The sequence below is a fragment of the Pseudomonas sp. URIL14HWK12:I6 genome, from assembly GCF_000514195.1.
Classification (GTDB): Bacteria; Pseudomonadota; Gammaproteobacteria; order Pseudomonadales; family Pseudomonadaceae; genus Aquipseudomonas; species Aquipseudomonas putida_A.
This window is the reverse complement of sequence record NZ_AZVL01000017.1, coordinates 57,672-115,012: the sequence shown is the minus strand read 5'-3', so window position 1 is coordinate 115,012 and position 57,341 is coordinate 57,672. Positions and strand designations below refer to the sequence as shown.

51 protein-coding genes and 1 tRNA gene (2 of these 52 cut by a window edge) are annotated in these 57,341 nt (G+C 60.4%); 27 read left to right on the top strand and 25 right to left on the bottom strand.

The genetic code is table 11. The features are described 5' to 3' along the window. Positions 1-704 carry the 3' portion of a transglutaminase family protein gene (locus H043_RS0119895; protein ID WP_027613320.1) on the top strand. 100 nt of this gene lie to the left of the window's left edge, so the window shows 704 of its 804 coding nt (coding positions 101-804); the start codon falls outside the window, past its left edge; it ends in the stop codon at positions 702-704. Between the two features lie 120 nt (positions 705-824). Here the strand turns inward: H043_RS0119895 and H043_RS0119890 are convergent, their stop codons facing one another. Beyond that, positions 825-1,592 (bottom strand): cytochrome c, encoded by a 768-nt coding sequence (locus H043_RS0119890; RefSeq protein WP_049827917.1) that lies wholly within the window; start codon positions 1,590-1,592, stop codon positions 825-827. Positions 1,593-1,975: 383 nt separating this feature from the next. Next, entirely contained in the window at positions 1,976-2,170 is a 195-nt protein-coding gene (locus H043_RS0119880; RefSeq protein WP_027613318.1) for a hypothetical protein, read from the bottom strand. Between the two features lie 60 nt (positions 2,171-2,230). Here H043_RS0119880 and H043_RS0119875 point away from each other — a divergent pair, with 60 nt between their 5' ends. From H043_RS0119875 to H043_RS0119865, 3 genes are all read left to right on the top strand, one after another. After that, complete coding sequence (locus H043_RS0119875) at positions 2,231-3,436, top strand: acetyl-CoA C-acetyltransferase (RefSeq protein WP_027613317.1); 1,206 nt, start codon at positions 2,231-2,233, stop codon at positions 3,434-3,436. A 25-nt stretch (positions 3,437-3,461) separates the two neighbouring features. Next, complete coding sequence (locus tag H043_RS0119870) at positions 3,462-5,606, top strand: 3-hydroxyacyl-CoA dehydrogenase NAD-binding domain-containing protein (RefSeq protein WP_027613316.1); 2,145 nt, start codon at positions 3,462-3,464, stop codon at positions 5,604-5,606. A gap of 95 nt (positions 5,607-5,701) precedes the next feature. Then, complete coding sequence (locus H043_RS0119865) at positions 5,702-6,424, top strand: amidotransferase (protein ID WP_027613315.1); 723 nt, start codon at positions 5,702-5,704, stop codon at positions 6,422-6,424. A 99-nt stretch (positions 6,425-6,523) separates the two neighbouring features. Here H043_RS0119865 and H043_RS0119860 read toward each other — a convergent pair whose 3' ends face one another. The 3 genes from H043_RS0119860 to H043_RS0119850 all read right to left on the bottom strand — a co-directional run bounded on the left by H043_RS0119860 (position 6,524) and on the right by H043_RS0119850 (position 9,257). Beyond that, positions 6,524-7,495: a magnesium and cobalt transport protein CorA gene (locus H043_RS0119860; protein WP_027613314.1), complete on the bottom strand. Its 972-nt coding sequence runs from the start codon at positions 7,493-7,495 to the stop codon at positions 6,524-6,526. Between the two features lie 132 nt (positions 7,496-7,627). After that, entirely contained in the window at positions 7,628-8,350 is a 723-nt protein-coding gene (locus tag H043_RS0119855; RefSeq protein WP_027613313.1) for a 1-acylglycerol-3-phosphate O-acyltransferase, read from the bottom strand. A gap of 217 nt (positions 8,351-8,567) precedes the next feature. Then, positions 8,568-9,257, bottom strand: coding sequence for a crotonase/enoyl-CoA hydratase family protein (locus H043_RS0119850; RefSeq protein WP_027613312.1), 690 nt, complete (start codon positions 9,255-9,257; stop codon positions 8,568-8,570). Positions 9,258-9,552: 295 nt separating this feature from the next. Between H043_RS0119850 and H043_RS0119845 the strand changes: the two genes are divergently transcribed. Continuing rightward, a tRNA-Ser gene (locus H043_RS0119845) sits at positions 9,553-9,642 on the top strand. A gap of 151 nt (positions 9,643-9,793) precedes the next feature. Beyond that, the gene (locus tag H043_RS0119840; protein WP_027613311.1) at positions 9,794-10,114 is read left to right on the top strand and encodes a YbjQ family protein; all 321 of its coding nucleotides are present in this window, start codon (positions 9,794-9,796) and stop codon (positions 10,112-10,114) included. A 67-nt stretch (positions 10,115-10,181) separates the two neighbouring features. Here H043_RS0119840 and H043_RS0119835 read toward each other — a convergent pair whose 3' ends face one another. Further along, a complete protein-coding gene (locus H043_RS0119835; protein ID WP_027613310.1) occupies positions 10,182-10,460 on the bottom strand; it encodes a hypothetical protein in 279 nt (92 codons plus the stop codon). A gap of 24 nt (positions 10,461-10,484) precedes the next feature. On the opposite strand from H043_RS0119835, the gene H043_RS0119830 reads away from it, so the two are divergent. From H043_RS0119830 to H043_RS30470, 5 genes are all read left to right on the top strand, one after another. Next, on the top strand, positions 10,485-10,703 hold the full coding sequence (locus tag H043_RS0119830; RefSeq protein ID WP_027613309.1) for a hypothetical protein: 219 nt from the start codon (positions 10,485-10,487) through the stop codon (positions 10,701-10,703). Continuing rightward, the gene (locus H043_RS0119825) at positions 10,700-10,888 is read left to right on the top strand and encodes a hypothetical protein (RefSeq protein WP_007960727.1); all 189 of its coding nucleotides are present in this window, start codon (positions 10,700-10,702) and stop codon (positions 10,886-10,888) included. Before H043_RS0119830 ends, H043_RS0119825 begins: the two co-directional genes overlap by 4 nt. A gap of 325 nt (positions 10,889-11,213) precedes the next feature. After that, a complete protein-coding gene (locus H043_RS0119820) occupies positions 11,214-11,582 on the top strand; it encodes a glycine zipper domain-containing protein (protein ID WP_007960728.1) in 369 nt (122 codons plus the stop codon). 135 nt (positions 11,583-11,717) lie between these two features. Beyond that, positions 11,718-12,143, top strand: coding sequence for a YMGG-like glycine zipper-containing protein (locus H043_RS0119815; RefSeq protein WP_027613308.1), 426 nt, complete (start codon positions 11,718-11,720; stop codon positions 12,141-12,143). A 123-nt stretch (positions 12,144-12,266) separates the two neighbouring features. Then, a complete protein-coding gene (locus tag H043_RS30470; protein ID WP_177325646.1) occupies positions 12,267-12,437 on the top strand; it encodes a hypothetical protein in 171 nt (56 codons plus the stop codon). A gap of 150 nt (positions 12,438-12,587) precedes the next feature. Here the strand turns inward: H043_RS30470 and H043_RS0119805 are convergent, their stop codons facing one another. Further along, positions 12,588-13,019, bottom strand: a complete 432-nt coding sequence (locus tag H043_RS0119805; RefSeq protein ID WP_027613307.1) for a hypothetical protein — start codon at positions 13,017-13,019, stop codon at positions 12,588-12,590. After that, a complete protein-coding gene (locus H043_RS29225) occupies positions 13,016-17,794 on the bottom strand; it encodes an RHS repeat-associated core domain-containing protein (RefSeq protein ID WP_081730255.1) in 4,779 nt (1,592 codons plus the stop codon). The genes H043_RS0119805 and H043_RS29225 overlap by 4 nt, the downstream gene beginning before the upstream one ends. Positions 17,795-18,040: 246 nt before the next feature. On the opposite strand from H043_RS29225, the gene H043_RS0119795 reads away from it, so the two are divergent. After that, complete coding sequence (locus H043_RS0119795) at positions 18,041-18,736, top strand: HAD-IA family hydrolase (RefSeq protein WP_027613306.1); 696 nt, start codon at positions 18,041-18,043, stop codon at positions 18,734-18,736. A 78-nt stretch (positions 18,737-18,814) separates the two neighbouring features. On the opposite strand, the gene H043_RS0119790 is transcribed toward H043_RS0119795, so the two are convergent. Further along, entirely contained in the window at positions 18,815-19,561 is a 747-nt protein-coding gene (locus H043_RS0119790) for a 3-oxoacyl-ACP reductase family protein (protein ID WP_027613305.1), read from the bottom strand. A gap of 126 nt (positions 19,562-19,687) precedes the next feature. On the opposite strand from H043_RS0119790, the gene H043_RS0119785 reads away from it, so the two are divergent. Further along, a complete protein-coding gene (locus tag H043_RS0119785; protein ID WP_027613304.1) occupies positions 19,688-20,614 on the top strand; it encodes a LysR family transcriptional regulator in 927 nt (308 codons plus the stop codon). Between the two features lie 131 nt (positions 20,615-20,745). Here the strand turns inward: H043_RS0119785 and H043_RS0119780 are convergent, their stop codons facing one another. The 3 genes from H043_RS0119780 to H043_RS0119770 form a co-directional block, all read right to left on the bottom strand. Further along, entirely contained in the window at positions 20,746-21,474 is a 729-nt protein-coding gene (locus H043_RS0119780; RefSeq protein WP_027613303.1) for an aspartate/glutamate racemase family protein, read from the bottom strand. A 53-nt stretch (positions 21,475-21,527) separates the two neighbouring features. Next, a complete protein-coding gene (locus tag H043_RS0119775) occupies positions 21,528-23,066 on the bottom strand; it encodes an NCS1 family nucleobase:cation symporter-1 (protein ID WP_027613302.1) in 1,539 nt (512 codons plus the stop codon). A 579-nt stretch (positions 23,067-23,645) separates the two neighbouring features. Beyond that, on the bottom strand, positions 23,646-24,380 hold the full coding sequence (locus H043_RS0119770; protein ID WP_003223260.1) for a phosphoadenylyl-sulfate reductase: 735 nt from the start codon (positions 24,378-24,380) through the stop codon (positions 23,646-23,648). 163 nt (positions 24,381-24,543) lie between these two features. Between H043_RS0119770 and thrH the strand changes: the two genes are divergently transcribed. Continuing rightward, positions 24,544-25,161: a bifunctional phosphoserine phosphatase/homoserine phosphotransferase ThrH gene (gene thrH / locus H043_RS0119765; protein ID WP_027613301.1), complete on the top strand. Its 618-nt coding sequence runs from the start codon at positions 24,544-24,546 to the stop codon at positions 25,159-25,161. A 110-nt stretch (positions 25,162-25,271) separates the two neighbouring features. On the opposite strand, the gene pabB is transcribed toward thrH, so the two are convergent. The 4 genes from pabB to H043_RS0119745 form a co-directional block, all read right to left on the bottom strand. After that, a complete protein-coding gene (pabB, locus tag H043_RS0119760; RefSeq protein WP_027613300.1) occupies positions 25,272-26,615 on the bottom strand; it encodes an aminodeoxychorismate synthase component I in 1,344 nt (447 codons plus the stop codon). 213 nt (positions 26,616-26,828) lie between these two features. Further along, positions 26,829-27,815 (bottom strand): alpha-L-glutamate ligase-like protein, encoded by a 987-nt coding sequence (locus H043_RS0119755; protein ID WP_027613299.1) that lies wholly within the window; start codon positions 27,813-27,815, stop codon positions 26,829-26,831. Next, entirely contained in the window at positions 27,815-29,350 is a 1,536-nt protein-coding gene (locus H043_RS0119750) for an inactive transglutaminase family protein (RefSeq protein ID WP_007960894.1), read from the bottom strand. Before H043_RS0119750 ends, H043_RS0119755 begins: the two co-directional genes overlap by 1 nt. Before the next feature lie 5 nt (positions 29,351-29,355). Beyond that, positions 29,356-29,892, bottom strand: coding sequence for an ATP-dependent zinc protease (locus tag H043_RS0119745; protein WP_025110318.1), 537 nt, complete (start codon positions 29,890-29,892; stop codon positions 29,356-29,358). Positions 29,893-30,193: 301 nt separating this feature from the next. Here H043_RS0119745 and H043_RS0119740 point away from each other — a divergent pair, with 301 nt between their 5' ends. The 5 genes from H043_RS0119740 to prpF all read left to right on the top strand — a co-directional run bounded on the left by H043_RS0119740 (position 30,194) and on the right by prpF (position 37,122). Next, the gene (locus H043_RS0119740) at positions 30,194-30,916 is read left to right on the top strand and encodes a GntR family transcriptional regulator (RefSeq protein WP_169432611.1); all 723 of its coding nucleotides are present in this window, start codon (positions 30,194-30,196) and stop codon (positions 30,914-30,916) included. Further along, on the top strand, positions 30,913-31,806 hold the full coding sequence (prpB, locus tag H043_RS0119735; protein ID WP_027613298.1) for a methylisocitrate lyase: 894 nt from the start codon (positions 30,913-30,915) through the stop codon (positions 31,804-31,806). The genes H043_RS0119740 and prpB overlap by 4 nt, the downstream gene beginning before the upstream one ends. 137 nt (positions 31,807-31,943) lie before the next feature. Then, positions 31,944-33,071 (top strand): 2-methylcitrate synthase, encoded by a 1,128-nt coding sequence (prpC, locus tag H043_RS0119730; RefSeq protein ID WP_027613297.1) that lies wholly within the window; start codon positions 31,944-31,946, stop codon positions 33,069-33,071. Between the two features lie 199 nt (positions 33,072-33,270). Continuing rightward, positions 33,271-35,865 carry a Fe/S-dependent 2-methylisocitrate dehydratase AcnD gene (gene acnD / locus H043_RS0119725; RefSeq protein WP_027613296.1) on the top strand — a complete coding sequence of 865 codons (2,595 nt, stop codon included), beginning with the start codon at positions 33,271-33,273 and terminating at the stop codon, positions 35,863-35,865. Positions 35,866-35,919: 54 nt separating this feature from the next. Beyond that, the gene (prpF, locus tag H043_RS0119720) at positions 35,920-37,122 is read left to right on the top strand and encodes a 2-methylaconitate cis-trans isomerase PrpF (protein ID WP_027613295.1); all 1,203 of its coding nucleotides are present in this window, start codon (positions 35,920-35,922) and stop codon (positions 37,120-37,122) included. A 200-nt stretch (positions 37,123-37,322) separates the two neighbouring features. Here the strand turns inward: prpF and H043_RS0119715 are convergent, their stop codons facing one another. Beyond that, positions 37,323-38,141, bottom strand: a complete 819-nt coding sequence (locus H043_RS0119715; RefSeq protein ID WP_007960912.1) for a pyruvate, water dikinase regulatory protein — start codon at positions 38,139-38,141, stop codon at positions 37,323-37,325. A gap of 174 nt (positions 38,142-38,315) precedes the next feature. Here H043_RS0119715 and ppsA point away from each other — a divergent pair, with 174 nt between their 5' ends. From ppsA to H043_RS0119670, 8 genes are all read left to right on the top strand, one after another. Further along, complete coding sequence (gene ppsA / locus H043_RS0119705) at positions 38,316-40,691, top strand: phosphoenolpyruvate synthase (protein WP_027613294.1); 2,376 nt, start codon at positions 38,316-38,318, stop codon at positions 40,689-40,691. A 187-nt stretch (positions 40,692-40,878) separates the two neighbouring features. Continuing rightward, a complete protein-coding gene (locus H043_RS0119700) occupies positions 40,879-41,868 on the top strand; it encodes an alpha/beta fold hydrolase (protein WP_027613293.1) in 990 nt (329 codons plus the stop codon). Between the two features lie 226 nt (positions 41,869-42,094). Beyond that, positions 42,095-42,586: a ribonuclease E activity regulator RraA gene (rraA, locus tag H043_RS0119695; protein WP_027613292.1), complete on the top strand. Its 492-nt coding sequence runs from the start codon at positions 42,095-42,097 to the stop codon at positions 42,584-42,586. A 22-nt stretch (positions 42,587-42,608) separates the two neighbouring features. Further along, positions 42,609-43,604 (top strand): zinc transporter ZntB, encoded by a 996-nt coding sequence (locus H043_RS0119690; RefSeq protein ID WP_027613291.1) that lies wholly within the window; start codon positions 42,609-42,611, stop codon positions 43,602-43,604. 63 nt (positions 43,605-43,667) lie between these two features. After that, entirely contained in the window at positions 43,668-43,916 is a 249-nt protein-coding gene (locus H043_RS0119685; RefSeq protein WP_003223293.1) for a hypothetical protein, read from the top strand. Positions 43,917-43,918: 2 nt separating this feature from the next. Then, positions 43,919-44,743 (top strand): mechanosensitive ion channel domain-containing protein, encoded by an 825-nt coding sequence (locus tag H043_RS0119680; RefSeq protein WP_007916401.1) that lies wholly within the window; start codon positions 43,919-43,921, stop codon positions 44,741-44,743. 87 nt (positions 44,744-44,830) lie between these two features. Beyond that, the gene (gene sigX / locus H043_RS0119675) at positions 44,831-45,421 is read left to right on the top strand and encodes an RNA polymerase sigma factor SigX (protein ID WP_011333251.1); all 591 of its coding nucleotides are present in this window, start codon (positions 44,831-44,833) and stop codon (positions 45,419-45,421) included. 107 nt (positions 45,422-45,528) lie between these two features. Next, the gene (locus tag H043_RS0119670; protein WP_027613290.1) at positions 45,529-46,578 is read left to right on the top strand and encodes an OmpA family protein; all 1,050 of its coding nucleotides are present in this window, start codon (positions 45,529-45,531) and stop codon (positions 46,576-46,578) included. Positions 46,579-46,640: 62 nt separating this feature from the next. On the opposite strand, the gene cobA is transcribed toward H043_RS0119670, so the two are convergent. The 8 genes from cobA to H043_RS0119630 all read right to left on the bottom strand — a co-directional run. Further along, positions 46,641-47,405, bottom strand: a complete 765-nt coding sequence (cobA, locus tag H043_RS0119665; protein WP_027613289.1) for a uroporphyrinogen-III C-methyltransferase — start codon at positions 47,403-47,405, stop codon at positions 46,641-46,643. 13 nt (positions 47,406-47,418) lie between these two features. Then, positions 47,419-50,130, bottom strand: a complete 2,712-nt coding sequence (locus H043_RS0119660) for a nitrate reductase (protein WP_027613288.1) — start codon at positions 50,128-50,130, stop codon at positions 47,419-47,421. Continuing rightward, positions 50,130-50,447: a nitrite reductase small subunit NirD gene (gene nirD, locus H043_RS0119655; protein ID WP_027613287.1), complete on the bottom strand. Its 318-nt coding sequence runs from the start codon at positions 50,445-50,447 to the stop codon at positions 50,130-50,132. The genes H043_RS0119660 and nirD overlap by 1 nt, the downstream gene beginning before the upstream one ends. Further along, positions 50,444-52,897: a nitrite reductase large subunit NirB gene (gene nirB / locus H043_RS0119650; protein ID WP_027613286.1), complete on the bottom strand. Its 2,454-nt coding sequence runs from the start codon at positions 52,895-52,897 to the stop codon at positions 50,444-50,446. The genes nirD and nirB overlap by 4 nt, the downstream gene beginning before the upstream one ends. 420 nt (positions 52,898-53,317) lie before the next feature. Further along, positions 53,318-54,988, bottom strand: a complete 1,671-nt coding sequence (locus H043_RS0119645; RefSeq protein WP_027613285.1) for a bifunctional protein-serine/threonine kinase/phosphatase — start codon at positions 54,986-54,988, stop codon at positions 53,318-53,320. Positions 54,989-54,995: 7 nt separating this feature from the next. Beyond that, complete coding sequence (locus tag H043_RS0119640) at positions 54,996-56,207, bottom strand: NarK/NasA family nitrate transporter (protein ID WP_027613284.1); 1,212 nt, start codon at positions 56,205-56,207, stop codon at positions 54,996-54,998. A gap of 331 nt (positions 56,208-56,538) precedes the next feature. Beyond that, entirely contained in the window at positions 56,539-57,114 is a 576-nt protein-coding gene (locus H043_RS0119635; protein WP_027613283.1) for an ANTAR domain-containing response regulator, read from the bottom strand. 15 nt (positions 57,115-57,129) lie between these two features. Further along, positions 57,130-57,341, bottom strand: the 3' end of a protein-coding gene (locus H043_RS0119630; RefSeq protein WP_027613282.1) for a CmpA/NrtA family ABC transporter substrate-binding protein. 1,000 nt of this gene lie beyond the right edge of the window; only the last 212 of its 1,212 coding nucleotides appear in the window; its start codon lies beyond the right edge, outside the window; the stop codon is at positions 57,130-57,132.

Below are 57,341 nucleotides of genomic sequence, written 5' to 3'. Positions count from 1 at the left end.
AGCACGTGTTGAGCTGGCAGCTCGACCTGCCGCGTCCGGTGCGCGCCCAGCTCGATCCGTTCGGCAATATCCTGCACGTGCTGACCATGGACGAACCGCACGAAGCGATCATTATCGGCGCCCGTGGCCAGGTCGATATCGACGAATTGCGCGAGGCTGAGCATGAGAGCCAGTCGGCGCTGCCGTTCCTGCGTTTCACCCGCCTGACCGAGGCTGACGAAGCGCTACGGGCGTTTGCCGACAAATCCTGCAAACAGCGGCGCGATCGCACTGCGCTGATCGACCTGATGCATGGTTTGAACCAGCACATCAGCTACACGCCGGGTTCGACTGAAGTCGACACCAGCGCTGCTGAAGCTTTCGCCGGGCGCGCCGGGGTTTGTCAGGATCACACCCATGCGTTTCTCGCCTGTGCACGCAGCCTGGGGATTCCGTCGCGTTATGTGTCGGGTTATCTGTACAGCGAGGACGCCGAGCATCTGGCCAGTCATGCCTGGGCCGAAGCGTGGCTGGATGACGCCTGGTACAGCTTTGACGTGACTAACCAATTGGCCCGCCCGGAGCGGCACCTGAAACTGGCGGTAGGCCTGGATTATCTGGATGCCTGCCCGGTGCGCGGCATGCGTCGGGGCGGTGGTTGTGAGCAGATGCATGCGAAGGTGTTCGTGTCGCCGACCCCAGTCATCTCCGTGCAACAACAGTAATTTGCTTCACACAAAACCCTGTAGGAGCGAGCCTGCTCGCGAAAGCGGTTTATCAGTCAGCAATGCGGTGTCTGAAACTCCGCTTTCGCGAGCAGGCTCGCTCCCACATGGGGAGTTGCATCAGGGCTTAACCTTGCGCCCAGCCATGTGCTGCAGATAACCGATCAGCAACTGCAAATCCCCCTCTGGCAACACATCCGCCGAAAACCCCGGCATCTTCGCCTGCGGCCACTGGCGCAAACTCTGCGGATCGCGAATGTAGCGCTTGAGGAAGTCCGCGCCGAAATACTCGGTCGGGTTGTACGGAATATTCAAGTCCGGCCCGAACTGCGCATCTCCCGCACCGTTCAACCGGTGGCAGGCCAGGCAGTTCTTCTGAAACAGCGCAAAACCCTGATTCACCGGGTCATCCGCTTTCAGCTTGGGATCTGGTAACAGCGCAGGGAAGCGCTCGGCCACCGGCGCCATGCGCTTGATGCTCGCCACCTGGAACGGCCATTGCTCCGGGCTGATGTTGCCGGCCTGCGGGTCAGTCCACACCAGATAGAACGGCCCGGCGCTGTGTTTGCCCTCGGACAGCGGCGGCCACGGCTGCGCCGGGTCTTCGATCGCCAGCCAGGCCTGCGCGCCTTTTGTGTTGAGCAACGGTGCAGCGTTCAGTTCGGCGGCAAACCCGTCCAGTGCCACCGCTTGCAGGTGATCGGCCGGTTTGATCCCGGTGAGCAGCGCCGCCACGGGCACGGCGCGATAAGTCATGTCCTTCTTGTAGGAGACATCGTTCTTGATGGTCAGAGTTTGTGCTTGCGGATGCTTGAGCAACTCTTCGGTCTGCCAGGTGCGACTGTTCGCGTCCAGCTCCAGCGTGAGCTGCGCGGCAGACAAGGGCATGCTCAGCAGCAAGGCCCAGAACACAATGAGCGTTTTCAAATGATCGCCGTCCCTGTCGTGGAAGTGCGCAAAGGTTCGCACAGCCACGCTGGCCCGGGTAGCGGGCCAGTCACATTTTGTCTGGCGATAGCGGACGCCTGCCGCTTGAGTCAGCCAATCACCTTGGTCAGATTGGGCAAAATCAACAGCAGCGTGGTGGCGAAAAGAATGAGTCCTGCTTGACGAACTTTCGGTTGTTTGAACATGGCTTGACCGCCTTTATTGTTATTTCCTGATGTCTGCCTGCATATCCATGACGGCAAACGCTGCACTTCCTGTTGAAGAACGTCGGCCCCGGCAAAACCCGACGACCCTGACGTACATTTACTACCTTAGAGCCCGCGTCACGCTTGGCTTAGATCCATTTCATATGTATTTGCTGCCGTTTGCGATAAAAACGGCATGAGGCTTATTGCCAGCTTCTTCGCCGCCCGCTTGCTAGACAACTCGCTGACCTGAACCGGTTCACCTGAGGCTGGATGACCGTCCGTCTGAGCGTGCACGTCAACGTCATTGAGCGCTGTGGTCATTGAATCCATGGGCGCTCGGGACAACAGTGACACTACGAAATTCACTCACCGCACAGGTTCGAGGACGTCATGACCCAAGCTTTGATTTTCGATGCGTTACGCACGCCCCGTGGCAAAGGCAAGGCCGATGGCGCGCTGCACAGCGTCAAACCGGTGAATCTGGTGGCCGGGTTGTTGACCGCGCTGCAAAGCCGCACGGCGCTGGACACCAGTCAGGTCGATGACGTGGTGCTCGGCTGCGTCACGCCGATTGGTGATCAGGGCTCGGACATTGCCAAGACTGCGGTGCAGGTGGCGGATTGGGACGTTAGCGTGGCCGGTGTGCAGATCAACCGCTTCTGCGCCTCGGGTCTGGAAGCGGTCAACCTCGGTGCGATGAAGGTGCGCTCGGGCTTCGAGGATCTGGTGGTGGTCGGTGGCGTCGAGTCGATGTCGCGGGTGCCGATGGGCAGCGACGGCGGCGCCTGGGCACTGGATCCGCAAACCAATCTGCACAGCCACTTCACTCCGCAGGGCGTTGGTGCGGACCTGATCGCCACCCTTGAAGGCTTCAGTCGTGAGGATGTCGATGCCTACGCGCTGCACTCGCAACAGAAAGCCGCACGGGCGCGGGCTGACGGTTCGTTCAACAAGTCGCTGGTGCCGGTGCAGGATCAGAACGGCATCATCCTGCTCGATCACGACGAATTCATTCGCGCCGAGTCGACGATGGAAGGCCTCGGCAAACTCAAGCCAAGTTTCGAAATGATCGGCCAGATGGGGTTTGATGCCACCGCGCTGCGGGTCTACAGCCACGTCGAGCGGATCAACCACGTGCACACGCCGGGCAACAGCTCCGGGATCGTTGACGGTGCGGCGCTGATGTTGATCGGCTCCGAAGCCAAGGGTCGTGCGCTCGGCCTGCAACCACGGGCCCGGATCGTCGCCACGGCGGTCACCAGCACTGACCCGACCATCATGCTCACCGGCCCCGCACCGGCCACCCGCAAGGCCTTGGCCAAGGCGGGTTTGCGCGTGGAAGACATCGACCTGTTCGAGGTCAATGAGGCATTTGCCTCGGTGGTGCTCAAGTTCATCAAGGACATGGCGGTGGACCCGGACAAGGTCAACGTCAACGGCGGCTCGATCGCCATGGGCCATCCGCTGGGCGCCACCGGTTGCGCGATCCTCGGCACTTTGCTCGATGAACTGGAAACCCGGCGCCTGCGCTACGGCCTGGCGACGCTGTGCGTCGGCGGCGGCATGGGCATTGCCACCATCATCGAACGCCTCTGAGCCCCGAATTCAAGGAAACCTTGTTATGAGCGAAGCCATTCGTTACGAAAAAGGCCAGGACGGCATCGTCGTGTTGACCATCGACATGCCGGGCCAGAGCGCCAACACCATGAACGCCGTGTACCGCGATGCCATGGGCGCCTGCGTTGCGCGGCTGGTGGCGGAAAAAGACAGCATCGCCGGGGTGATCATCACCTCGGCGAAGAAAACCTTCTTTGCCGGCGGCGACCTCAATGAGCTGATCAAGGTCGGCAAACCCGAGGCCAAAGCGTTCTATGACATGGTGCTGAGCCTCAAGGGGCAGTTGCGCACCCTGGAAACCCTCGGCAAACCGGTGGTCGCGGCGATCAACGGCGCCGCGCTCGGCGGTGGCTGGGAAATCTGTCTGGCCTGTCATCACCGGGTGGCGCTGGACGATGCGGCGGTGCAACTCGGTCTGCCGGAGGTGACACTGGGCCTGCTACCGGGCGGCGGCGGGGTGGTGCGCATGGTGCGCATGCTTGGCATCGAAAAGGCCTTGCCGTATCTGCTCGAAGGCAAGAAGGTGCGCCCACAGCAGGCTTTGCAGGCCGGTCTGATCGATGAGCTGGCGACGGATCGCGACGAGTTGATGGCCAAGGCGCGCGCCTGGATTGTCGCCAACCCGAGCGCGGTGCAGCGTTGGGACGTGAAGGGTCATCAGATCCCCGGCGGCACACCGTCGAATCCGAAAGTCGCGCAGATGCTGGCGATAGCGCCGTCGATCCTGCGCAGCAAGACTCAGGGCACGCTGCCGGCGCCAGAGAAGATTCTTTGTGCGGCGGTGGAAGGCGCGCAGGTCGATTTTGACACCGCGCACCTGATCGAAACCCGTTACTTCACCGAACTGACCACCGGGCAGATCTCGAAAAACCTGATCGGCACCTTCTGGTTTCAGCTCAACGAGATCAACGCCGGCAGTTCGCGGCCGCAGGGTTTTGCGCCATATGTCACGCGCAAGGTCGGTGTGCTCGGTGCGGGCATGATGGGCGCCGGGATCGCCTTTGTCAGTGCCTCAGCCGGCATCGACGTAGTGCTCAAGGACATCAACCTGGCGGCGGCCGAGAAGGGCAGGGCCCATTCGGCGGCGCTGCTGGACAAGAAAGTCTCCCGTGGCCAGATGACGGTCGAAAAGCGCGAAGCGGTGCTGGCGCGGATTCACATCACTGAAAATGATGCGGATCTGGCGGGTTGTGATCTGATCATCGAGGCGGTGTTCGAGGATCGCGAACTCAAGGCCAAGGTCTCGTCGGCAGCGCAAAAAATTGTCGGCGCTGACGCGGTGATTGCCTCCAACACTTCAACGTTGCCGATCACCGGGCTGGCGACCGCGGTACCCGATCAGAGCAAGTTCATCGGTCTGCACTTCTTCAGCCCGGTGGACAAAATGCCGCTGGTGGAAATCATCAAAGGTGCGCAGACCAGTGCTGAAACCCTGGCGCGCGGTTTCGACTTCGTCCTGCAAATCAAGAAAAACCCGATCGTGGTCAACGACAGTCGCGGCTTCTTTACCTCGCGGGTGTTCGGCACCTTCACCAATGAAGGCATCGCCATGCTCGGCGAGGGCGTGAGCGCGCCGATGATCGAGACTGAAGCGCGCAAGGCCGGGATGCCGGTCGGGCCGCTGGCGATCTCCGACGAAGTTTCCCTCAGCCTGATGAGCCATATCCGTCAGCAAACGGCCAAAGACCTGCAAGCGGAAGGGAAACCGCTGATAGAACACCCGGCCTTCGCCGTGATTGACTTGCTGCTCAACGAATACAAGCGCCCGGGCAAAGCCGCTGGCGGTGGTTTCTACGATTACCCGGCGGGTGGTCAGAAACATCTGTGGCCGGAGTTGAAGACGCGCTTCGAGAAGGCCGACGGGCAGATTTCGCCGAAGGATGTGCGTGATCGTCTGCTGTTCGTGCAGGCCCTGGAAACCGTGCGCTGCGTGGAGGAGGGCGTGCTGACTTCGACGGCGGATGCCAACGTCGGCTCGATCTTCGGCATCGGCTTTGCGCCGTGGACCGGCGGCGCCTTGCAATTCATCAATCAGTACGGCATGCAGGACTTCGTCGCACGCGCGCAGTATCTGGCCGAGCAGTACGGCGAGCGCTTTGCGCCACCGGCGCTGCTGCTGGAGAAAGCCGCGAAAGGCGAGCTGTTTTAAGTGATCGGCTGAACGCTGCGGGGCTTGCCTTGCGAGGGTGTTTCAAGGCAGGCTCTGGGGTGTTCATTATTCCCATCACGTGTCAGGTATTTTTTATGTCGCTACGCATCTGCATTCTGGAAACCGACATCCTGCGTCCGGAACTGGTCGATCAATATCAGGGTTACGGGCAGATGTTTCAGCGCCTGTTCTCGCAGCAACCGATTGCCGCCGAGTTCACCGTGTACAACGTGATGCAGGGCGAATACCCCAGCGACGACCTGACCTTCGATGCGTACCTGATCACCGGCAGCAAGGCCGATTCGTTCGGCACCGACCCGTGGATCCAGACCCTCAAGCAATACCTGCTGACCCGCTACGAGCGTGGCGACAAGCTGCTCGGCGTGTGCTTCGGCCATCAATTGCTGGCGCTGTTGCTCGGTGGCAAGAGCGAGCGCGCCAGCCAGGGCTGGGGCGTCGGCACCCACAACTACAAACTCGCGGCCAAGGCGCCGTGGATGAGTCCGGTGCGTGAAGAGCTGACGCTGCTGATCAGTCACCAGGATCAGGTCACGGCGCTGCCGGAAAACGCCACGGTCATTGCCTCCAGCGATTTCTGCCCGTTTGCCGCGTACCACATTAACGATCAGGTGCTGTGCTTCCAGGGTCACCCGGAATTCATTCACGACTATTCAAGGGCGCTGCTGGATCTGCGCCAGGACGCGCTGGGTTCGCAGATCTACTCGAAAGGCGTGGCCAGCCTGGAGCAGGAGCACCATGGCACCACCGTGGCAGAGTGGATGATGCGCTTTGTGGCGCACAAGCCAGAAGCTGCTTAATAGCAGATCAAAAGATCGCAGCCTGCGGCAGCTCCTACATTGGGATGGCGTACACCCTGTAGGAGCTGCCGCAGGCTGCGATCTTTTGCTTTTGCTTCCCTATAACCACCCCGACCTCTTGAAACTCGCCCACAAACTTACACACCCCACCGTAATAAACCCCAACACAGCGAAATAGCCGTAGTGCCAGCTCAGCTCCGGCATGTTCTGGAAGTTCATCCCGTAAATCCCAGCTACCGCCGTCGGGAATGCCAGAATCGCCGCCCACGCGGCAAACTTGCGTTGCACCACGCTCTGCCGTGACGCCTCGAGCAGCACGCCGATCTCGATGGTCTGGCTGGCGATATCCGCCAGCGTGGTCAGGTCTTCCATCTGCCGCGTGACGTGAATCTGCACATCGCGGAAGTACGGGCGCATATTCTTGTCGATGAACGGGAAGCTCAGCTTCTGCAGCTCCTCGCCAATCTCCACCATCGGCGCTGCATAGCGGCGCAGGCGCAAAACGTCGCGGCGCAGACCGTGGAGTTTCTGAATGTCATGCTCGTTCAACGCACTGCACAGCACGTTGCGCTCCAGTTCATCGATCTCGGCATGAATCGCTTCGCCCACCGGCTGGTAGTTTTCGATGACGAAATCCAGCAGCGCATACAGGACGAAATCTTCGCCGTGCTCCAGCAGCAGCGGCCGCGCCTCACAACGTTGGCGGACATGCGCGTAGGACGCCGAGTGGCCGTTGCGGGCGGTGATGATGTAGCCCTTGCCGGCGAAGATGTGTGTTTCGATGAACTGCAAGATCCCATGTTCGCGGATCGGCGAGTAGGTGACGATAAACAAGGCGTCACCAAAGGTTTCCAGCTTCGGCCGGCTGTGTTTTTCCAGGGCGTCTTCAATGGCCAGTTCGTGCAGGTTGAACTGGCGCTGCAGATTGGCCAGCTCCTGAGCGTCCGGCTCTTCCAGGCCGATCCAGACAAAATGTCCGGTTTTTGCGGCCCAGGCGGCACCTTCGTCAAGCGTGATATTGGTGACTTTCTTACCGGCGCTGTAAACCGCAGCAGCAACAACTCGACCCATGGTAGTGGTTCACTTCTTCTTGGCAGATGGCAGGGAATACAAGGCTTCAGCTTAGCTGTGTCGCTGCTTGAGAGTCAGTGAAATCTGTACAGTTCACCCGGCAAAAGAAAACCCGCACAAGGCGGGTTTTTTTCACGCAGCCTGCAGCTGCTGATCCATCGCGGCGATGCATTCGCGCATCTGCTCGCGGCACTGGGACATGAGCATGGGCATGTCATCCATGGTCAGCCCGGCTGTAGGAATCGCCGGCAGCGAGCGTATGAGAATTTTCCCGCTGCGCCAGCGGTTCAGGCGCATGTGCTTGATGTAGCTGCTGACGCACACCGGCACGATCGGCACACCGGCGGCGATCGCCATCTGGAACGCGCCTTTCTTGAACGGCAGCAGTTCTTCACCGAGGTTGCGCGTGCCTTCCGGGAATACCCAGATCGACGTGTCTTCGTGCTGCAAGGTGTGGGTGGTGGTGAGCATCGACTTGCGCGCCTTGTGCGCGTTGCCGCGATCGATCAACACGTTGCCCGCGAGCCAGAACAGTTGCCCGAACAGAGGCACCCATTTCAGGCTCTTCTTGCCGATGCATACGGTCCTGCGTGGCACCACGTTGCCGAACACGAACAGGTCGTAGTTGGACTGATGGTTGGCAACGATCACGCAACTGTCTGGCTTGTTCATTAACAGGCCGACGTCGGCTTTTACCCGCAAGCGCAGAATGCACATGGCCGGAAGCGCGTAGAGGCGGGCGCACAGTCGGCTGTTGTCCGGATTGAACGGCCGGCACATCCCGAGGATCACCCCCAACACGCCGGCCAGAATAAAGTGCAGGCCCATCAATAACATACGAAACACAAACAGCATTTTCAGGCCCCACCGGGACAAAAGGTGGCGCAGTGTACGGATGTGCACTGTTTTCGGCAATTGCTGCTATAGAGTCCGGAGATAGGCGATGTTTAAGCGCATGTTTCCAAGTTGATCGTCAGACGTGTCCTAGAGCTGTCGGCGGATGATCAACCGAACGCGCAAGAAAAAGCCCGACACGACGGTCGGGCTTTTCTTCGGCTCGGGAAGCGTGGGCTTAGCCCAGATGTTCCTGATCCTGGATGATCGCGTTGTCGAGGGCTTCGAGCAGCGCCTTGCGCACTTTGAGCTTGGTGTTCTTGTGCGCGTTCATGTTGATCTTCTTCAACTGACGCGCCGCGGCCAGGGCTGCGCCTTGCAGCTCTTCGGCAGCCACCACCTTGTCGAGGAAACCGGCATCCACCGCGCCTTTCGGATCAAACATCTCGCCGTTGATCACCGAACGGTGGAACGCCGAACGACGCAGACGATCACGCGCCAGCTCGATACCGGCATGGTGCATGGTCATGCCGATCTGCACTTCGTTCAGACCGATGCTGAACGGGCCGTCGACACCGATGCGGTAGTCGGCGGACAGCAGCAGGAACGCACCTTTGGCCACGGCGTGGCCTGGGCAGGCAACGATCACCGGAAACGGGTGGGACAGCAGGCGACGGGCGAGTGTCGAACCCGCAGTCACCAGCGCCACGGCTTCTTTAGGCCCGGCGGTCATCACCTTCAAGTCATAGCCGCCCGACAGAATCCCCGGCTGACCGGTAATGATCACGATGGCACGATCAGTCTTCGCCTGATCCAGCGCCGCGTTGAACGCCGCAATCACGTCCGGGGAAATGGCATTGACCTTGCCGTTGTTCAAGGTCAGGGTCGCGATACCGTCTTCGAGGTGGTAGGCAATCAACTCACTCATGACGCTATTCCTTGTAAGAAAGATGGGCAGACGTTACCCACCACCGTAGGCCAGGTAAAGCACTGTGACTGACTCGCCGGTCACAGTTTCCGGCCGCGCGCGGCGTAGCACACCGTTCTGCTTCTATATAGAAGGGCAGCCGTCACCAGAGATTGGCCGGTTTGCCATCGCCCAGGGTGGGGCGAAACGCCTTTTTGTCTTAACCGCATGAAAATTCTGAAAAAAAGTTTGCCATCAGAAAAGCTTTCGACTACATTAGCGCGCCTCGACAGACAGAACATGTTTGAAGAGATACGGTGAAGTGTCCGAGTGGCTTAAGGAGCACGCCTGGAAAGTGTGTATACAGGAAACTGTATCGAGAGTTCGAATCTCTCCTTCACCGCCAAATTCAATACGCAAAACCCCTGATTTCGAAAGAGATCAGGGGTTTTGTGGTTTCTGACGTCTGGATTTTAAACCGCTGCGCAAGTGCTCGGTCTGATTTCCCATAGCACATTACAATCGCCGCTTTATCCGTAGAAAAAAGGACTGTTCCCATGATCATCTCCACCACCCACGCCATCGAAGGCCGACAGATCACCGCGTACCTGGACATTGTCAGCGCGGAGTCGGTGCAGGGCGTCAACGTGATCCGTGACATGTTTGCCGGCATGCGCGATTTTTTCGGTGGGCGCTCGCAGACGCTGGAGCGTGCGTTGAAAGAAGCTCGGGTTCAGGCGACGGACGAGATCAAGGAGCGGGCGCGGGCGTTGCAGGCGGATGCGGTGGTCGGGCTGGATTTCGAGATCAGCATGCCGGCGGGCAAGGGTGGCATGGTTGTGGTGTTCGCGACGGGTACGGCGGTCAAGTTGCGTTGATGCAGTCGCGGTGTTCAAGCGAGCCCATTCAGATGATGAATGGGCTTTTTGCTTTTTCTGCTTTCGATCAGCCCTGTGGCTTGAGGATGACAAGCCCGTGGGCGTCATAGGTCAGGGGCGTATCGATTGCGACCATCGGCGGGGTGCCGGTGGAGGGCGTCGGATCGGCCGGCTGACTCGGGTGGTAGATAACGCCGGGAGTCAGAACCGGTTTGTCCGGGTAGGTGATGGTGATGTCGCCTGAAGCGAGCTTTTCCTTGAATTTCTCACCGGCGGCTTTGCCGGCAGCGATTTGTTCGTCCGTGAGTTTTACGACCGGCATTTCCGGGAATCCGTTGATTTTCATGTTCTCTCCTTGAGATTCATTTGTATGAAAAAGGGCAACGGCCTGTGGCCGGGAATCTTTAGCGTTGTGAGATCAACGGTTGGTTCGGATGTTGAGCAGATGTACGCCATTCGTCGGGCATCGGTCGAACTGAACCACAAGTCCGGTAATGACCGGCTAGTCTCAAAAGCCTTGGAGGTCGATATTTTTTCAGGCAAAAGGGCTTTGCCGGTGTCGATCTATCGCAAAGGGGAGAGGCTATGACTGATCCGTATATCGAAGACGATGGAGCCGAATTTTCATTCAACAACTGTGTCCGTTGCGGCCAGACGGAGTACCAATCGGGCTTTGGCGAGGATCCGGTGCAGACCGGCAAGATCAAGTCCACGGCACCCAAGGGGCCGAAAGCCAAATTCCTTCCAAAGGTCTCGGCCCGCTCAAGAAAATAAAGTGAGACCGAACGACCCCGTCTATGAACGGGGTTTTTTATGCCTGCTGTTTATGAAAAGGAAATCTCCTACAAACTCTTGGCCCGGTTTGGTGTTTTTCACAAACTTTTCACGTCCACGGTCGTAGGGTGAAGCCATCCGTTAGAAAGCAAGTCTCCAGCCCGTCTCCCCAGCGGGCTTTTTTTTGCCTGCGATAAAACCTTTGGCGAAATCGCTGTCCAATCGGCGCCAAGTGCGCGGCGGCAGCTGATTTGTCTGGACTTCAGCGCGTCGGCAGCTTTCAATCTCGGCCCCTTTTGATCTCCCTATTTTTGAGGTTTTCGTCATGCGTCTAACATTGCCTGCTCTGGTTCTGGGGCTTCTCGTTGCTCAAGGTGCGGTCGCCGGTGAAGGCACTGCTGCACTCGGCGGCGGTCTGGGTGGCGCGCTGGGTAACGTGGTCGGCCAGAAGATGGGCGGCAGCACGGGCGCAGCGATTGGTGCCGGTGTTGCAGGCGCGGCCGGCAGTGCGATGGCAGCCGGCAAGGGCAGCCGCACCAAAGCGGCTATCGGCGGTGGTGTTGGCGCGGCCGGTGGTTCGGTGATCGGCAACAGCCTGGGTGGCCGAAATGGCGCGACCATTGGCGCCGGTCTGGGTGGCGCTGCCGGTGGTGCCGTCGGCGCCAACCTGTCCAAGGGGCACAAGCGTCACTGATAGCGAACGTTTGTCAGAAATAGCCCGGCTCGATGTCGGGCTTTTTCATGGCTGAACGTTTTCCCGAAAAATGTCTCCAATGTGACATAGGCCCCTGTGGGCATACCCTCCCGATTCGGGAACTGTGAGGTTCAAATGCGCTTGTCATTGTCTGCACTGTTTTTCGGATTATTCATCGCTCAAGGTGCGATGGCCGCCGGAGATGGCAGCGCCGCCGTAGGTGGCGGTTTGGGCGGTGTGCTCGGTAACGTGGTCGGTGGCCAGCTCGGCGGTAGCACTGGTGCCGCGGTTGGCGCAGGCGTCGGTGGCGCGGCGGGCAGCGCGGTTGGGGCGAATAAACACAATCGCACCGAAGCTGCCATTGGTGGTGGCCTCGGCGCTGCCGGCGGCTCGGTGGTCGGCAACAGCCTGGGCGGCTCCACCGGTTCGGCCATCGGTGCTGGTTTGGGCGGCGCAGCGGGTGGTGCGGTGGGCAACAACCTGGGTGACGACGGTGGCAGAGCTCATTCCGGTGGTGGTCACAAGCACAACAAGTACAAACATAAAAACCGCCATCACTGATTGAATATTCGAAAACAAACCCGGCCTGGCGCCGGGTTTTTCGTTTCTGGCGGTCGGATACTGGAACGATTGGCTGTAAGGCTTTTCGAACGTTATACAACCCACCAGACGTAGAGGTTTGCCATGACGCCCGAAACCGAAGGCAAGGAAGAAAAAGGCCCGAGTGGTCTGCCGTTTATCAATGATCCGGGGAACGAGGATCCGGGGTCGCTGATGGATGATGCGACGGTGCCGTTGAATGATGCGGATGAGGCTTTGGATGAGGAGTATGAAGAGAATGAGGATGAGCAATAAGTTGTCTTGAAAGTCGAGCGTGGCGGCGCACTGAATTTAAATATCCGGGGCCTGTACTTCAGGCCCTTTGATTCGGATCGGTTTGTTCTCGAGGTCAAGCTTGTTAAACAGTCGTCAAGCCGGACGAAAGCAAACCGACAAAATATTTTGTTATTTGGCAGTTAAATCAGGGTTGATGAGTATGTAAAGATTATCTGATGCCGACATTTTTTTTATTCGGCCTGATGCGATGTACTCTTTAAACTCCTTTTCAACTGTTTTTTTGTCGCAGTATTTTTTATATTTGGATGGCCTGTCACTGGCATAAATGTAAAGGCGCCAAACATCAAAACCGTCGATTCTACTGTTTGAACCGTAATCGAAATTCACTGATTCTGTAGTGAAGTGAACGATGCATCCAACTCCATGAAGCTCGTATTGGGTGTTGTCAGTTATGTTACCGCACCGTTGTATTTGATTGCTGCGCCAAAGCCTCAGGATATTTCTGGTACCAAATCTTTTCTCGAGCAGCAACGTCGCACTATCAACCTTAGAAAGAAAGTCGTTAATGAGGTCTTCAAGGTTTTTGTCTTTTTTATTCATCTTCTTCTGCGATGCTCCAATCTGTCATTACCGACGTTAGCCGCTGACTCTAGCACTTCTTCAATAGTGTTTAGGTTGCCGTGGTGATCTTCGATGTTGGTTATTAGCTGGATCGTTACTTCGGTAGAGGTTTGTCGTGCAGCCGAAGCTCTATGATGGCCATCTAAAATGTAAAGGTTTCCGTGGTGCTCAGCGACATCTATAGGAAACTCGCGGTTAAACCCAATATCTCCCATTTCTATCCTCATTTTCTCGACTAGTCTAGTTGAGGTTTTCCCCATGAGCGCATGTGTTCGTTTCAATGTTTTTGGGTCTACGCCATGAGTTAGATTTGGTACCTGCGGTTCACCCTCATCAACCTTAGCCCCAACAATCCCACCCGGTACTTCACACCCAGGCTTATTCGGCGGCGGACAATTGGAATTCAACCCCAACGGATCCACCCAACCCGTCGGATTCGGCACGTACTGGTATTGGTTTAGTCCTCCAGCCAACTTCACCGGATCCGGCGTCAGATACCTGCCCAACCTCGGGTCGTAATACCGATGCCGGTTGTAATGCAGGCCGCTTTCCGCATCGAAATACTGCCCCTGAAAGCGCAGCGGCTGGTCCAGGTAGTCCTCGCCCGCGAGGGTGATCGCCGACACCTTGCCGTAGGCGTCGTATTGCGCTGACCAGACGATTTCGCCGCTGTAGTCGGTGAGTTCCTGCGGCGTGCCGAGGTGGTCGAGTTGGTAGTAGAACGGGCAGGCCTTTTTCGGGCCTTTGCCGTCGAGCAGCGCCAGCGGGCGGAAGGTGCCGGGTTCGTAGACGTAGCTGCGGTGGTGGGTTTTGCTGCTTTCGGCGACGAGGTGGTCGCCTTGCCAGAAGAACTCGGTGGTCTGGCCGTCGACGGTTTTGCGGATGCGCCGGCCGAAGGCGTCGTATTGGTAGGTCGCGGTTTGGCCGTCGGGGCGGGTCAGGCCGATCAGGCGGTGCTGGCAGTCGTAGCGGTATTCGGTGACGAGTTGCTGGTCGCGGCCACGGCGTTCGCGGATCAGGTTGCCAAAGGCGTCGTAGTCGTAATGGCGGTCGCCTTGCATCAGCAGGCGATTACCCTTGATCCGCGTGGGGCCGGGACGATCCTGCATCAGCAGGTTGCCGGCCGGGTCGTGGGCGAAGGATTCCGGCAGTTCGTCGCGCGAGTGACGGACGCGGATCAAGCGGTCGAGGGCGTCATAGCCATAGGTGCGCTGGCCGTGGCGGCTGTCGGCAATGTGTTCCAGATTGCCGTTGGCGCTGTAGGCATAATCCCGGCGATACAGCGAGTCGTGCTGATGACCTACAGCGTGGGCGAGTAAACGGCCCTGATCGTCGTAGGCATAATCGCTGAGCAGCAGGCCTTGCTGGCGTTGTTGCTCACGACCGCATTCAAACTGATGGCTGGTCAGCCGCGTGCCATTGAGGTCGATCGCCGTCAGCGCACCGCCCTTGGCGTAGTGGTAATCGAGCTTGCTGTTGTCCGGCAGACGCTGGCGCTTGAGCTGGCCGCAGGCGTCGTAGGCATACCGCAAGGTGCCCCAGCCCTGATGCTCGGTGATCAGCCGGTCCTGCCGGTCGTATTCAAAGGCCAGCGGATGTTGCTGACCATCATCGACCCCGATCAGCCTGCCCAGTCGGTCGTAGGTGTAAGCCACCTCAACCCCGTCAGGCAGGGTCTTGAGCAGCAAGCGCCCGGCCGCATCACGCGCGTAAGTGGTGACCAGCGTCGAGCCGTCATCGCCGAACTCGGTCTTTTCCAGCAGGTGCCCGTTGCGGTCGTAGGCGTAAGCGGTGCGTCGGCCGTCGAAGCCGGTTTCCTGTCGGATCAATCCGGTTGGCGTGTAGTCCAGCCGGTACTTTTCCCCGGACTCGTTCTCGATTTCCGTGAGCAGCAGTTGCGCATGGTCGTAGCGGTACTGCACCCGCGTGCCGTCGGGATTGATCTTGCGCGAGACCAGGTGCAGGTCGTCGTCATACTCGTAGCGGGTGATGTGCCCGAGTTCGTCGCGCTCGGCAGTGACCTGGCCGTAGGCGCCGTAGCTGTAGGCACGGGTAGCGCCCGTAGGAAAGGTCGTCTGAATTAGTCGGCCAACCGCATCCCACTGCTGGCGGGTGATCGCGGCGTGCTCGTCGCAAGTGGTCGTCCGTCGCCCCAGCGCGTCGTAGGAAAAGCGCCGCACACCACCGTCGGGCAGGGTTTCCTCGATCAGTTGCCCGAGGTCGTTCCACGACAACTTGTGCCGGCTGCTGTCCGGGTAGCGGATCGACAGCAACTGCCCGCGCGTGTCGTAGTAGTAATGGGTGACCTGTCCGTCGGGATCGACCGCCTCGGTGACATCGCCCTCGGCGTTGCGCCGAAACGTCCACACCGCCTCGCCGCGAGAACGGCTGTGCAGGAAACCGTTGCGGTACTCGTAGGACGTTGGCTCATCGTCCGGCGGCAGCAGCGCGATCAGCCGTCCAACGTCGTCGTAGCGGTATTCGGTGACCGCGCCCAGCGGATCCTGCTCGGCGATCAGCCGGCCCGCGTCGTCATAAGCCTTGAGGTGCTCACCGCCATCGGCCTCGACCTTGCGCACCAGCCGTGCGCTGTCGTCGTGGACGTAGGTTTCTTCGCTGCCATCGACGTAGTGCACCGCGACGCTGCCGTCATCGGCCCAGACGTAACGGGTGTCCATCTGCGCGAACGACGCCCAGTGCCGCACGCAGCGCGCCGCCTTGCCCGAGCGTTCCCACTCCCAGAAAAAGCTCGCGCCGCCGGTCAGTTGCCGCTGCAGGATGACGTGCTGATCGTCGTAGTCGTAACGCTCGCTGTCACCGACCGCGTTGGTCGCAGCCAACAAACGCTGACGGGCGTCGTAGCAATAACTGACCAGCGTTTGCTCGGTGCGCCAGCCATCAGCCCCAAGCACCTGGTAATCAACCGCCACCAGATGCGCCCGGTCGTAGCGCAACAACAACGACCGCCCGGCCCCGTTATCCAGGCGCTGCACACGCTCGGAAAAATCGCGATGCACCGTCAGACGATTGCCATACGCATCACTGATCGCCACCAACCGCCCGGCACGAAAGTGATAAAACCGCGCTGTATCCCCGGCCAGCGCGAGGATCAGTTCCTCCGGTTCATCCCCGAGAAAAATCGCCGCCCGCGACAGGCTGTTGTGAATCTGCGGCCGCTCCACACTGGGCAACGGAAACCGCGTACGGCGATTTTCGTGATCGACCCAGATCACCGCCTCGCCATCGAACTCCAGCCGATGCGCCAGCGAATGGCTCCAGCCAAACCCCAGCCCGACATCGATCTCTACCGCGCTGGTGCGATACAGCCGGGTGAACTCGAACGGCAGCAAACCATCGAGCGTGCCGTCGGTCAGGGTCAGCAGTTCTTCGCCGGTGACCATCGACACCGGACAGCCGTTGGTGCAGGTCAACGGGGCGCAGTCGGCGCTGTCGCCGTTGGGGTTTTTCGCTTGATCGGGATTGTCGTCGTGGGGTTCGTGTCGCTCCATCCGCGTCGTGCCACGGGACTTGTCCCGGGCCATCGGTGCCGGATTTGGCACGCTTAAAACCACGGCGTCCGCTTGTCGAATGTTCAGCGGGATCGCCGGCGTCGGCTTCAACGGGATGTCGCGCGCATGCACCATCAATGGCTTCAACGCGCCCGCATGCTTGTTCAGATCCGCAGGGGAAGTCAGTTCGCTCAGGCGCAAGGCCGATGCGGCCAGCCATTGCCGAGCCCGGGGCGACTTGATCTTGCTCAGCACCTTGCTGCTCAGTCGCACGGGCACGCCAACGCCGCCGGAAACGCGCATCAGCAAAAAGCTGATCAACAACTCGACCCGGACTTCGGCCACTACTTCTGCCAGATACTGCGGCGGCAGCATCTTCAGCCAACTGGTGAACGCTGCCAGATGGATAAACAGCAACGGCTCGTCACTGAGGATCAGCAAGCCATTGGCGATGGCCTCGCCAGAGGCGTCGAGCAGCGCTTGCAGCTCGACATCGCTCAGGTACTGCAGGAGTTTTTCGCTGTTGGCCTGCAGATCGGCGAGCAGGGCAAACAGCTGTTTAACGTCATCCCAGATGTCGTGCAGGGCTTTCTCGAAACCGCGCCAGTCGGCCTGTTGCAACTGCTGGTAACGATCAGCCAAACCGGCGCCGGAAAACTCCGCCCACAGCGGCTGAAACCCGTCCCACTCCTGGCGAAGCCAGACCTCCAGCCCGTCCAGAATCTCTTCATAGGAGGCGTACAGCGCTTGGATATGGTCGGTGGAAACATCAGGAAAGAAGGTGATGCGATAACGCTGGCCCCGGTCGCAGTCGCTGACTTCCAGAATGCCGCTCGGGCCGATGGTATGGCGCAGCGGTTCACCGAAACTCAATACCCCGTCGACTTCGCCGATCACCGGTTCCAGCATCACCGGGGTATTGCCGATCGGTACGAAGCGCACTGCCTCGAACAGGTGCACCAGAGTCAACGGGCCGCTGGCGGGGCACATGACCACCGAGGTCTGGATCGGCTGGCGGGATTTGACCGGAGCGCTGAGGTGCACGTCGTCGCCGACCTTGAACACCTGCTCGATATCCAGCGCGGTTCCCGTCCAGAACTGCTCGGCCCAGGCCTCGTAGTCGTTCAGGCACAGGCGGAACTCGCGGATCAGCGTTTCGAAGTCCGGGTGTTGCGGGTTCAGGGCGGCAACCACCAGCAGGCCGATGCTGTTGTTCAGGGCCAGGAGCCGATCGGTTTGGAACATTCGCAAGCACTCGCGCACATGAAAGAGGTGCGCGGACTTTGCGGGGGATCAACATGGAAAGAAGTCGGGAAAGTAGGCGTTATCTGTAGGGCATTTCGCTAAATGTCAGCGAGTCATTCCACCGCCCGTAAACATTGCCCGTTGCTCAATGTCCGCTGGCCTCGCTATGCTGCTGAACCCATTAATCAGATCCGCGTAGCGGCGCCGTTTGGGCCGCCCGGGATGTTTTTGATAACGGATCCGATGATGAATGCACCGATGAAGACGTTTGGCCCGATCAAGGCCGTGATTTTCGACATGGACGGTTTGCTGCTGGACACCGAAGGCATCTACACCGAGGTCACCTCGCTCATTGCCGAGCGTTACGGGCGGACCTTCGACTGGAGCGTTAAACAGAACATCATCGGTCGTGGCGCCAATGATCTGGCGAACTACGTGGTGCAGGCGCTGGATCTGCCGATCAGCGCCGAAGAGTTTCTGCTGATCCGCGAGCCGCTGATGCGTGAACGCTTCCCCAAGGCCCAGGCGATGCCCGGCGCGGAGGAGCTGATTCGTCACCTCAAGGCGCACAACATTCCGATCGCCGTGGGCACCAGTTCGTCGCGGCAGTCGTTCGGCCAGAAAACCACCTTGCACCGCGACTGGTTTGCGCTGTTCGATTTCATCGTCACCGCCGACGACCCGGAAGTTGGCGCAGCAAAACCGGCGCCGGATATTTTCCTCACCGCCGCCCGGCGTCTGGGTGTAGCGCCTGAAGACTGTCTGGTCTTCGAGGATTCGCCGTTTGGCGTCACCGCCGCGAAAGCGGCGGGAATGACTGCCATTGCGATTCCCGACGCGGCCATGGCCGATGAAAAATACGCGCATGCCGACGGGATTTTGCGCACGCTCAAGGCTTTCACCCCGAGTGCCTGCGGTTTGCCGGCGCTGGAATGGGCTTGATCAGCCAATAAGCGCCGATAAAAAACGCCGCCCTCTGCAAAGAGGTGCGGCGTTTTTTGTATCCGGGATTCAGCGCAATCAGGCGCCAAAACCACCGTCGATGGTCAGGCTGGCACCGGTGATGTAACCGGCTTCCGGGCCGACCAGATAAGCGACGAAACCGGCGATTTCATCAGCAGTGCCGTAACGGCCCACCGCCATCAGCGGGATCAGGCTCTCGGCGAAATCGCCATGGGCCGGGTTCATGTCAGTGTCGACCGGGCCGGGTTGCACGTTGTTGATGGTGATGCCGCGCGGGCCGAGATCACGGGCCAGGCCTTTGGTCAGGCCGACCAGCGCCGATTTGCTCATCGCGTACACCCCGCCACCGCCAAAGGGCATGCGGTCGGCGTTGGTGCTGCCGATGTTGACGATGCGCGAGCCTTCGCCCATGTGTTTAGCGGCTTCCTGAGACGCGATGAACACGCTGCGTACGTTGATCGCCAGGGTCTGGTCGAAGTCTTCCAGTTTGAAGTCTTCCAGCGGCGCGATGGCCAGGACGCCGGCGTTGTTCACCAGAATATCCAGGCGGCCAAAGGCTTCGACGGTGGCGCTGACAGCATTGCGGATTGCGGCTTCATCGGCGCTGTCGGCCTTGATCGCCAAGGCTTTGCCGCCGCTGGCGGTGATGCTGTTCTGCAACTCTTCGGCCTTGGCGGTGGAGCTGACGTAGGTGAATGCGACAGCGGCGCCTTCGGCGGCCAGGCGTTTGACGATGGCGGCGCCGATACCACGAGAACCGCCTTGAATCAGAGCGACTTTGCCGCTGAGGTGTTGAGTGGTCATGTTCGATCTCCAGAGAATTCAAGGCGGGGTGCCTTGTAGTTGGAGCCGAGTATCGGCCTCGCATCGACAACCGTGTAGACCATGATTGCTATAGTCTGTGTAAACCAGAAGTTTATAGTGGCGATCATGGAAACTTTCAGCAGTATCGAATGCTTCGTGCGCAGCGCCGAAGTCGGCAGCTTTGCCGAGGCCGCCCGGCGCTTGAGCCTGACCCCGGCCGCTGTCGGCAAGAGTGTGGCGAAGCTCGAGGTGCGGCTCGGTGTACGGCTGTTCCAGCGTAGTACACGCAGCCTGACCCTGACCGAGGCAGGTCAGCTGTTTTTGAGTCAGGTCAGTGGCAGTCTGACGACGATTCAGAATGCGGTGGCCAATCTGGCGAGTGTGGAAGGGCTGCCGGCGGGGACGTTGAAAGTCAGCATGGGCACGGTATTCGGGCGCTTGTACATCGTGCCATTGCTGCAAGAATTTTTACGTCGGTTTCCGGCGATCAACCCTGACTGGCATTTTGATAACCGTCAGGTCGATTTGATTGGGCAGGGTTTCGATGCGGCGATTGGCGGCGGCTTTGAATTGCCCCAAGGCGTGGTCGCACGCAGATTGGCACCCGCGCATCGTGTGTTGGTCGCATCTGCTGAGTATCTGCAAAGGCACGAAGCCATCGCCGAACCGGATGACCTGCAACGTCACGATGGCATCCTGATTCGTTCGCCGCAGACCGGTCGAGTGCGCTCCTGGCAGTTGATCAGTGGCGGCAGTCAGCTCTGTCAGCCCTTGACCCTCAAGACGCGAATGACCATGAGCGACTCCGAAGCCGCCTGCGCTACTGCAGCACAAGGGCTGGGCATCGCGCTGGTCAGCATGCCGTTTGCCGTGGGTTACCTCGACGCGGGCACATTGCAACGCGTGCTGCCGGACTGGTACATCGATGACGGCAACATTTCGATCTACTACGCCGAGCATAAATTGTTGCCGGGCAAGACTCGGGCGTTTGTCGATTTTGTGATTGAGCAGTTTGCCGAGCGGGGGTTGGCTCGGCGGTTCAGTGCTGTCTGAGTTTGGCTTTTGACCGAGTTGCGGCCATCGCGAGCAGGCTCACTCCTACAGGAACAGTGTTGTGCCCGAAATCTGTGGGCAACACCGATCACTGTAGGAGCGAGCCTGCTCGCGAAGAGCGATAACCCGGTCTACCGGGCAAACCGCTCCGCCCAGCCAATGATCTGCTTTGGCCGTGGCGTCGCGTAAGTCCGCACTTTGGACGTCGACAACCCCAGTCGCACCAGCGATTCGGCGATGGTTACCGCCGCCGTCACGCCATCCACCACCGGCACGCCGGTGCGGCGGCGGATCTGCTCATCCAGCCCGGCCATGCCGCCGCAGCCCAGGCAAATCACCTCGGCCTTGTCCTGAGTCACCGCCAGTTCCGCTTGTTGCACGATGGCTTCCAGTGCGCGCTGTGGTTCGTGCTCCAACTCCAGCACCGCAAGACCACTGGCCCGCACCGAGGCACAGCGATCCCACAGGCCCGAGAGTTTCAGCCGGTCCTCGATCAGCGGCACGGTGCGGTCCAGCGTGGTCACCACCGAATAGGCGTGACCGAGGAACATCGCGGTACTGGCAGCCGCGTCGGTGATGTCCACCACCGGCACGTTGAGCAGTTCCTGCAATCCTTCGCGGCCGTGTTCGCCGTAACCGGCCTGAATCACCGCGTCGAACGGTTGATCGTAGGACATCACCCGGTCCATCACGGCGATGGCCGCCAGGTAACTTTCGAAATTGCCTTCCACCGAGTCGGCGCCGAAGAACGGCGTGAGGCCGACGATTTCCGTGCCGGGAGACGCGACGGCCTGCGCCGAGCGGGCGATGGCCTGGGTGATGGATTCGGTGGTGTTGACGTTGACCACAAGAATACGCATGGGAAGTCCTTATTGCGGGCAGTTCAGCGGCCCAAATCCGGGCCGCAAGGAAGTTAATGGCTGACGTTGTCGACGGCGATCGATTCGCCGCTGATGTCGGCGTAGTGCGGCTGACGTTTGGCGATGATCAGGTAGAGCATCGCGGCAATGCCGGCGCCCACCAGCCAGGAGAACGGCGAGATGCTGTGGAAGCCCGGCACCAGCGCCAGGACGATGGCGATCAACGCTGCCGGAATGAACGCCGCCACCGCGCGGAAATTCACTCCACGGCTGTAGTAATAGGCGCCGTTGGGGTCTTCGCTGTACAACTGCGGGACGTTGATCCGGCCTCTGCGGATCAGCCAGTAGTCGACCATGATCACCCCGTACAGCGGGCCGAGCAGGGCGCCGAGGCCGGAGAGGAAGTACACGATCACCAGCGGGCTGTTGTAGAGGTTCCACGGCAGGATCAGCACGGCGATGGTCGCGCTGATCAGCCCGGCGCGGCGGAAGGTCAGGTACTTCGGCGCCAGGTTGCTGAGGACGAAGGCCGGGGCGACGAAGTTGGCCATGATGTTCACCGCCACGGTGACGATCAGGAACGCCAGGCAACCGAGCACCAGAAAGAACGTATTGGGAATCGAGGCGATGATTTCGGTCGGGCTTTCGATGATCCGTCCGTTGATCTGAAATTGCGCACCGCAGAGCAGGACGGTGATAGCGGCGAACACCAGAATGTTCACCGGCAGGCCCCAGAAATTGCCGACCTTGATGGTCTTGCGGCACGGCGAAGAACGGGCGAAGTCGCAGAAATTCAGGATCAGCGTGCCGTAGATCGCCAGCCACAAGGCGCCGCCGGCAAAGATGTTGCGCCACATTTCGCCACCGCTCAGCGGTTCGCGGATCGACCAGGCAATCGTGGCGTTGGCCTGGGTGTACATCCACACGGCGAGGGCGGCGACGGTCAGCAGAATCACCGGCCCGGCAAACGCTTCGTAACGGCGGACCATTTCCATGCCGTAGGCGAGAATCGCCAGTTGCACGAACCAGATCGCCACGAAACACACCCAGCCCAGCGTCGATAGGCCGAGGATCGAGTTGTGGTCGTAATCGGCGAAGCCAGGATGAATCGCCGTCAGCAGCACACGAAATACCACCGACGCCAGATACGTCTGAATGCCGAACCAGGCGATGGCGATCACCGCGCGAATCAACGCCGGAATCTGTGCGCCGTGGATGCCGAAACTGATCCGGCTGATCACCGGAAACGGCACCCCGGTTTTCTGCCCCATGTAGCCGGACAGGTTCATGAAGAAGTACACCAGCGCCGCGCCGATCCCCAGCGACAGCAGAATCTGCCAGCCCCCCAGGCCCAACGCATACAGCCCGATGGCGAACGAGTAATTGGCGATGTTGTGCACATCGTTGGTCCACAGGGCGAAGATGCTGTATTTGCCCCAGCGCCGACCTTCGGCGCGGGTCGGTGCCAGGTCGCGGTTGTGCAGGCGCGGGCTCAGTTGTAACGGTTGAGCCAGACCCGTGTCGGGCAATGGCTGGTCGAGTGCAGAGGCGGGCAGATTCAGCGCGATGTTGTTGGAGAGACTTGTACGCATTCCGGCAGGCTCCTGATGGGCGGGGCCGCGATGACTGTGCATGAGCTCAGGGCTCGACAAATCTTCGTCGCGGCCAGCAGACATCACTGGTTACGGGGCATCTGCAGCCTGTACGGGATAGGGCGCTTCAGGCTTGCGGATCGAAAGTGTGGATTGATGTTTTGCAGTTTTGTATACAAAACATGTATGCACCAAAGCCAAATCTGTGCCAGTTAGCGATCTATGCAGCGCTGTGCTCATTTCTAAAAGTTATCGATGAGCGCTAAGTGTTTGAAAATAATTGGTTATAAATTGACCGATTGAACAGGTATTTATTTTTTGCGAGGGATTTTGCGGAGGTGGCAGAGCGCAGGAGAATTCAGCAGGGATGTAACTTTTCAGGGCGTGAAAGCAAAAAGTGCACACATAAATGGCACCGATGGTGACATTCGTGTGTACACATTTTTAAGGTGGCGCAATTGAAAAATGTGGGAGCGAGCCTGCTCGCGAATGCGTTGGATCAGTCAACGAAGATGTCGACTGAGACTACGCATTCGCGAGCAGGCTCGCTCCCACAGAGGATGTCACTGGAATTGGAAATCAGGCCTTGCTGATGATATTCCCCGCATGCAGCCCGCACTCTTTCTGCGTCGCTTCTTCCCACCACCAGCGGCCTTCGCGCTCGTGCTGGTTCGGCAGCACCGGGCGGGTGCACGGTTCGCAGCCGATGCTGATAAAGCCGCGTTCATGCAGGCTGTTGTACGGCAGTTCGAGCATGCGGATGTAACCCCAGATCTCTTCGCTGGTCATCTGCGCCAGCGGGTTGAACTTGTACAGGGTGCGCTCGGGCGTGGAGAAGGCGGTGTCGATTTCCAGCACCGCCACCGCGCTGCGGGTGCCCGGGCTCTGGTCGCGGCGCTGGCCGGTGGCCCAGGCTTTGACGCCGGACAGTTTGCGCCGCAGCGGTTCGATCTTGCGGATGCCGCAGCATTCGCCATGGCCGTCCTTGTAGAAACTGAACAGGCCTTTTTCCTTCACGAACGGTTCCAGCTTCGTGTAGTCCGGCGACACCAGTTCGATATCGATCTTGTAGTGCTCGCGCACCTGATCGATGAAGCGATAGGTTTCCGGGTGCAGGCGGCCGGTGTCGAGGCTGAACACCTTGACGTTCTTGTTCAGCTTCCAGGCCATGTCCACCAGCACCACATCCTCGGCACCACTGAAAGATATCCACAGCTCGTCACCGAACTCGGCGAACGCGAGTTTCAGGATGTCCTGGGCGGATTTGTTGGCATAGGTCGTGGCGAGTTCCACGACATCGAACGTTGGGCTCATCAGGGCGGCTTCCTACAGGTCGGTGGCGCTGGGCGCTCTATATGGCGGCGATGGTAACAAAAAGCGGCGGAGTAGGGTGTGCCCGCTGCGTTGCGCGGTGGCGGGGGAGTCGCTAGAGTTCGGGCTCGCTCGACTCAATAATCACTACAAACGGGAGTGTCTTGTGGAAATTGCTTGCCTGGATCTTGAAGGGGTACTGGTGCCGGAAATCTGGATCGCCTTCGCCGAAAAAACCGGAATCGAATCCCTCAAGGCCACCACCCGGGACATTTCCGATTACGACATGCTGATGAAGCAGCGTCTGCGCATCCTCGACGAGCACGGCCTGAAGCTCTCGGACATCCAGGAAGTAATCGCCACCCTCAAGCCGCTGGACGGCGCGGTGGAGTTCGTCGACTGGCTGCGCGAGCGCTTTCAGGTGGTGATTCTCTCGGACACCTTCTACGAATTTTCCCAGCCGCTGATGCGGCAACTGGGCTTTCCGACCTTGCTCTGCCACCGCCTGATCACGGACGACAGCGGGCGGGTGACCGGCTATCAATTGCGTCAGAAAGATCCCAAGCGTCAGTCGGTGCTGGCGTTCAAGAGCCTGTACTACCGGGTGATTGCGGCGGGGGATTCGTATAACGACACGAGCATGCTGGGTGAGGCGGATGCGGGGATTCTGTTCCATGCGCCGGACAACGTGATTCGCGAGTTCCCGCAGTTTCCGGCGGTGCATACGTTTGTCGAGTTGAAGCAGGAATTCCTCAAAGCCTCTAACAGAGCGTTGAGTTTGTAGTCGTCTGGAAGGACGCTTTCGCGAGCAGGCTCGCTCCCACAGGGAAATGCATTCCTAATGTGGGAGCGAACCTGCTCGCGAAGCTTTCAAGCTTTCAAGCTTTTAAGCTTTTAAAGGTTTTGCAGGGTTTCGAGGAGGATTCTGACCTTGGTAATCGACTCCTGATACTCCGCCTGCCAGTCCGAATCGGCCACGATCCCGCCGCCACCCCAGCAACACACTTGCCCATCCTTGACCAACAGACTGCGAATCGCGATGGAGCTGTCCATCTCGCCGCGTACGTCCAGGTACAGCAACGAACCGCAATACAAACCGCGCCGGGTCGGTTCCAGTTCATCGATGATCTGCATCGCACGGATCTTCGGTGCGCCGGTGATCGAGCCGCCGGGGAAACTGCCGGCAATCAGATCCAGCGCATCGCGATCCTCGGCCAGTTCACCGGTCACGCTGCTGACCAGGTGATGCACATTCGGATAGCTTTCCAGGCTGAACAGCTCCGGCACCCGCACCGAACCAATCCGGCAGGTGCGGCCGAGGTCGTTGCGCAGCAGGTCGACGATCATCAGGTTTTCCGCGCGATCCTTGGGGCTGGCCAGCAGTTCGGCGGCGTTGGCGGCGTCTTCGGCAGGTGTCAGGCCGCGCGGGCGGGTGCCCTTGATCGGACGGGTTTCCACCTGACGCTGGCTAACTTTGACGAAGCGCTCCGGCGACAGGCTCAACACCGCGTCGCCGTCGGGCAGGCTCTGGAAACCGGAAAACGGCGTCGGGCAGGCCTCGCGCAACGCGCAATAGGCCAGCCACGGATCGCCCTGACACGGTGCGCGGAAACGCTGGGCGAAGTTGACCTGATAGCAGTCGCCGGCCTGGATATATTGATGAATGCGTTCCAGCGCCTGGCGATAGTCATCGGCCGACAGGTCGGCGGTCATCGGCGTGTCCAGCTTGAACGGCGTCAGCGGCGCTGAAGTCGGTTGGCTGAACAGCGCGATCAGCCGTTGCCGTTCGCTGTCGGCCAGTGACGGGTGAAATATCAGTTGGCTGGTGGCGGTCTGGTGGTCGCTGATCAGCGCCCAGTCGTACAGGCCGAACCGCGCGTCGGGCAGTTGCAGATCATCCCGGGCCTGGCTCGGCAGGTGTTCCAGATGCCGGCCAAAGTCGTAGCTCAGGTAGCCGATCAGGCCGCCGGCGAACGGCAGATCATATTCGCCAGGCAGCTGCGCCTCGCCCAGACGGCTCAGGTTATCGCGCAGGCGTTGCAGGAAAACGCTGCCGCTTTCGTCGGGCAACACCGCCAGTTGTTCCAGCGGCCAGGCGCTGAGCAGGTCATAACGGCCACGGTCAGCACTCGGCCGACCGCTGTCGAGCAGCACGGCGCCGGGCGCATGGCGGATGGCCGCGAAGTAATCGGCGGGGTTGGCGCGGTAGGGCAGCGGGTGTACGGAACAGGTCAACATGGGCGGGGCAGATCGGCCATTGAGGCGGGGTGGGGATTGTAGTCTTCTGCGGGAATTGCTCCTAGAGGGGATGTCGGGGATTGGCAGGTTGGGGGCCGCGTTGAAACCTGCGGTGACCGGCAGTCCGCCTTCGCGAGCAGGCTCGCTCCCACATTGGAACGCATTTTCCTGTGGGAGCGAGCCTGCTCGCGAAGGCCGCGATGCGGTCCCGGATCAGCCCTCGACCGCCGGAATATGCCCAAACATCTCCTGAGTAAACGCCACCCGTTCCTCGACCGACTCCGTCACCTCGCGTGCCTTCAGCTCTTCCAGATGCGCCTCGACCGCATGCGTACGCAGGGTCAGCCCGCAATCGTTGGCAATCTGGATATTCAGCCCCGGCCGCGCGTTCAGCTCGAGAATCAGCGGGCCTTTCTCCTGGTCGAGCACCATGTCCACACCGATGTAACCCAGGCCGCACAGCTCGTAGCAGCCGGCGGCGAGCTTCATGAAACCGTCCCAGTAGGGCAGTTGCACGCCGTCCACCGCGTTGGTGGTGTCGGGGTGTTTGGTGATGATGTTGTTCAGCCAGGTACCGCGCAGGGTCAGGCCGGTGGCGAGGTCGACACCGACGCCGATGGCGCCCTGGTGCAGGTTGGCCTTGCCGCCGGACTGACGGGTCGGCAAACGCAGCATGGCCATCACCGGATAGCCCATCAGCACGATGATGCGGATGTCCGGCACGCCTTCGTAGCTGATGCTCTTGAAGATCTGGTCCGGGGTCACCCGGTATTCGATCAGCGCGCGGTCGCGGTGGCCGCCCAGCGAATACAGGCCGGTAAGAATGCTCGAGATGTGATGTTCGAGTTCTTCATGGGCAAGGATCTTGCCCGAGACCGTGCGATAGCGGCCCTCGAAGCGGTCGGCGATGACGATGATGCCGTCACCGCCAGCGCCCTGGGCTGGCTTGATCACGAAGTCGTTGCGCCCGCCGATGATCTCGTCGAGCTTGTCGATTTCCTTCTCCGTGGAGATCACGCCGTACAGTTCCGGCACATGAATGCCGGCCTCGATCGCGCGCTCCTTGGTGATGATCTTGTCATCGACGATCGGGTACAGGCTGCGCTTGTTGTACTTGAGCACGTAGTCGGCGTTACGCCGATTGATGCCCATGATGCCCCGCGCCTCCAGGGCCTTCCAGGTCTTCCAGAAACCGAACATCAGGCGTCAGCCTTTTTCAGGAAAGCCTTGAAGCGCACCAGTTCGGTCAGGCGGTAGCCGCGATAGCGACCCATCGCCAGCATGAAGCCGACCAGAATCAGCAGGATCGCCGGGAAGGTGAACACGAAGTACACCAGCTCCGGCACGGTCATGATCAGGTGTGCCAGCGAGGCGGCGAACAGGGTGCCGATCGCCACTTTCATGGCATGGCTGGCGCCGCGTTCTTCCCAGGTGATCGACAGGCGTTCGATGGTCATGGTCAGAATCACCATCGGGAACAGCGCCACCGACAGACCACGCTCCAGACCAAGCTTGTGGCTGAACAGGCTGATGGCGGCAATCAGCACAACCACGAAGGTCAACACCACCGACAGGCGCGGCAGCATCTGCAGCTTCAAATGTTCCAGATACGAACGTAATGACAGGCCCAGCGCGGTGATCACGGTAAACAGCAGGATGCCGAAGCCCAGTTGCGTTTCGCGGAAGGCCAGGGCGATCAGTACCGGGGTAAAGGTACCAAGGGTCTGCAGGCCGATCAGGTTGCGCAGGATCAGGATCACCAGCACGCCGATCGGGATCATCACCATGATCATGAACGTCTGCTGGGTCTGCAGCGGCAGGCCGTACAGCGAGTATTCGAGGAAGTTGGCGTCGGTGTTTTCGTCGGTCAGCTTGGCCAGACGAATCGCGTTCATCTCGCTGTTGTTCAGGCTGAAGGTCACGTTGGCTTTCTTCGCGCCCTCGATGGTGATCAGGTTTTCATCACCGGTCCACCACAGCAGGCGGTCGGTCGGCAGGCCTTGCTCGCCGGTTTCCGGGTTGAAGTACAGCCAGTCGTTGCCGTTGAAACTGCGCAGCCACAGTTCCGGGGTTTGCGGCTGATCGGCGACGAGGCGGATGGTGTGGACTTTTTCCACCGGCACGTGAGCGATCGACAGCAGCAGTTCGACGATCTTCGCCTTGTGCGGTGTCGACGGGTCGCCTGCCAGCAGCAGTTTGACGTTGTCATCGTTGGCGTTGTTGACGCGTTTGATCGCTTCGCCGATGAAGGTTTCGACGTCGGCCGAGTGCTGGCGGATCGGCGCGAGCAAGGCTTCGGCGGCGATTTTTTCCGGGCCTTCGATGGCGATGCTGTCGCGGAAGGTCGGGCCTTTGATCTTGGATTTTTCCGCGGTGTAGCGCTTGGTCAGCACCAGACGGTAATAAAGGGTCTGGTTGCCCTTGGCCCGGCGCGCCGACCAGGTGACCTTGCGGTTGCCGTCGACGCGGTTGACTGCCACGCCGTAGTTATTGGAGATAAAGCTTTCGTTGAGGCTGACGTAATCGCGGCTCAGCGGTGGCACGAACATCTGGACCTTCACCGGGTCCTTGGTGCTGGCGACGAACTCGACTTTGGCGTCGATGTTCCACAAGTCGTCGGTGGCATCTTCGGTCACCGGGATGCCGAGCACGAAAATCTGATAGGCCGTAACCGAAACGCCCAGGAGCACCAGAATGGTGATCAGGATTTTCAGGTGGAAGGTTAGAGAACGCATGGAAATTACTCGGCGGTATGAGCGGCGATGGTGCAGGCAGGTTTGCCGGCAGCGTATTTAAGACTGGGGTCGACCAGCGCGTCGAAGCGTTTCAAGGCTTCGGAGCCGATCAAAAGCGGGTATTGGAACGCACTTCGGTCGGTCAGGTTCACTTCGATGCTGCGCAACGCCGTGCCCATGCAGATATCCAGCTCGATCACCGGGCGCGCGGTGTACTTTTTACCTTCTTCCGGGTCGTAGTCGCCGGCGCGGCGTTTGATCTTGCTGACCCGGGCCAGCGGCCGCTCGATCGGGTGCGAATGCGCCGCGTCGATCGCCAGGTAGAAACGCACCCAGGACTCGCCGTTGCGTTTGAAGCGTTTGATGTCGCGGGCACTCAGCGAGGCGGTTTTGGCGCCGGTGTCGAGTTTGGCCGCGACTTGCAGATTGATGCCGTCAAGCGATGCGTATTCGTTGAGGCCGTACACGGTTTTTTCCCCCGCCGCGGCGAGGCCGGGCAGGCAAAACAGCGCAAAAAATGTGGGGAAGGGCTTGAGTCTCATAAATCCTGGTGCGCAGCGTTCCGTTTTCGGTTCAGGTTCCTGGCAATACTGCGCAAGCTCCTTCGTGTGCCTATCAGCTTTTTATGACAAGCCGTACAAATGGCCAGCAAATGCGGGCGGCATTCTAGCACGGTGGTTTTATGGCGCCAGCGCTCCCGCCGGTCTATACCCCTTGGGTAATCCTGTGGGAGATTGCCTAGGGCTATTAGACGATTGTCGACAATATCTATTTATCCTTTGACTGATGCCGGCTAATTGGCTAGTTTTTGCCGCATTGGATTTAAAGGTGTCGACAATCATGCTGGATCAACTCGATCCCCCGGTCATCAGCGGCGACGATTCCGAGACGCTCTCGGAAAACGTCTTCCGGCGCATCCAGGCGGCCATCGTCAAAGGCGAGATCGCCCCAGGCAGCAAGATCTCCGAACCCGAGCTGGCGCGCACTTATGGCATCAGTCGCGGGCCGCTGCGCGAGGCCATCCATCGGCTCGAAGGCCAACGCCTGCTGGTGCGCGTACCGCATGTCGGCGCGCGGGTGGTGTCGCTCAGCCACGCCGAATTGCTCGAACTCTACGAAATCCGCGAATCCCTTGAAGGCATGGCCTGCCGACTGGCGGCCGAGCGCATGAGCGTCGAAGAAATCGACGAACTGCGCCGGGTGCTGGAAACCCACGAGCGCGACGCGGCGTTCCAGGCCGGGGTCGGCTATTACCAGCAGGAAGGCGATTTCGACTTTCACTACCGGATCATCCAGGGCAGCGGCAACCGCACGCTGACCCAGATGCTCTGCGGCGAGCTGTATCAACTGGTGCGCATGTACCGCATCCAGTTTTCCACCACGCCCAACCGCCCGCGTCAGGCCTTCGCCGAACACCACCGGATTCTCGATGCCATCGCCGACCGTGACGGCGAGCTCGCGGAATTGTTGATGCGCCGCCACATCGGCGCCTCGAAACGCAACATCGCCCGTCACTACCAGGACGGCGCCGACAATAAGACAGCCACTGAACGAGGTGAGTCATGAGTTCCAAGCACAACACTCCAGGCCAGCGTTTCCGCGATGCGGTCGCCAGCGAGCATCCATTGCAGGTGGTCGGCGCGATCAACGCCAACCACGCGCTGCTGGCCAAGCGTGCCGGTTTCAAGGCGATCTACCTGTCCGGTGGCGGGGTGGCCGCAGGCTCGCTCGGCGTGCCGGATCTGGGCATCACCGGCCTGGATGATGTGCTCACCGACGTGCGGCGCATCACCGACGTCTGCGACCTGCCGCTGCTGGTGGACGTCGACACCGGTTTCGGTTCGTCGGCGTTCAACGTGGCGCGCACCGTGAAGTCGATGATCAAGTTTGGCGCGGCGGCGATTCACATCGAGGACCAGGTCGGCGCCAAGCGCTGCGGCCATCGTCCGAACAAGGAAATCGTCAGCCAGCAGGAAATGGTCGATCGCATCAAGGCCGCGGTCGATGCCCGTACCGACGAGAGCTTCGTGATCATGGCGCGGACTGACGCGCTGGCGGTGGAAGGTCTGGAGTCGGCGCTTGATCGCGCCGCGGCGTGCATCGAGGCCGGCGCCGACATGATCTTCCCGGAAGCCATCACCGAGCTGGAGATGTACAAGCTGTTCGCCAACCGGGTGAAGGCGCCGATCCTCGCCAACATCACCGAGTTCGGCTCGACGCCGCTGTACACCACCGAGCAACTGGCCGGCGCCGACGTGTCGCTGGTGCTGTACCCGCTGTCGGCGTTCCGCGCGATGAACAAGGCAGCGGAAAACGTCTACACCGCGATCCGCCGCGACGGCACCCAGCAGAATGTCATCGACACCATGCAGACGCGCATGGAGCTTTACGATCGCATCGATTACCACACCTTCGAGCAGAAGCTCGATGCGTTGTTTGCACAAAAGAAAGGCTGAACAAGATCCCCTGTGGGAGCGAGCCTGCTCGCGAAAGCGGTGAGTCAGGCAATAACAAAGTGACTGACACGACGCTTTCGCGAGCAGGCTCGCTCCCACACGTTTCCCCTACAAATTCAAGAAAACTGGAGACAGCAATGGCCGAAGCAAAAGTACTCAGTGGCGCCGGGCTCCGTGGCCAGGTTGCCGGGCAAACCGCACTGTCCACCGTGGGCCAGGCCGGTGCCGGGCTGACCTATCGCGGCTACGACGTGCGTGAACTGGCGGCAGACGCGCAGTTCGAAGAGGTGGCGTACCTGTTGCTCTACGGCGAGCTGCCGACCCGTGCACAACTCGATGCCTACCAGCAAAAACTGAGCAAGCTGCGCGACCTGCCGCAAGCGCTGAAAGAAGTGCTCGAACGCATCCCTGCCGATGCGCACCCGATGGACGTGATGCGCACCGGTTGCTCGTTCCTCGGCAACCTTGAACCGGAGAAGGATTTTTCCGAACAGCGCGACAAGACCGACCGTCTGCTCGCCGCATTCCCGGCGATCATGTGCTACTGGTATCGCTTCAGTCACGACGGCAAACGCATCAACTGCGTTAGCGACGAGCCGACTATCGGCGGCCACTTCCTGCACTTGTTGCACGACAAGAAGCCGAGCGAACTGCACGTCAAAGTGATGAACGTGTCGCTGATCCTTTACGCCGAGCACGAATTCAACGCCTCGACGTTTACCGCTCGCGTTTGCGCATCGACCCTGTCCGACCTGTATTCCTGCGTCACGGCGGCTATCGGTTCGCTGCGTGGCCCGCTGCATGGCGGCGCCAACGAGGCGGCAATGGAAATGATCGAGCGCTTCTCGTCGCCGGAAGAGGCGATCAAAGGCACCCTCGGCATGCTCGAGCGCAAGGACAAGATCATGGGCTTCGGCCACGCGATCTATAAGGACAGCGATCCGCGTAACGAGGTGATCAAGGGCTGGTCGAAAAAACTCGCCGACGAAGTCGGTGACAAGGTGCTGTTCCCGGTCTCCGAAGCCATCGACAAGACCATGTGGGAGCAGAAAAAACTGTTCCCCAACGCCGACTTCTACCATGCCTCCGCGTACCACTTCATGGGCATCCCGACCAAGCTGTTCACGCCGATCTTCGTCTGCTCGCGCCTGACCGGCTGGGCCGCGCACGTGTTCGAACAGCGCGCCAACAACCGCATCATCCGTCCAAGCGCCGAGTACATCGGCGTCGAACAGCGCAAGTTCGTGCCAATCGAACGTCGCTGAATGGTGGGCTGACCCGGAACCAGAGAACACCGCTAGACCCTGTGGGAGCGAGCCTGCTCGCGAAGACGGACTGACATTCACCATGGATGTCGACTGATCTACCGCTTTCGCGAGCAGGCTCGCTCCCACAGTGGATGGTGTGTAACTCAGGTTTGTGTCAGCCACCCTTTGAAACTACCGTGACCCGAGTCCTGACCCGATGAACACAGAATTCCGCAAAAACCTGCCCGGCAGTTCCCTGGATTATTTCGACGCCCGTGCGGCGGTCGAGGCGATTCAGCCCGGCAGCTACGACACCCTGCCGTACACCTCCCGCGTGCTGGCGGAAAACCTCGTGCGTCGCTGCGACCCGGCCACGCTCACCGATTCCCTCAAACAACTGATCGAGCGCAAACGCGACCTCGACTTCCCGTGGTTTCCGGCGCGTGTCGTTTGCCACGACATTCTCGGCCAGACCGCACTGGTCGACCTCGCCGGCCTGCGTGACGCGATCGCCCTGCAGGGCGGTGACCCGGCGCAGGTCAACCCGGTGGTGCCGACGCAACTGATCGTCGACCACTCGCTGGCGGTGGAAGCGGGCGGTTTCGACAAGCAGGCGTTCGAGAAGAACCGCGCCATCGAAGACCGGCGCAACGAAGACCGTTTCCACTTCATCAACTGGACCAAAAAGGCCTTCAAAAACGTCGACGTGATCCCGCCGGGCAACGGCATCATGCACCAGATCAACCTGGAGAAAATGTCCCCGGTGATCCAGTTGCGCGACGGCGTGGCGTTCCCCGACACCTGCGTCGGCACAGACAGCCACACCCCGCACGTCGATGCGCTGGGCGTGATCGCCATCGGTGTCGGTGGCCTCGAAGCCGAGAGCGTGATGCTCGGCCGCGCCTCGTGGATGCGCCTGCCGGAAAGTGTCGGCGTCGAACTGACCGGCAAGCTGCAACCGGGCATCACCGCCACCGACATGGTGCTGGCGCTGACCGAATACCTGCGCAAACAGAAAGTCGTCGGCGCCTGGCTGGAGTTCTTCGGCGAAGGCGCCTCGGCGCTGACCCTCGGCGACCGCGCGACCATCTCCAACATGGCCCCGGAATACGGTGCCACCGCAGCGATGTTCTACATCGATCAGCAGACCATCGACTACCTGAAACTCACCGGTCGCGAAGACCAGCAAGTGCAACTGGTCGAGCAGTACGCCAAACTCAACGGCCTGTGGGCCGACAGCCTGAAAGGCGCGCAATACGAGCGTGGCCTGACTTTCGATCTGTCGTCGGTGGTGCGCAACATGGCCGGCCCGAGCAACCCGCACGCCCGTGTGGCGGTAGCGGATCTGGCGGCCAAAGGCATCTCCGGGCAGTGGGATGACGTGCCGGGGCAAATGCCCGACGGCGCGGTGATCATCGCTGCCATCACCAGCTGCACCAACACCAGCAACCCGCGCAACGTGATCGCCGCCGGTCTGCTGGCGCGCAACGCCAACAAGCTCGGCCTGACCCGCAAGCCGTGGGTCAAATCCTCGCTGGCACCGGGGTCGAAAACCGTGGCGCTGTATCTCGATGAGGCGGGGCTGACCACGGAGCTGGAGCAACTCGGTTTCGGCGTCGTCGCGTTTGCCTGCACCACTTGCAACGGCATGTCCGGCGCCCTCGATCCGGTGATCCAGCAAGAGATCATCGACCGCGATCTGTATGCGACGGCCGTGCTCTCCGGCAACCGCAACTTCGACGGCCGCATTCACCCGTACGCCAAACAGGCGTTCCTCGCGTCGCCGCCGCTGGTGGTCGCGTACGCCATCGCCGGAACCATCCGTTTCGACATCGAGAAAGATGTGTTGGGTGTGGTCGACGGCAAGGAAATCCGCCTGAAGGACATCTGGCCGAGCGACGAAGAAATCGATGCGGTGGTGAGGTCGTCGGTCAAGCCGGAGCAGTTCCGTCAGGTCTACATTCCGATGTTCGCCATCCACGAAGACACCGGCCCGAAAGTCACGCCGCTGTACGACTGGCGCGAGATGAGCACCTATATCCGCCGGCCGCCATACTGGGAAGGTGCGCTGGCCGGCGCGCGGCCGCTGAAGGGCATGCGCCCGCTGGCGGTGCTGCCGGACAACATCACCACCGATCACCTGTCGCCCTCCAACGCGATCATGCTCGACAGCGCTGCCGGTGAATACCTGGCGAAAATGGGCCTGCCGGAAGAAGACTTCAACTCCTACGCCACGCACCGTGGCGACCACTTGACCGCGCAACGCGCGACCTTCGCCAACCCGAAACTGTTCAACGAAATGGTCCAGGAAAACGGCAAGGTCAAACAGGGTTCGCTGGCGCGGGTCGAGCCGGAAGGCCAGGTGATGCGCATGTGGGAAGCCATCGAAACCTACATGGAGCGCAAGCAGCCGCTGATCATCATCGCCGGTGCCGACTACGGTCAGGGTTCGTCCCGCGACTGGGCGGCGAAGGGCGTGCGACTGGCAGGCGTGGAAGCGATCGTAGCCGAAGGTTTCGAGCGCATTCACCGCACCAACCTGGTGGGCATGGGCGTGTTGCCGCTGGAGTTCAAACCGGGCACCGACCGCCACACCTTGGCCATCGACGGCAGCGAAACCTACGACGTGATCGGCGCCCGCACCCCGCGCGCCGACCTGACGCTGGTGATCCATCGCAAGTCCGGCGAACGTGTTGAGGTGCCGGTGACCTGCCGTCTGGATACCGCTGAAGAAGTGTCGATCTACGAGGCCGGCGGCGTGTTGCAGCGCTTCGCCCAGGACTTCCTCGAAGAGTCGGCGGTTGCCGTTTAAATCACGTAGTGCGAGCGCGGGTCGGTTGACCCGCGTTTGCGGATAAGGAGCACCATGGCTCACGCAGCTCATTTCGCACCGCAGATCAAAATCCCCGCCACCTACATGCGCGGCGGCACCAGCAAAGGCGTGTTCTTCAGCCTCGAGGATCTGCCCGAAGCCGCGCAGGTTCCCGGCCCCGCCCGCGATGCCTTGCTGCTGCGGGTGATCGGCAGCCCCGACCCGTACGACAAGCAGATCGACGGCATGGGCGGCGCCACGTCGAGCACCAGCAAAACCGTAATCCTGTCGAAAAGCATCAAGGCTGATCACGACGTCGATTACCTGTTCGGTCAGGTGTCCATCGACAAGCCGTTCGTGGACTGGAGCGGCAACTGTGGCAACCTCTCGGCAGCGGTCGGTTCGTTCGCCATCAGCAACGGTCTGGTGGAGGCCAGCCGCATTCCGCACAACGGTGTGGCGGTGGTGCGCGTGTGGCAGGCCAACATCGGCAAGACCATCATCGCCCACGTGCCGATCACCAACGGCGAAGTGCAGGAAACCGGTGATTTCGAGCTCGACGGCGTGACCTTTCCGGCCGCCGAAGTGCAGGTCGAATTCATGGACCCGGCGGCGGAAGAAGAGGGCGGCGGCGGTTCGATGTTCCCCACCGGTAACCTGATCGACGAGCTGGAAGTGCCGGGTGTCGGCACGTTCCAGGCGACCATGATCAACGCCGGGATCCCGACGATTTTCGTCAACGCCGCAGACATCGGCTACACCGGCACCGAACTGCAAAGCGCGATCAACAGCGACCCGCAAGCCTTGCAGATGTTCGAAACCATCCGCGCCTACGGTGCGTTGCGCATGGGCCTGATTTCCAGTCTGGATGAAGCGGCCAAGCGACAGCACACGCCGAAAGTCGCGTTTGTCGCCAAGCCTGCGGATTACGTGGCGTCCAGCGGCAAGGCGATTGCCGCCGCTGATGTGGATTTGCTGGTGCGTGCGTTGTCGATGGGCAAGTTGCACCACGCGATGATGGGTACGGCGGCGGTGGCAATCGGCACGGCGGCGGCGATTTCCGGGACTTTGGTGAATCTCGCTGCGGGCGGTGTCGAACGCAACGCGGTGCGCTTCGGCCATCCGTCCGGGACGCTGCGCGTAGGCGCCGAGGCCAGTCTGGAAAACGGTGAGTGGGTAGTGAAAAAGGCCATCATGAGCCGCAGTGCCCGCGTCCTCATGGAAGGCTACGTACGCATCCCAGGCGACTCCTTCTGACACTACACCGAACAAAAACTGTGGGAGCGGGCTTGCTCGCGAAGGCGTAGTGTCAGTCGACATTTTCGCTGGCTGACACACCGCCTTCGCGAGCAAGCCCGCTCCCACAAGGTTTTGTGCCTGGCACAACATGCATGAACACTCTGAAACCCTGTGGGAGCGGGCTTGCCCGCGAAGGCGCCAAAGCAGACGCCGCCAATCTATTTGAAACGCCGCTCCACACCTTTCTCCACCAGAATCTTCGCCGAAATCTCTTCCACCGAAAAATGTGTGGAGTTGATGTGCGGGATGTTCTCGCGGCGGAACAGGTTTTCCACTTCGCGCACTTCGAATTCGCACTGGGCGTAGCTCGAATAGCGGCTGTTGGGCTTGCGCTCGTTGCGGATCGCGGTGAGGCGGTCCGGGTCGATGGTCAGGCCGAACAACTTGTGCTGATGGGCGCGCAGGGCGGTCGGCAGGGTCAGACGCTCCATGTCGTCTTCGGTCAGCGGGTAGTTGGCCGCGCGGATACCGAACTGCATCGCCATGTACAGACACGTCGGCGTCTTACCACAACGCGACACGCCCACTAGTATCAGGTCGGCCTTGTCGTAATAGTGGGTGCGCGCGCCGTCGTCGTTGTCGAGGGCGAAGTTCACCGCCTCGATGCGCTCCATGTAATTGGAGTTGTGCCCGATCGAGTGGGACTTGCCGACGGTGTAGGAAGAATGCTCGGTCAGTTCCTGTTCGAGCGGGGCGAGGAAGGTCGAGAAAATGTCGATCATGAAACCATTGGACGTTGCGAGAATCTCACGGATGTCCTGATTGACGATGGTGTCGAAGATGATCGGACGGAAGCCGTCGGTTTCAGCGGCTTTGTTGATTTGTTGTACCATGGCCCGCGCTTTGTCCGCGTTGTCGATATACGGCCGCGTGAGCTTGGTGAAGGTAATGTTTTCGAACTGCGCCAGAAGGCTTTGACCCAGGGTTTCGGCGGTAATGCCGGTGCCATCGGAGATAAAGAAAGCAGATCGTTTCATTTGCACCTTGGGCCTTAAGCTAAAGAGTATTTCTGGATATGATAGGCGCGATTTGCCGGCCGCCATTGGCCCGCATTCTCACTTATTTTCCAGGTCCAGGCCATACAGCCGGCCAACGCTCCCCCGAGCCGCCGGTTTCTGAGCTTTTCCAACACAGTTAGTGGAGAGATCACCTTGGTAGAGTACGTAGTTTCCCTCGATAAGCTCGGCAAACACGATGTTGAGCATGTGGGGGGCAAGAACGCATCCCTGGGCGAGATGATCAGCAACCTGGCGGGTGCCGGTGTGTCGGTCCCCGGCGGCTTTGCCACCACCGCGCGGGCCTATCGCGACTTTCTCGAACTGAGCGGCCTCAACGACCAGATCCACAAGGCTCTCGACGCCCTGGACGTCGATGACGTCAATGCACTGGCCAAGACCGGTGCGCAGATCCGTCAATGGATCATGGACGCCGAATTCCCTGAAAAACTCAATACCGAGATCCGCACCGCGTTCGCCGCGCTGTCGGCCGGCAACCCTGACGTGGCCGTGGCCGTGCGTTCTTCCGCCACCGCCGAAGACTTGCCGGATGCTTCGTTCGCCGGCCAGCAGGAAACCTTCCTGAACATCCGTGGCGTGGAAAACGTTATCCGCGCCGCCAAAGAGGTGTTCGCTTCGCTGTTCAACGACCGGGCGATTTCCTACCGCGTGCACCAGGGCTTCGACCACAAACTGGTCGCCCTGTCGGCTGGCGTGCAGCGTATGGTGCGTTCGGAAACCGGTACCGCTGGCGTGATGTTCACCCTCGATACCGAATCCGGTTTCCGTGACGTGGTGTTCATCACCGGCGCCTACGGTCTGGGCGAAACCGTTGTTCAAGGCGCGGTCAACCCCGACGAATTCTATGTGCACAAAGGCACCCTGGAAGCCGGTCGCCCGGCGATCCTGCGCCGCAACCTGGGCAGCAAAGCGATCAAGATGATCTACGGCGACGAGGCCAAGGCCGGTCGTTCGGTGAAGACCGTCGATGTCGACAAGGCCGAACGCGCGCGTTTCTGCCTGACCGACGCCGAAGTCAGCGAGCTGGCCAAGCAGGCGATGATCATCGAGAAGCACTACGGCTGCCCGATGGACATCGAGTGGGCCAAAGACGGTGACGACGGCAAGCTGTACATCGTGCAGGCCCGTCCGGAAACCGTGAAAAGCCGCACCCAGGCCAACGTCATGGAACGTTACCTGTTGAAAGAAACCGGCACCGTGCTGGTGGAAGGTCGTGCCATCGGCCAGCGCATCGGCGCCGGCAAAGTGCGGATCATCAAGGACGTCTCGGAAATGGACAAAGTCCAGGCCGGTGACGTGCTGGTCTCCGACATGACCGACCCGGACTGGGAGCCGGTGATGAAGCGCGCCAGCGCCATCGTCACCAACCGTGGCGGCCGTACCTGCCACGCGGCGATCATCGCCCGTGAACTGGGGATTCCAGCGGTCGTGGGCTGCGGCAACGCCACCCAACTGTTGAAAGATGGCCAGGGCGTAACCGTGTCCTGCGCCGAAGGCGACACCGGTTACATCTTCGAAGGCGAGCTGGGCTTCGACGTCAAGAAGAACTCCGTGGACGCCATGCCGGAGTTGCCGTTCAAGATCATGATGAACGTCGGCAATCCGGACCGCGCCTTCGATTTCGCGCAGCTGCCGAACGCCGGTGTGGGCCTGGCCCGTCTGGAATTCATCATCAACCGCATGATCGGCGTGCACCCGAAAGCGCTGCTGAACTACGACGGTCTGCCGCAGGAAATCAAGGACAGCGTCGACAAGCGCATCGCCGGTTACAACGATCCGGTCGGCTTCTACGTCGAAAAACTGGTGGAAGGCATCAGCACCCTCGCTGCTGCGTTCTGGCCGAAGAAGGTCATCGTGCGTCTGTCGGACTTCAAGTCCAACGAATACGCGAACCTGATCGGCGGCAAGCTGTACGAGCCGGAAGAAGAAAACCCGATGCTCGGCTTCCGTGGCGCTTCGCGTTACATCAGCGAATCGTTCCGTGACTGCTTCGAACTCGAATGCCGCGCGTTGAAACGCGTGCGCAACGAGATGGGCCTGACCAACGTCGAAATCATGGTGCCGTTCGTCCGTACCCTCGGCGAAGCCAGTCAAGTGGTCGATTTGCTCGCCGAAAATGGCCTGGCCCGTGGCGACAACGGCCTGCGCGTGATCATGATGTGCGAACTGCCATCCAACGCGATTCTCGCTGAAGAGTTCCTCGAATTCTTCGACGGCTTCTCGATCGGCTCCAACGACCTGACTCAGCTGACACTGGGCCTGGACCGTGACTCCGGGATCATCGCGCACCTGTTCGACGAGCGTAATCCAGCGGTGAAGAAGCTGCTGGCCAACGCGATTGCCGCGTGCAACAAGGCCGGCAAGTACATCGGCATCTGCGGTCAGGGCCCTTCGGACCACCCGGATCTGGCCAAATGGCTGATGGAGCAGGGCATCGAAAGCGTGTCGCTGAACCCGGACTCCGTGCTGGAAACCTGGTTCTTCCTCGCCGAAGGTCAGGCGCAGGCTTGATCCATATGTGAACGGCCATCCTCCCCTGTGGGAGCGGGCTTGCTCGCGAAGACGGAATAAGATCCGCCACAAATGTTGGCTGATACACCGCTTTCGCGAGCAAGCCCGCTCCCACAAAGGTCGGGGGCTTTGAGATTGAAGTAGGGCGGGCTCCTGTAGATGCCGCCCTTTTTTGTGCAAGAGCATTATGCAAAGCAGCAGCAACCTGTTTCCTGTCGCCCTGATCAGCGCCGAACGTCGCGGTGATCTGAGCGAAGACGTGTATCGACTCAAACCCGGCAACAGTCCCGACTGGTCCGTGGAAATCGCCGTGACCCGTTTGGGCATGGCCGACGATACGACACCACGCGGCGTGCCGGTGATTTTGCTGCACGGCAGCTTCTCCAACCGGCGTTTCTGGTTTTCCCCCAAAGGCTTGGGGCTGGGCGCGTACCTGACGCGCCTGGGCTTCGACGTGTGGATCCCGGAGATGCGCGGTCACGGCCTGTCGCAGCGCAACGAGGACTACCGGCGCAACCGCGTGGCCGACTACGCCCGTTACGATCTGCCGGCGATTGCCGCGTTCGTCCGCGAGCAGAGCGGGCAGGTGCCGCACTGGATCGGCCATTCGCTGGGCGGTATCACGCTGGCGGCGGCGCTGGGTGGCGAATACCTCGGCGAGCCGGCCGTGGCCTCGGCGGCGTTTTTCGGCACGCAGGTCAGCCGCACGTACTGGCCGCTGAAAATTCCACCGGTGGAGTGGAGCGGGCGCTTCATTCTCAAGCGTTTCGCGCAATTGTCCGGCTCGCGCCTCAAGCGCGGCCCGGAAGACGAGCCGATCGGTCTTGCGCTGGAAAGCATGCGCTGGTACGGCTTGTTCGGGCGTTTTGGCGACAAGGACAAGGACTGGTGGGCCGGCCTGGCCGAGGTTCAGGTGCCGGTGCTGGCAGTGACCGCGGCGGGCGATCATCAGGATCCGGCATGGGCCTGTCGCAAACTGTTCGAGCAGATCGGCTCCGAGCACAAACAGTTCGTCAATCTGGGGCGCGAGCAGGGTTTCAGCGACAACTTCGGGCATGTCGAGATGTTGGTGAGCAAGGCGGCGCAGGCCGAGGTCTGGCCGCTGGTGGCACGCTGGTTGAACGATCAGCAGACGCCGTTGCTCGGCGACAAGCCGGATCTTGCCGCTGCGGTCTGAGTCCGGGGCTCTGAAAAGGGCATTTCGTTCAGGTCGGCTTGCGGCTAAGATATGACGCATTGTGCGGTTCTGGTCATATTTGGTGGGTGTTTAGCTATTACGTTTCAGCGTTTGTTCAGGTTCGTTCAGCGACCATTGCATGAACTAAGGTAAACAGCGACCGCCGGGACTCGTTTCAAAAGAGTGCGACATCCTAGATCGTCTTCCTTTTTACAGGAGTTTTTCGATGAACCATTACCTCACGCCTGACCTGTGCGACGCCTATCCGGAGCTGGTGCAGGTGCTGGAACCGATGTTCAGCAATTTCGGCGGCCGTGATTCCTTCGGCGGCGAAATCGTGACCATCAAATGTTTCGAAGACAACTCGCTGGTCAAAGAGCAAGCCGAACTCAAGGGTAGCGGCAAGGTGCTGGTGGTCGATGGCGGCGGTTCGCTGCGGCGCGCGCTGCTGGGCGACATGATCGCCGAGAAGGCCGCGAAAAACGGTTGGGAAGGGATGGTCATCTATGGTTGCATCCGTGATGTCGACGTTATTGCCCAGACCGATCTCGGTGTTCAGGCGTTGGCCAGCCATCCGATGAAAACCGAAAAGCGCGGTATCGGCGATCTCAACGTACCGGTGACTTTCGCCGGCGTGACGTTCCATCCGGGCCAATACATCTATGCGGACAACAACGGCGTGATCGTTTCGCCGAGTCCGCTGCAGATGCCTGAATAAGTTTTTCGACAAAGGGATGCGGATGTTCGAGGAAGAAAACGCGCAGTGGGGGCTGGTGCATGCCCTGGTGCTGGACGGTAAAGGCGGTGCGCGTTCGATTGCCCGGACTGAGCTCGACGATCTGCAACTGCAGGCCCATGAGAGCCTGTGGCTACATTGGGATCGCAGCCATCCGCAAACCCAGACCTGGCTGCGCAAATCCAGCGGCCTGAATGAATTTGCCTGCGACCTGCTGCTGGAAGAGAACACCCGGCCACGCCTGTTGCCGTTGCCGGATGCTGAACTTCTGCTGTTTCTGCGCGGGGTCAACCTCAACCCCGGCGCCGAGCCGGAAGACATGGTCTCGGTGCGGATTTTCGCGTCGGCGCAACGGGTCATCTCGCTGCGTTTGCGTCCGCTGCGTGCCACCGATGAGCTGCTGGCGCTGCTGAGCGAAGGCAAAGGCCCGAAAACCTCATCTGAACTGATCCTGTATCTGGCGCAATTCCTCACCAACAAGGTGCAGGATCTGGTCACCTGCCTGTCGGAACTGGTCGATGAAGAGGAAGAAAAACTGGATGCCGACGAACGGTATACCCCCGAGCATGGCTCGATTTTGCACATCCGCCGCCGGGCGGCCGGACTGAAGCGTTTTCTGGCACCGCAGCGGGATATTTTCGGACAACTGACCCGGATAAAACTGCCGTGGTTTGTCGACGATGACGCTGACTACTGGAACGAATTGAACAACAGCCTGACGCGCTATCTCGAAGAGCTGGAATTGACCCGAGAGCGCATGGGGCTTGTGCTGGAGGCTGAAGACCGGCGTTTGAACGTGCGCATGAATCGCACGATGTACCGCTTCGGCATCATCACCTGCATCTTTTTGCCGATGAGTTTTCTCACCGGCCTGCTGGGCATCAATGTGGGCGGCATTCCGTTCTCGAGCAGCCCTTATGGTTTCCTGATTGCCTGTCTGACGGTGCTGGCGATGGCCTTCGGTCAATGGTGGTTATTCCGCCGTTTGCGCTGGGTGTGAAGATGCAACATGTGACCCGACCAAATTTGCCCGCGTCTTTCACAGACATCACGAGAGGTGCGTATGCACGATCCGTTTGAACAGTCTTTGCGCGACATGCTCAACGCCTCGCCGTCCAGCCGTGACGACGACGCATGCCTGGGTCGCGTACTCAAAACCGCCAACCGCCAGGTGGGCGCCGGTGATCTGTTCAGCCTGCTGGGCCGCTGGCTGCCCGCGCTGATGATCGCCCTGAATAACGGATCGGCCCACGTCTCGCCGGTTTCCCGTCTTCGTAAAACTACTGCACGCACTGCTGATAAGGCTGATTGAATATGGAACTTGATCTCTGGACTCAGAGCCTCGTCACTGCAATGACTGCGTTGTGGACCAAAGTCGCCAACTTCATCCCGAACCTGTTCGGCGCACTGGTGGTGCTGCTGTTGGGTTTCGTGGTGGCCAAGCTGCTCGATACCTTGCTGTCCAAATTGCTCGCCAAACTGGGCCTTGATCGCCTGATGGGCGGCACCGGTCTGACCAAGTTGATGTCGCGGGCCGGCCTGCAAGTGCCGATCTCAACCTTGATCGGCAAGATTGTTTACTGGTTCGTTCTGCTGATTTTCCTGGTTTCTGCAGCAGAGTCCCTTGGACTTGAGCGAGTTTCAGCTACGCTGGACATGCTGGCGTTGTATTTGCCGAAGGTTTTCGGCGCCGCGCTGGTGTTGCTGGTGGGTGTTTTGCTCGCGCAATTGGCCAACGGCCTGGTGCGCGGAGCGGCAGAAGGCGTAGGGCTGGACTACGCTTCGGGTTTGGGCCGAATCGCCCAGGGGCTGGTGATCATCATCAGTATCTCGGTCGCGATCAGCCAGCTCGAGGTCAAGACTGACCTGCTGAACCATGTAATTGTCATCGTATTGATTACCGTTGGTCTGGCTGTTGCGCTGGCCATGGGTTTGGGAAGCCGGGAAATTGCCGGTCAGATTCTTGCGGGAATCTATGTGCGTGAGTTGTATCAGGTTGGGCAACAAGTGCGTGTTGGCGAGGTCGAAGGCCAGATCGAAGAGATCGGCACGGTTAAAACCACATTGCTGACCGATGAGGGTGAGCTAGTCTCACTCTCCAATCGGATCCTGCTGGAACAGCATGTGAGTAGCCGCTAACCCGGCAAACCCTGCTAATGTATGCCGCCGCAAAATGCCCTGAGAGGGGTGCGGCGGACATTGACCTGACTGTCGGCACGACTTGTTTTGAATAAAGCCCAAACGCTATCCACGCGCTATGACCCCCGTGAGCTCTCTGATGAGGAGTTGGTCGCGCGCTCGCATACCGAGCTGTTTCACGTGACGCGCGCCTATGAAGAGCTGATGCGGCGTTACCAGCGAACATTATTTAACGTTTGTGCGAGATATCTTGGGAACGATCGCGACGCAGACGATGTCTGTCAGGAAGTGATGCTTAAGGTGTTGTACGGCCTGAAGAACTTCGAGGGGAAATCGAAGTTCAAAACCTGGCTCTACAGCATCACGTATAACGAATGCATCACGCAGTATCGGAAGGAACGGCGAAAGCGTCGCTTGATGGACGCCTTGAGTCTGGACCCGCTGGAAGAAGCGTCGGAAGAAAAGGCGCCGAAACCCGAGGAGAAGGGCGGACTCGATCGCTGGCTGGTGTATGTGAACCCGATTGACCGTGAAATTCTGGTGCTACGATTTGTCGCAGAGCTGGAGTTTCAGGAGATCGCAGACATCATGCACATGGGTTTGAGTGCGACAAAAATGCGGTACAAACGTGCTCTAGACAAATTGCGTGAGAAATTTGCAGGCATTGCTGAAACTTAGTTCAGCGCAAATATCTCTTACGTGTAGGCAAGTTCTGATAGACTTGCCGCCGAGTTGTCCCCCGGTTTGCGGGACTGCTTCACAATCACCAGATGGGGATTTAACGGATGAAACTGAAAAACACCTTGGGCTTGGCCATTGGTTCTCTTATTGCCGCTACTTCGTTCGGCGCACTGGCACAAGGCCAAGGCGCAGTTGAAGGCGAGATCAACTACAAGAAGCAGTACAACGACAGCATTGATCATGTCGAAGACGGCTTCAACCCAGGCGCCAAAATCGGTTACTTCCTGACCGACGACGTCTCGATCAACTTCGGCTGGGATCGTAACAACCACACCCGTTCGAACGACGGTACCGGTAGCCAGAAACTGCGCGGTGACAACTTCGGTCTGACCGCTCAGTACCACTTCAACAACGCTGGCGACGCTCTGCGTCCTTACGTTGAAGGTGGTGTTAAGCACGGCAACCTGACCAACGTAGCTGCTGACGGCCACACCGGTCGCGACCAGTCGACTTTCCTGACTGCTGGCGCTGGCGTTAAGTACTACTTCGCTGAAAACTTCTTCGCCCGTGCTGGCGTAGAAGCTGACTACAAGCTGGACAACGGCCGTTGGGACTACGCTCCATCGGTTGGTCTGGGTGTGAACTTCGGTGGCGGCGGCAAGCCAGCTGCTGCTCCAGTTCCAGCTCCGGCTGAAGTCTGCTCCGACAGCGACAACGATGGCGTTTGCGACAACGTTGACAAGTGCCCGGACACCCCAGCCAACGTAACTGTTGACGCTGATGGCTGCCCAGCAGTTGCTGAAGTTGTTCGTGTAGAGCTGGACGTGAAATTCGACTTCGACAAGTCGGTCGTCAAGCCAAACAGCTACGCTGACATCAAGAACCTGGCTGACTTCATGAAGCAGTACCCAGCCACTCACACCACTGTTGAAGGTCACACTGACTCCGTCGGTCCTGACGCTTACAACCAGAAACTGTCTGAGCGTCGTGCAAACGCCGTTAAGCAGGTTCTGACCCAGCAGTACGGTGTTGAGTCGTCCCGCGTTCAGTCGATCGGCTACGGCGAATCCCGCCCAGTTGCTGACAACAAAACTGAAGCTGGCCGCGCTGTTAACCGTCGCGTAGAAGCGCAGGTTGAAGCTCAAGCTAAGTAATTAGCTGCCGCTACGAGAAAAGCCCGGCTCAGGCCGGGCTTTTTTTTGCCTGCGATTTGGCTTTACAGGGCGTACACAGTTCCCATGGGGGAGCTGCCGGAGACTGCGATCCTTTGCTCTGCAATGGCAGCCACTGCGCCGATGACGAGTATGGCCGGGCTCTTGAGCTCAAACCGGCAGGCGTCGTCACTCATGCTCATCAGATCACTGCGGCACTCACGCTGTTCTGGCAGAGAGGCATTCTCGATCATCGCCACCGGCGTATCCGCCGCCATCCCGCCGGCCAATAGCTGATCGCGAATCTCGCCAAGCTTGGCCACCCCCATGTAAATCACCAGTGTCGTCCCACCTTGCGCCAACGCCTGCCAGTTCAACTGGCTGTCGTCCTGAGTGTGCGCGGTCACCAGCGTCACCCCGCGCGCCACCCCGCGCAACGTCAGCGGAATATCGCATTGCGTCGCGCCGGCGAGTCCGGCGGTAATACCGTTGACCAACTCGACCTCAATCCCACGTTCGCGTAACCACTGCGCCTCTTCGCCGCCACGACCGAAAATGCACGGGTCACCGCCCTTGAGCCGCACCACGCAGTTGCCTTGGCGCGCATAACGCAACATCAGCCGATGGATGAACGCCTGCGGTGTCGAGCGACAGCCGCCGCGTTTGCCCACGGCAATGATTCGCGCGGTGGGGCAATGCTCCAGCACCGCGGCATTGACCAGATCGTCAATCAACACCACCTGCGCTTCACGCAATGCGCGCACCGCTTTGAGCGTCAGCAGTTCGGGATCACCGGGACCTGCCCCCACCAGCCAGACTTTTGCATTCATGGTGTTTTCCTTATCAGCTGGATACCGGCTGCAGATCGGCCGCCAGCAATCGTTTGATTTCCGGGACGCACGAACCGCATTGCGTGCCGCATCCCAGTTGTTGTTTGAGGCCTTGCAGATCGAGACCCTGGCGAATCCCGGCACATACCGCGCTGTGGCTGACGTTTTGGCAGTTGCATAGGGTTTTTCCCGGATTGGCCTGCAAACTGGCACTGCCCGGCGGCGCACTCATCGGCGCCAGCAGCCAGCGTCGCAGTTGTTCATCGGCGCGGCCCTCCAGCCATAGCCCCTGCAGCCAATGCCGGGCCAGGGTTTCGCCGGCCAAGCGGATCGCGGTGATGCGGCCGTTTTCGATGCGTACCCGTTTGCCGATGGCGCGACGCGCGTCGTCGTAGGCCAGTACCGGCCCGTCGAGCAGCGCCAGACACTGATCGATATCGCGCAGCAGTTGCGGCTCCGGCGCCGTGGCGTTGGCAGCGCGTATCAGCAGCGCGGGCCGTTCACGTCCGGCAAGGCTGAGGCTGACGTAGGAAAACGCCTCACACAGGGGGCGTAGTGTCTCGAAATGCCGTTGAACATCGCCCTCGATGAGTGCGAAGAGCTGCCATGGCAGATTCACCGGTTCCAGACGCACGCCGCTGTGCTTGAGTTCGGGCTGCTTCGACAGCGAGTCGAAGGCCGTTAGGGTCAGGCTGTTTACTCCGCCCTTGAGAAAGCGCTCGCCCCAGTGCATCGGCAAAAAAGCCTGACCCGGACGCACGCCGTCGTCGCTGCCGACAGCCACAATCACCGCACCGCGTCGACTCTTCAGATTGACCAGATCTCCCGGCTGCAAACGATGACGGCGCATTTCGTCCGGATGCAGGCTCAACAGCGCTTCGCTGACATGCCCGAACAATTGCGCTGCGGTGCCGGTGCGGCTCATGCCGTGCCATTGATCGCGCAGACGCCCGGTGATCAGGGTCAGCGGAAACCGTGCATCGCGTTGTTCTTTGGCCGCACGATAAGGATCGGCAACAAACTGCGCACGACCGTTGGCCGTGGGAAAAATCCCGTCGCCATACAAACGCGCGGTGCCTTGTCGGGCGCCGGTGGGGAAGGGCCACTGCTGCGGTCCCAGTTCATCGATCAATTGATGGCTGATGCCCGACAGGTCCAGATCGCGTCCACGGGTCAGTTGCTTGTATTCGTCGAACAACTGCGCCGGATGCTCGAAAGCAAACAGGCTTGGTTGTTGCGGACGCAGACGTTGCTCCAGCCGTTGTGCGAAATCCACGGTGATCGCCCAGTCCGGCCGCGCTTCACCGGGTGGGAGAATGGCCTGGCGCACGTGTGAAATGCGCCGTTCGGAGTTGGTCACCGAACCTTCCTTTTCGCCCCAACTGGCAGCGGGTAACAACAGGTCGGCGAAGGCGGCGGTTTCGGTGGTGCGGAAGGCTTCTTGCAACACCACGAACGGGCAGGCCTGCAGGGCCTCGCGAACCGCGTGTTGATCGGGCATGGACTGTGCGGGGTTGGTGCAGGCAATCCACAGCGCCTTGATCTGGCCGCCGCGCATCCGCTCGAACAGCTCGATGGCGCTCAGTCCAATGTTTTCAGGCAGTTGATCGACGCCCCAATAGGCTGCCACTTCGGCGCGGTGTTCGGGGTTGGCTGCCTCCCGATGACCGGGCAGCAAATTGGACAGGCTGCCGGTTTCCCGCCCGCCCATGGCATTTGGCTGACCGGTCAGCGAGAAAGGTCCTGCGCCTGGCCGGCCGATCTGCCCGGTGGCCAGGTGCAGATTGATCAGCGCGCTGTTTTTCGCGCTGCCAGCGGTGGACTGATTCAGGCCCATGCACCAAAGCGACAGGAAACTTGGCGCCGTGCCCACCCATTCCGCGCACTGCTGCAATTGCTCGACACTGATGCCGCACAGTTGCGCGACCATTTGCGGGGTGTAATCGCGCACCCGATTTTTCAGTTCAGGCAAACCGTCGGTGTGCGCCTTGATGAAGTCGCGGTCGATCCAGTCTTCCCACAGCAGCAGATGCAAAATCCCATGGAACAGAGCGACATCGGTGCCGGGCAAAATCGCCAGATGCAGGTCCGCCAACTCACAGGTGTCGGTGCGTCGGGGATCGATGACGATGACCTTCATCTGCGGTCGGCGCGATTTTGCCTCTTCAAGGCGTCGGAAAAGAACCGGGTGGGCGTAGGCCATGTTACTGCCGGCGATCATCACGCAATCGCTGAGCTCCAGATCTTCATAGCTGCAAGGCGGCGCATCGGCGCCGAGGCTGCGCTTGTAACCGACCACCGCTGACGACATGCACAGCCGGGAATTGCTGTCGATGTTGTTGGTCCCGACCAGCGCTCGCGCCAATTTGTTGAAGGCGTAATAGTCCTCGGTCAGCAACTGTCCGGAGATGTAAAACGCCACGCTGTCCGGGCCGTGTTCGGCGATGGTCTCGGCAAAGACCTGGGTCGCGTGATCCAGCGCCGTATTCCAGTCGCAGCGACTGCGCGCCAGGCCTTTGCCCAGACGCAGCTCCGGGTACAGCGCCCGGGCGGCCAGATCGCCGGTCAGGTGCAGGGTCGAGCCTTTGCTGCACAATTTGCCGAAGTTGGCCGGGTGCGCCGGATCGCCGCTGACGCCGAGAATGCGCTCGCCGTCATGCTCGATCAGCACGCCGCAGCCGACGCCGCAATAACAGCAGGTCGAGGCGGTCGTCTGGCGGTTCATCAGACCGCATCCCGCAGCGCCAGCTGCACGCGGCCGTTTTCGACCCGGGCCGGATGATGGTGCGCGCAGCCGATGTCCGGGGCCTGAGCCTCGCCGGTTTGCAGGTCGATCTGCCAGTTGTGCAGCGGGCAGGCCACACGTTTGCCGTAGATCAAACCCTGTGACAACGGCCCGCCCTTGTGCGGGCAGCGGTCGTCGAGGGCGAAAACTTCGTCGTCGCTTGTACGAAAAATCGCGATGTCGCCTTTCGGCCCGGCAATGATCCGCGAACCGAGGGCATTGATCTCTTCCAGGGCACAGATATCGAGCCAATTCATGCCGGCACCTCCAGGTTTTTCACGGGGATCACCTCGAATTCTTTCTTGAGTTGCGGCTGCGCCAGACGCTCTTTCCACGGGTCCTGTTCGAACGACAGGGAGAACTGCAGACGCTCGTTCAGGGCCTTGCGCCGCTCCGGATCTTCAAGCACGGCCTGCTTGATGTGCTCCATGCCGACCCGTTGCAGGTAGTGCACGGTGCGTTCGAGGTAAAAGGCTTCTTCGCGATACAGCTGCAGGAACGCGCCGTTGTACTCGCGGACTTCCTCGGCGGTTTTCAGCTTGACGAAGAACTCGGCGACTTCGGTCTTGATCCCGCCGTTGCCGCCGATGTACATCTCCCAGCCGGAGTCGACACCGATGATTCCCACGTCCTTGATCCCCGCTTCCGAGCAGTTGCGTGGGCATCCGGAGACAGCGAGTTTCACTTTGTGCGGCGACCACATGTTGAACAGGTCGTGCTCAAGCTCGATACCCAACTGCGTCGAGTTCTGCGTGCCGAAGCGGCAGAACTCGCTGCCGACGCAGGTTTTCACGGTGCGGATGGATTTGCCGTAGGCGTGGCCGGAGGGCATGTCGAGGTCTTTCCAGACGCCCGGCAAGTCCTGCTTCTTGATCCCCAGCAGGTCGATGCGCTGACCGCCGGTGACCTTGACCATCGGTACGTTGTATTTGTCGGCCACGTCGGCGATGCGGCGCAGTTCCGAAGGGTTGGTCACGCCGCCCCACATCCGTGGCACCACCGAATAGGTGCCGTCCTTCTGAATGTTGGCGTGGGCGCGTTCGTTGATCAGGCGCGATTGCGGATCGTCCCTGGCTTCGCCGGGCCAGGTGGAAATCAGGTAGTAGTTCAGCGCCGGCCGGCAGGTGGCACAGCCGTTCGGGGTGCGCCAGTTGAGGTAGCTCATGGTGTCGGCGATGGTCAGCAGATGCTGTTCGCGGATCGCCTGGCGGATCTGCCCGTGGTTGAGGTCGCTGCAACCGCAGATGGCTTTTTCGCTTTTCGGTTTGACGTCCGCCGCGCCGCCGACGGTGTTGATCAGGATCTGCTCGACCAGCCCGGCGCAGGAGCCGCAGGAACTGGCAGCCTTGGTGTGCTTCTTCACGTCATCGACGCTGAACAGGCCGTGTTCCTGAATCGCCTTGACGATGGTGCCTTTGCACACGCCGTTGCAGCCGCAGACTTCGGCAGTGTCAGCCATGCTCATGGCTTTGTCCTGGCCCTGATGTCCTACGTCGCCGATAGAATTTTCACCAAACATCAGGTGATCGCGGATCTCGCCGATGGCGTGATTCTCACGAATCTGTCGGAAATACCAACCGCCATCTGCCGTATCGCCGTACAGACAGGCGCCGACCAGCACGTCATCCTTGATCACCAGTTTTTTGTACACGCCGCCGATCGGGTCGGAGAGGGTGATGGTTTCGGTGCCTTCGCCGCCCATGAAATCACCGGCGGAAAACAGGTCGATGCCGGTGACTTTCAATTTGGTCGAGGTCACCGAGCCCTGATAGCGGGCGAAACCCAGTTGTGCGAGGTGATTGGCGCAGACCTTGGCCTGTTCGAACAGCGGCGCCACCAGGCCATAGGCGATGCCGCGATGGCTGGCGCACTCGCCGATGGCATAGATGCGCGGATCGTAGGTTTGCAGGGTGTCGTTGACCAGAATCCCGCGATTGCAGGGGATGCCGGCGCGTTCCGCCAGTTCGGTATTGGGGCGGATGCCGGCGGCCATCACCACCAGATCGGCGGGGATGATCTCGCCGTTCTTGAATTGCACCGAGCCGACCCGGCCGTTGCCTGCGTCGTGCAGGGCCTGCGTCTGTTCGCACAGGCGAAAATGCAGGCCACGGGCTTCGAGCGCCGTTTGCAGCAGTTGGCCGCTGGTCTTGTCCAGTTGTCGCTCCAGCAGCCATTCGCCGATGTGCACCACGGTGACGTGCATGCCGCGCAGCATCAGGCCGTTGGCGGCTTCGAGGCCGAGCAGGCCGCCGCCGATGACCACCGCGTGCTTGTGGGTTTTGGCGGTGTCGATCATCGTTTGGGTGTCGGCGATGTCGCGGTAGCCGATCACACCCTGCAAGTCATTGCCCGGAATCGGCAGGATGAACGGCGTCGAGCCGGTGGCGATCAGCAGGCGATCATATTCAGCCTCAGTGTTGTCCTCGGCGATCACCCGGCGTTTGACTCGGTCGATCTGCACCACCTTGCGGTTGAGCAGCAACTTGATGTGGTTTTCCAGGTACCAGTCGAGGTCGTTGAGCACGATCTCTTCGAAGGTCTGTTCACCGGCCAGCACCGGCGACAGCAGAATGCGGTTGTAGTTGGTGTGCGGTTCGGCACCGAAGACCGTGATGTCGTACAGCTCGTTGCTCAGCTTGAGCAGTTCTTCCAGGGTGCGAACCCCGGCCATGCCATTGCCGATCATCACCAGTTTGAGTTTTTTCATCAGGTTCTCCGGGGAGCGGTGGCTGGCCTCTTGTGGGCAGTCAGGCCGTGCTCGACAAATGTTGCGCAAACAAAAAAAGGCGTCCCGCTAGTTGCCTAGCGAGGACGCCTTTGTCCTGGTCCCGTTCTCTCGGGAAGCGCAGCCTTCGTCGTTGAAGGCTGGGCTTTATGTATGGTGAAACGGGTAATGCAGTGGTTGTGCCAAGTGGGAGAATGGCGTGTTTATTAGGCGGAAGCGGTTATAGACGGGGATTTTTTGCACCGAATCGACGCGGGTTGCTCGTTCGCGGGGCATTCAGGCAGACAGAATTGTTGTGATTGGACTGGCCTCTTCGCGAGCAGGCTCGCTCCCACAGTGGATCGGTGTCGTTCACAAATCCCCTGTGGGAGCGGGCTTGCTCGCGAAGGGCGCGACGCGGTATCAGCGGTGAAACAACACCACCAGCAGCACCAGATTCCCCAGCAAAGCCAGCAATGCTACCGTCCGCCAGACCGTCAACGGCTCACGCTCCAGCAAAGGCCTGGGTCGCACACTCAAACTGCGCCGCTCACCTTGTTCCAGCACCAGCAACCATTCCTCAGCCGTTTCAAAGCGCTGTTGCGGATCCGCCGCCACGCCACGCTCCAGGCTCTGCGCAATCCATTCCGGCACGTCCGGGCGGTAGCGACCAGCACTCACCGGCAGGCCAAATCGCGGCCGCTGGAACGCTTCGACCTCGCCATAGGGAAAATGCCCGGTCAGCAGGAAAAACAGGGTCACGCCCACCGCGTACAGATCCTGTTGCGCACTCGGTGGCTCGCCGCGAAAGGCTTCCGGGGCGATATAGCTGGGCGTTCCCGGCAGCGTTGACGGGGTGTCTTCGGACAGACCGGGGCAGTATGCCAGACCAAAATCCAGCAGGCGCAACTCGCCATCGTCACCCAGATGCAGGTTTTCCGGCTTGATGTCGCGGTGCAGAATCTGCCGCCGATGCAGCAGGCCTACCGCCCGCAGCAAGCGCTCGGCAATCTCCTGCCACTGCGCAAACGGCAACGGGTTGCTGTTTTGAAACAGCTGCGCCAGGGTCATCCCGGAATATTCGCGCATCACGTAGTACAAATGCTGACGCTGAGTGCCGGCATGGACTTCAGGAAAATGCCGACCGGCGACACGCTTGAGGAACCATTCTTCCGACAGCAAGGCTTGCCCGGCCTGGGGATCATCGGCCAGCCGCGCCGGCAGGGTTTTCAACAACCAGCCCCGAGCTTGGCCATCCTGCACTCGATACAGCAGCGATTGCTGGCTCTGAGCGACAACGCCTTGCACCTGCCAGCCTTCAAACATCTGCCCGGTTTTCAGCGTTGGCGGCAGCGGCCACTGCTGTAAGTGAATCAGCGCATCGCCGATGTTCGCTTCGCCGAGCGCATCGACCCGCACCAGCAGCGCACTGGCATTATCCTGACTGCCGGCCAGATGCGCAGCGTTGACCAACGTGTGTGCGGCGCTATCGAGATCCGGCTGATCGCGCAGAATCGCCGCGATTGCGGTATCGCCCAGCGACGACCACACGCCATCGCTGAGCAGCACGAAACATTCGCCCTCGCGTAAGTCACCGTCGAGAAAATCCAGCACCAGATGCTGATCCAGCCCCAGCGCGCGTTTGAGCACGTGTTGCATGCCCGGCTGCTCCCAGACATGATCCTGCGAAATCCGCTGCAAAGCGTCGGCCTGCCAGCGATAGACCCGGCAATCGCCGACGTGGGCCAGGGTGAAACGCCGACCGCGCAGGACCAGCGCGCTGACCGTGGTCAGCAACGGTTGCCCGCCGCCATTGGCCTGTAACCAGCGATTTTGCGCGAGCAGCAGGCGATCCAGCGCCTGGGCCACGCTCCAGGTTTGCGGCGTGGCGTAGTAGTCCTGCGCCAGTGCTTGCAGGGTCGAGCGTGCAGCCAAGCCGCCGTCGGCGCATTGGCTGACACCGTCGGCGATGGCGACCAGATAGCCTTTGCTGGCGGCCAGTGCCGGGGCGGGCGTCACCAGGCGCAGGGCGTCCTGATTTTCCGCGCGCGGGCCGGTGGCGCTGGCCTGGGCAAAGCTCAGTTGCAGGGGCATGGAGGCTTCAGACCCGCGCAGCGGTCACTGCGGCCGAACCCCAGGTGGTTCTCCAGCGACGTTTGACCCCGTGCAGACCGAACCACGCCAACACGCCGAGGCTGGCGAACAACCACAGCGCCAGTTGATAGCTGCCGGTGCTTTGCTTGATCGCGCCCATGCCGGCCGCCAGGGCAAAACCACCAATGCCGCCGGCCATGCCGATCAGCCCGGTCATCACGCCGATCTCCAGGCGAAAACGTTGCGGCACCAACTGGAACACCGCGCCGTTGCCGGCACCGAGACCGAGCATGGTGCAGACGAACAACGCCAGTGCGGCGTAGGAACTGGGCAGGTTGAAACCGACAGCGGCGATGCAGATTGCCGCTACGGTGTACATCGCCAACAAGGTGCGGATGCCACCGAAGCGATCCGCCAACGCACCGCCGAGCGGACGCATCAGGCTGCCACCGAACACGCAGGCAGCGGTGTAGTAACCCGCCGTGACAGGACTCAGGCCGTATTGGTCGTTGAAGTAGCCGGGCAGGGCGCTGGCCAGGCCGATGAAGCCGCCGAAGGTCACGCTGTAGAAAAACATGAACCACCAACTGTCGCGGTCGCCGAGGGCTTTGAAGTAGTCGGCCATGGCTTTGGCCTTGGGCCGCTGCGGGGCGTTTTTTGCCAGCCAGGCGAACAGCACCAGCGTCAGGATCAATGGAATCAGGGCGAAACCGAACACGTTGCTCCAGCCGAACGCCGCAGCCAGTACCGGGGCAATCAGTGCGGCAAACACGGTGCCGGAGTTACCGGCGCCGGCGATACCCATGGCCTTGCCCTGATGCTGCGGCGGATACCATTGCGAGGCCAGCGGCAGGGCCACAGCAAACGAAGCACCGGCCATGCCGAGGAACAGTCCCAGAATCAGCGCCTGTTCATAACTGTGGATGCCGAGTTTCCACGCGCCGAACAACGCGCAGATCACGATCACCTGACCGATCAGGCCAGCGGTTTTCGGTGACAGACGATCGGCCAGCATGCCCATCACAAAGCGCAGCACCGCGCCGGCGAGAATCGGTGTCGCCACCACCAGACCACGTTGTTGTGTGGTCAAGTGCAGGTCGGCGGCGATCTGCACCGCCAACGGACCGAGCAGGTACCAGACCATGAAACTCAGGTCGAAATACAGGAATGCTGCGAACAGGGTCGGGGTGTGACCGGATTTCCAGAAGCTTGAATTCATCGCGCACCTCAGCTGAAAAGAGTCTCGAAAGGAGTCACAGCAGGTGGCGCGCCGCCACGGCCGCACCACCGGCCCCGGGCTGTGGGGCCAAAACGCAAAAACGCCGCTACCTGGTTCGCCGATGGGGGCGAGCGGGGTGAGCGACGTCTTTGTCGTGGGTGGGGCAACCGCCGTTGGTTACCTGTGCGGAATACTTAGCGAGATTTGTGCCAACAGTCCTTGACGGGGGGGGGGGCGGCGATTCGCGAGCAGGCTCGCTCCCACAGGGGAATGCATTTCCAATGTGGGAGCGAGCCTGCTCGCGAAGAGGGCTTACGGGCTCTGATAGAATTCAGCCAAGCAACTCACTCATGGCAATGATCTGCTCCGCCACCTGAATCAGCTTCTGCTGGCGACTCATGGCCTGGCGGCGCATCAGGGTGTAGGCCTCTTCCTCGTTGCAGTCCTTCATTTTCATCAGCAGCCCTTTGGCCAGTTCGATGCGTTTGCGCTCCGCCAATTGCTGGTCGCGGGCCAGCAGCTGCGCGCGCAAGGCCTGATCGCTTTCGAAGCGCGCCATCGCCACATCGAGAATCGGCTGCAGGCGCTGGGCGTGGATGCCCTCGACGATGTAGGCACTGACCCCGGACTTGATCGCCTGGCGCATTACCCCCGGGTCATGTTCGTCGGTGAACATCACGATCGGCCGGGGCTGGTCGCGGCTGACCAGCACCACTTGCTCCATGACATCGCGGCTCGGTGACTCGGTATCGATCAGGATCACGTCCGGGCGCACTGTTTCGACGCGGGCCGGCAGGTCGATGGTCAGACCGGACTCATCGATGACCTCGAAACCGGCCTCGGTCAGCGCGGCCTTCAGGCGCCCGACTTTTTTCGCGGTGTCGTTGATCAGCAGAATGCGCAGCATGTTGGCGGTCTCCTGTCAGCGGCGGGCGAGAAGGGCAGTGCTGTCGCTCAGGGCGTGCAGCTTGAAACTGCGGGCGTAACCAGCCGGATCGCTGCCGTCCCAGACTTTGCCATCGAGCAACTGGCTGCTGCGCATCTCCTTGCCCCACGCGGCGACACCGACGGCGGTGGCTGCTTCGCGGTAAATGTCCAGTTGCTGAACCTGGCGGGCCACCGCGAGGTAGTCGG

Coding starts and splice junctions, on each gene's coding strand:
- H043_RS0119820 (WP_007960728.1), top strand. CDS start 11,214: ATGCGTCTAACATTGCCTGCTCTGGTTCTGGGGCTTCTCGTTGCTCAA.
- prpB (WP_027613298.1), top strand. CDS start 30,913: ATGAGTTCCAAGCACAACACTCCAGGCCAGCGTTTCCGCGATGCGGTC.
- H043_RS0119840 (WP_027613311.1), top strand. CDS start 9,794: ATGATCATCTCCACCACCCACGCCATCGAAGGCCGACAGATCACCGCG.
- H043_RS0119755 (WP_027613299.1), bottom strand. CDS start 27,815: ATGTTCGGTTTCTGGAAGACCTGGAAGGCCCTGGAGGCGCGGGGCATC.
- H043_RS0119715 (WP_007960912.1), bottom strand. CDS start 38,141: ATGAAACGATCTGCTTTCTTTATCTCCGATGGCACCGGCATTACCGCC.
- H043_RS0119790 (WP_027613305.1), bottom strand. CDS start 19,561: ATGACCACTCAACACCTCAGCGGCAAAGTCGCTCTGATTCAAGGCGGT.
- pabB (WP_027613300.1), bottom strand. CDS start 26,615: ATGTTGACCTGTTCCGTACACCCGCTGCCCTACCGCGCCAACCCCGCC.
- prpF (WP_027613295.1), top strand. CDS start 35,920: ATGGCTCACGCAGCTCATTTCGCACCGCAGATCAAAATCCCCGCCACC.
- nirB (WP_027613286.1), bottom strand. CDS start 52,897: ATGAAAAAACTCAAACTGGTGATGATCGGCAATGGCATGGCCGGGGTT.
- H043_RS0119850 (WP_027613312.1), bottom strand. CDS start 9,257: ATGAGTGAGTTGATTGCCTACCACCTCGAAGACGGTATCGCGACCCTG.
- H043_RS0119685 (WP_003223293.1), top strand. CDS start 43,668: ATGCACGATCCGTTTGAACAGTCTTTGCGCGACATGCTCAACGCCTCG.
- H043_RS0119815 (WP_027613308.1), top strand. CDS start 11,718: ATGCGCTTGTCATTGTCTGCACTGTTTTTCGGATTATTCATCGCTCAA.
- H043_RS0119825 (WP_007960727.1), top strand. CDS start 10,700: ATGACTGATCCGTATATCGAAGACGATGGAGCCGAATTTTCATTCAAC.
- H043_RS0119745 (WP_025110318.1), bottom strand. CDS start 29,892: ATGAGACTCAAGCCCTTCCCCACATTTTTTGCGCTGTTTTGCCTGCCC.
- H043_RS0119700 (WP_027613293.1), top strand. CDS start 40,879: ATGCAAAGCAGCAGCAACCTGTTTCCTGTCGCCCTGATCAGCGCCGAA.
- H043_RS0119855 (WP_027613313.1), bottom strand. CDS start 8,350: ATGCTGTTTGTGTTTCGTATGTTATTGATGGGCCTGCACTTTATTCTG.
- H043_RS0119795 (WP_027613306.1), top strand. CDS start 18,041: ATGAATGCACCGATGAAGACGTTTGGCCCGATCAAGGCCGTGATTTTC.
- rraA (WP_027613292.1), top strand. CDS start 42,095: ATGAACCATTACCTCACGCCTGACCTGTGCGACGCCTATCCGGAGCTG.
- H043_RS0119775 (WP_027613302.1), bottom strand. CDS start 23,066: ATGCGTACAAGTCTCTCCAACAACATCGCGCTGAATCTGCCCGCCTCT.
- H043_RS0119660 (WP_027613288.1), bottom strand. CDS start 50,130: ATGAACCGCCAGACGACCGCCTCGACCTGCTGTTATTGCGGCGTCGGC.
- H043_RS0119750 (WP_007960894.1), bottom strand. CDS start 29,350: ATGCGTTCTCTAACCTTCCACCTGAAAATCCTGATCACCATTCTGGTG.
- H043_RS0119875 (WP_027613317.1), top strand. CDS start 2,231: ATGACCCAAGCTTTGATTTTCGATGCGTTACGCACGCCCCGTGGCAAA.
- nirD (WP_027613287.1), bottom strand. CDS start 50,447: ATGAATTGGCTCGATATCTGTGCCCTGGAAGAGATCAATGCCCTCGGT.
- H043_RS0119785 (WP_027613304.1), top strand. CDS start 19,688: ATGGAAACTTTCAGCAGTATCGAATGCTTCGTGCGCAGCGCCGAAGTC.
- H043_RS0119645 (WP_027613285.1), bottom strand. CDS start 54,988: ATGCCCCTGCAACTGAGCTTTGCCCAGGCCAGCGCCACCGGCCCGCGC.
- cobA (WP_027613289.1), bottom strand. CDS start 47,405: ATGAATGCAAAAGTCTGGCTGGTGGGGGCAGGTCCCGGTGATCCCGAA.
- H043_RS0119865 (WP_027613315.1), top strand. CDS start 5,702: ATGTCGCTACGCATCTGCATTCTGGAAACCGACATCCTGCGTCCGGAA.
- H043_RS0119770 (WP_003223260.1), bottom strand. CDS start 24,380: ATGAGCCCAACGTTCGATGTCGTGGAACTCGCCACGACCTATGCCAAC.
- H043_RS30470 (WP_177325646.1), top strand. CDS start 12,267: ATGACGCCCGAAACCGAAGGCAAGGAAGAAAAAGGCCCGAGTGGTCTG.
- H043_RS0119670 (WP_027613290.1), top strand. CDS start 45,529: ATGAAACTGAAAAACACCTTGGGCTTGGCCATTGGTTCTCTTATTGCC.
- H043_RS0119780 (WP_027613303.1), bottom strand. CDS start 21,474: ATGCGTATTCTTGTGGTCAACGTCAACACCACCGAATCCATCACCCAG.
- H043_RS0119635 (WP_027613283.1), bottom strand. CDS start 57,114: ATGCTGCGCATTCTGCTGATCAACGACACCGCGAAAAAAGTCGGGCGC.
- H043_RS0119890 (WP_049827917.1), bottom strand. CDS start 1,592: ATGCCCTTGTCTGCCGCGCAGCTCACGCTGGAGCTGGACGCGAACAGT.
- H043_RS0119690 (WP_027613291.1), top strand. CDS start 42,609: ATGTTCGAGGAAGAAAACGCGCAGTGGGGGCTGGTGCATGCCCTGGTG.
- H043_RS0119680 (WP_007916401.1), top strand. CDS start 43,919: ATGGAACTTGATCTCTGGACTCAGAGCCTCGTCACTGCAATGACTGCG.
- H043_RS0119640 (WP_027613284.1), bottom strand. CDS start 56,207: ATGAATTCAAGCTTCTGGAAATCCGGTCACACCCCGACCCTGTTCGCA.
- H043_RS29225 (WP_081730255.1), bottom strand. CDS start 17,794: ATGTTCCAAACCGATCGGCTCCTGGCCCTGAACAACAGCATCGGCCTG.
- prpC (WP_027613297.1), top strand. CDS start 31,944: ATGGCCGAAGCAAAAGTACTCAGTGGCGCCGGGCTCCGTGGCCAGGTT.
- H043_RS0119860 (WP_027613314.1), bottom strand. CDS start 7,495: ATGGGTCGAGTTGTTGCTGCTGCGGTTTACAGCGCCGGTAAGAAAGTC.
- H043_RS0119835 (WP_027613310.1), bottom strand. CDS start 10,460: ATGAAAATCAACGGATTCCCGGAAATGCCGGTCGTAAAACTCACGGAC.
- H043_RS0119830 (WP_027613309.1), top strand. CDS start 10,485: ATGAAAAAGGGCAACGGCCTGTGGCCGGGAATCTTTAGCGTTGTGAGA.
- H043_RS0119880 (WP_027613318.1), bottom strand. CDS start 2,170: ATGGATTCAATGACCACAGCGCTCAATGACGTTGACGTGCACGCTCAG.
- H043_RS0119805 (WP_027613307.1), bottom strand. CDS start 13,019: ATGAATAAAAAAGACAAAAACCTTGAAGACCTCATTAACGACTTTCTT.
- H043_RS0119870 (WP_027613316.1), top strand. CDS start 3,462: ATGAGCGAAGCCATTCGTTACGAAAAAGGCCAGGACGGCATCGTCGTG.
- acnD (WP_027613296.1), top strand. CDS start 33,271: ATGAACACAGAATTCCGCAAAAACCTGCCCGGCAGTTCCCTGGATTAT.